55 protein-coding genes and 3 pseudogenes (1 of these 58 only partly in view) are annotated in these 56976 nt (G+C 53.9%); 21 read left to right on the top strand and 37 right to left on the bottom strand.

The window, feature by feature from the left end; genetic code table 11:
* Positions 1–134: the 3' portion of a tRNA dihydrouridine(20/20a) synthase DusA gene (gene dusA / locus ACRCWW_RS00290; RefSeq protein WP_438680616.1), read on the top strand. It extends 865 nt beyond the left edge of the window; 134 of the gene's 999 nt are visible here — the last part of the coding sequence; the start codon falls outside the window, past its left edge; it ends in the stop codon at positions 132–134.
* A gap of 136 nt (positions 135–270) precedes the next feature.
* Positions 271–513 (top strand): envelope stress response protein PspG, encoded by a 243-nt coding sequence (pspG, locus tag ACRCWW_RS00285; RefSeq protein ID WP_330983767.1) that lies wholly within the window; start codon positions 271–273, stop codon positions 511–513.
* 170 nt (positions 514–683) lie between these two features.
* On the opposite strand, the gene ACRCWW_RS00280 is transcribed toward pspG, so the two are convergent.
* Positions 684–1667, bottom strand: a complete 984-nt coding sequence (locus tag ACRCWW_RS00280; RefSeq protein ID WP_438680615.1) for a quinone oxidoreductase — start codon at positions 1665–1667, stop codon at positions 684–686.
* A gap of 80 nt (positions 1668–1747) precedes the next feature.
* Here ACRCWW_RS00280 and dnaB point away from each other — a divergent pair, with 80 nt between their 5' ends.
* Both dnaB and alr read left to right on the top strand, forming a co-directional pair.
* On the top strand, positions 1748–3163 hold the full coding sequence (dnaB, locus tag ACRCWW_RS00275; protein WP_438680614.1) for a replicative DNA helicase: 1416 nt from the start codon (positions 1748–1750) through the stop codon (positions 3161–3163).
* 16 nt (positions 3164–3179) lie between these two features.
* Positions 3180–4259: an alanine racemase gene (gene alr, locus ACRCWW_RS00270; RefSeq protein WP_438680613.1), complete on the top strand. Its 1080-nt coding sequence runs from the start codon at positions 3180–3182 to the stop codon at positions 4257–4259.
* 53 nt (positions 4260–4312) lie between these two features.
* On the opposite strand, the gene ACRCWW_RS00265 is transcribed toward alr, so the two are convergent.
* Positions 4313–4681, bottom strand: coding sequence for a hypothetical protein (locus ACRCWW_RS00265; RefSeq protein WP_438680612.1), 369 nt, complete (start codon positions 4679–4681; stop codon positions 4313–4315).
* Between the two features lie 447 nt (positions 4682–5128).
* On the opposite strand from ACRCWW_RS00265, the gene ACRCWW_RS00260 reads away from it, so the two are divergent.
* A complete protein-coding gene (locus ACRCWW_RS00260; RefSeq protein WP_438680611.1) occupies positions 5129–5734 on the top strand; it encodes a LuxR C-terminal-related transcriptional regulator in 606 nt (201 codons plus the stop codon).
* Between the two features lie 90 nt (positions 5735–5824).
* Here the strand turns inward: ACRCWW_RS00260 and ACRCWW_RS00255 are convergent, their stop codons facing one another.
* From ACRCWW_RS00255 to ACRCWW_RS00230, 6 genes and pseudogenes are all read right to left on the bottom strand, one after another.
* Positions 5825–6112, bottom strand: coding sequence for a hypothetical protein (locus ACRCWW_RS00255; protein WP_438680610.1), 288 nt, complete (start codon positions 6110–6112; stop codon positions 5825–5827).
* Between the two features lie 2 nt (positions 6113–6114).
* The gene (locus ACRCWW_RS00250; protein WP_438680609.1) at positions 6115–6522 is read right to left on the bottom strand and encodes a hypothetical protein; all 408 of its coding nucleotides are present in this window, start codon (positions 6520–6522) and stop codon (positions 6115–6117) included.
* A 58-nt stretch (positions 6523–6580) separates the two neighbouring features.
* Positions 6581–7057 (bottom strand): ribonuclease, encoded by a 477-nt coding sequence (locus ACRCWW_RS00245; protein WP_438680608.1) that lies wholly within the window; start codon positions 7055–7057, stop codon positions 6581–6583.
* A 29-nt stretch (positions 7058–7086) separates the two neighbouring features.
* Positions 7087–7535: pseudogene (locus ACRCWW_RS00240) on the bottom strand (lysozyme).
* A complete protein-coding gene (locus tag ACRCWW_RS00235) occupies positions 7532–8158 on the bottom strand; it encodes a DUF2589 domain-containing protein (RefSeq protein ID WP_438680607.1) in 627 nt (208 codons plus the stop codon). Before ACRCWW_RS00235 ends, ACRCWW_RS00240 begins: the two are co-directional and overlap by 4 nt.
* A gap of 57 nt (positions 8159–8215) precedes the next feature.
* Positions 8216–8800 (bottom strand): DUF2589 domain-containing protein, encoded by a 585-nt coding sequence (locus ACRCWW_RS00230; protein ID WP_438680606.1) that lies wholly within the window; start codon positions 8798–8800, stop codon positions 8216–8218.
* Positions 8801–9010: 210 nt separating this feature from the next.
* Between ACRCWW_RS00230 and tyrB the strand changes: the two genes are divergently transcribed.
* The 3 genes from tyrB (at position 9011) to ACRCWW_RS00215 (ending at position 11623) form a co-directional block, all read left to right on the top strand.
* Positions 9011–10204, top strand: a complete 1194-nt coding sequence (gene tyrB / locus ACRCWW_RS00225; RefSeq protein WP_438680605.1) for an aromatic amino acid transaminase — start codon at positions 9011–9013, stop codon at positions 10202–10204.
* A gap of 207 nt (positions 10205–10411) precedes the next feature.
* Positions 10412–11128: an acid phosphatase AphA gene (gene aphA / locus ACRCWW_RS00220; protein WP_438680604.1), complete on the top strand. Its 717-nt coding sequence runs from the start codon at positions 10412–10414 to the stop codon at positions 11126–11128.
* A gap of 141 nt (positions 11129–11269) precedes the next feature.
* Positions 11270–11623 (top strand): MmcQ/YjbR family DNA-binding protein, encoded by a 354-nt coding sequence (locus tag ACRCWW_RS00215; protein WP_438680603.1) that lies wholly within the window; start codon positions 11270–11272, stop codon positions 11621–11623.
* Here ACRCWW_RS00215 and uvrA read toward each other — a convergent pair whose 3' ends face one another.
* Complete coding sequence (gene uvrA / locus ACRCWW_RS00210; protein WP_438680602.1) at positions 11624–14446, bottom strand: excinuclease ABC subunit UvrA; 2823 nt, start codon at positions 14444–14446, stop codon at positions 11624–11626. It lies immediately after the preceding gene.
* Between the two features lie 248 nt (positions 14447–14694).
* On the opposite strand from uvrA, the gene ssb1 reads away from it, so the two are divergent.
* Entirely contained in the window at positions 14695–15222 is a 528-nt protein-coding gene (gene ssb1 / locus ACRCWW_RS00205) for a single-stranded DNA-binding protein SSB1 (protein WP_404659021.1), read from the top strand.
* Between the two features lie 41 nt (positions 15223–15263).
* On the opposite strand, the gene ACRCWW_RS00200 is transcribed toward ssb1, so the two are convergent.
* Both ACRCWW_RS00200 and ACRCWW_RS00195 read right to left on the bottom strand, forming a co-directional pair.
* Positions 15264–16805 carry a transglycosylase SLT domain-containing protein gene (locus tag ACRCWW_RS00200; RefSeq protein WP_438680601.1) on the bottom strand — a complete coding sequence of 514 codons (1542 nt, stop codon included), beginning with the start codon at positions 16803–16805 and terminating at the stop codon, positions 15264–15266.
* 144 nt (positions 16806–16949) lie between these two features.
* Positions 16950–17231: a YjcB family protein gene (locus ACRCWW_RS00195; protein ID WP_438680600.1), complete on the bottom strand. Its 282-nt coding sequence runs from the start codon at positions 17229–17231 to the stop codon at positions 16950–16952.
* A 531-nt stretch (positions 17232–17762) separates the two neighbouring features.
* Between ACRCWW_RS00195 and ACRCWW_RS00190 the strand changes: the two genes are divergently transcribed.
* Both ACRCWW_RS00190 and ACRCWW_RS00185 read left to right on the top strand, forming a co-directional pair.
* Positions 17763–19175 carry a diguanylate cyclase gene (locus ACRCWW_RS00190; protein WP_438680599.1) on the top strand — a complete coding sequence of 471 codons (1413 nt, stop codon included), beginning with the start codon at positions 17763–17765 and terminating at the stop codon, positions 19173–19175.
* Between the two features lie 299 nt (positions 19176–19474).
* A complete protein-coding gene (locus ACRCWW_RS00185) occupies positions 19475–21073 on the top strand; it encodes an EAL domain-containing protein (RefSeq protein ID WP_438680598.1) in 1599 nt (532 codons plus the stop codon).
* On the opposite strand, the gene soxS is transcribed toward ACRCWW_RS00185, so the two are convergent.
* Complete coding sequence (gene soxS, locus ACRCWW_RS00180) at positions 21058–21387, bottom strand: superoxide response transcriptional regulator SoxS (RefSeq protein WP_330983749.1); 330 nt, start codon at positions 21385–21387, stop codon at positions 21058–21060. The two genes, ACRCWW_RS00185 and soxS, sit on opposite strands and share 16 nt — an antisense overlap.
* A gap of 86 nt (positions 21388–21473) precedes the next feature.
* Here soxS and soxR point away from each other — a divergent pair, with 86 nt between their 5' ends.
* From soxR to ghxP, 3 genes are all read left to right on the top strand, one after another.
* Positions 21474–21935, top strand: a complete 462-nt coding sequence (gene soxR / locus ACRCWW_RS00175) for a redox-sensitive transcriptional activator SoxR (RefSeq protein WP_438680597.1) — start codon at positions 21474–21476, stop codon at positions 21933–21935.
* 267 nt (positions 21936–22202) lie between these two features.
* On the top strand, positions 22203–22871 hold the full coding sequence (locus ACRCWW_RS00170; protein WP_438680596.1) for a glutathione S-transferase family protein: 669 nt from the start codon (positions 22203–22205) through the stop codon (positions 22869–22871).
* Positions 22872–23264: 393 nt separating this feature from the next.
* Positions 23265–24614: a guanine/hypoxanthine transporter GhxP gene (gene ghxP, locus ACRCWW_RS00165; RefSeq protein ID WP_404659027.1), complete on the top strand. Its 1350-nt coding sequence runs from the start codon at positions 23265–23267 to the stop codon at positions 24612–24614.
* 189 nt (positions 24615–24803) lie between these two features.
* Here ghxP and ACRCWW_RS00160 read toward each other — a convergent pair whose 3' ends face one another.
* Positions 24804–25322: a GNAT family N-acetyltransferase gene (locus tag ACRCWW_RS00160; RefSeq protein WP_438680595.1), complete on the bottom strand. Its 519-nt coding sequence runs from the start codon at positions 25320–25322 to the stop codon at positions 24804–24806.
* Positions 25323–25325: 3 nt separating this feature from the next.
* Positions 25326–25595 (bottom strand): DUF1778 domain-containing protein, encoded by a 270-nt coding sequence (locus tag ACRCWW_RS00155; protein WP_438680594.1) that lies wholly within the window; start codon positions 25593–25595, stop codon positions 25326–25328.
* A 381-nt stretch (positions 25596–25976) separates the two neighbouring features.
* On the opposite strand from ACRCWW_RS00155, the gene ACRCWW_RS00150 reads away from it, so the two are divergent.
* The gene (locus ACRCWW_RS00150; protein ID WP_438680593.1) at positions 25977–27623 is read left to right on the top strand and encodes a Na+/H+ antiporter; all 1647 of its coding nucleotides are present in this window, start codon (positions 25977–25979) and stop codon (positions 27621–27623) included.
* Between the two features lie 60 nt (positions 27624–27683).
* Here the strand turns inward: ACRCWW_RS00150 and murP are convergent, their stop codons facing one another.
* Both murP and murQ read right to left on the bottom strand, forming a co-directional pair.
* Complete coding sequence (murP, locus tag ACRCWW_RS00145; RefSeq protein WP_438680592.1) at positions 27684–29123, bottom strand: PTS N-acetylmuramic acid transporter subunit IIBC; 1440 nt, start codon at positions 29121–29123, stop codon at positions 27684–27686.
* A gap of 3 nt (positions 29124–29126) precedes the next feature.
* Complete coding sequence (gene murQ / locus ACRCWW_RS00140; RefSeq protein WP_438680591.1) at positions 29127–30038, bottom strand: N-acetylmuramic acid 6-phosphate etherase; 912 nt, start codon at positions 30036–30038, stop codon at positions 29127–29129.
* A 232-nt stretch (positions 30039–30270) separates the two neighbouring features.
* On the opposite strand from murQ, the gene ACRCWW_RS00135 reads away from it, so the two are divergent.
* On the top strand, positions 30271–31125 hold the full coding sequence (locus ACRCWW_RS00135; protein WP_438680590.1) for an SIS domain-containing protein: 855 nt from the start codon (positions 30271–30273) through the stop codon (positions 31123–31125).
* An 85-nt stretch (positions 31126–31210) separates the two neighbouring features.
* Here the strand turns inward: ACRCWW_RS00135 and ACRCWW_RS00130 are convergent, their stop codons facing one another.
* From ACRCWW_RS00130 to ACRCWW_RS00115, 4 genes are all read right to left on the bottom strand, one after another.
* Positions 31211–31792, bottom strand: coding sequence for a DUF2057 family protein (locus ACRCWW_RS00130; protein ID WP_438680589.1), 582 nt, complete (start codon positions 31790–31792; stop codon positions 31211–31213).
* Positions 31793–31794: 2 nt separating this feature from the next.
* Positions 31795–32880, bottom strand: coding sequence for a porin (locus tag ACRCWW_RS00125; protein WP_438680588.1), 1086 nt, complete (start codon positions 32878–32880; stop codon positions 31795–31797).
* 280 nt (positions 32881–33160) lie between these two features.
* A complete protein-coding gene (locus tag ACRCWW_RS00120) occupies positions 33161–34126 on the bottom strand; it encodes a LysR family transcriptional regulator (RefSeq protein ID WP_438680587.1) in 966 nt (321 codons plus the stop codon).
* Between the two features lie 302 nt (positions 34127–34428).
* Complete coding sequence (locus ACRCWW_RS00115) at positions 34429–35328, bottom strand: LysR family transcriptional regulator (protein WP_438680586.1); 900 nt, start codon at positions 35326–35328, stop codon at positions 34429–34431.
* Positions 35329–35430: 102 nt separating this feature from the next.
* Between ACRCWW_RS00115 and ACRCWW_RS00110 the strand changes: the two are divergent.
* Both ACRCWW_RS00110 and ACRCWW_RS00105 read left to right on the top strand, forming a co-directional pair.
* A pseudogene (locus ACRCWW_RS00110) lies at positions 35431–35848 on the top strand (CidA/LrgA family protein).
* A complete protein-coding gene (locus ACRCWW_RS00105) occupies positions 35841–36530 on the top strand; it encodes an LrgB family protein (protein ID WP_438680585.1) in 690 nt (229 codons plus the stop codon). Before ACRCWW_RS00110 ends, ACRCWW_RS00105 begins: the two are co-directional and overlap by 8 nt.
* A gap of 119 nt (positions 36531–36649) precedes the next feature.
* Here the strand turns inward: ACRCWW_RS00105 and actP are convergent, their stop codons facing one another.
* The 3 genes from actP to acs form a co-directional block, all read right to left on the bottom strand.
* On the bottom strand, positions 36650–38299 hold the full coding sequence (gene actP / locus ACRCWW_RS00100; protein WP_438680584.1) for a cation/acetate symporter ActP: 1650 nt from the start codon (positions 38297–38299) through the stop codon (positions 36650–36652).
* Complete coding sequence (locus ACRCWW_RS00095; RefSeq protein ID WP_438680583.1) at positions 38296–38610, bottom strand: DUF485 domain-containing protein; 315 nt, start codon at positions 38608–38610, stop codon at positions 38296–38298. Before ACRCWW_RS00095 ends, actP begins: the two co-directional genes overlap by 4 nt.
* 207 nt (positions 38611–38817) lie before the next feature.
* On the bottom strand, positions 38818–40776 hold the full coding sequence (acs, locus tag ACRCWW_RS00090; RefSeq protein ID WP_438680582.1) for an acetate--CoA ligase: 1959 nt from the start codon (positions 40774–40776) through the stop codon (positions 38818–38820).
* Between the two features lie 390 nt (positions 40777–41166).
* Here acs and gltP point away from each other — a divergent pair, with 390 nt between their 5' ends.
* Positions 41167–42480 carry a glutamate/aspartate:proton symporter GltP gene (gene gltP / locus ACRCWW_RS00085; RefSeq protein WP_438680581.1) on the top strand — a complete coding sequence of 438 codons (1314 nt, stop codon included), beginning with the start codon at positions 41167–41169 and terminating at the stop codon, positions 42478–42480.
* Between the two features lie 97 nt (positions 42481–42577).
* On the opposite strand, the gene ACRCWW_RS00080 is transcribed toward gltP, so the two are convergent.
* Both ACRCWW_RS00080 and fdhF read right to left on the bottom strand, forming a co-directional pair.
* On the bottom strand, positions 42578–43249 hold the full coding sequence (locus tag ACRCWW_RS00080) for a tetratricopeptide repeat protein (RefSeq protein WP_438680580.1): 672 nt from the start codon (positions 43247–43249) through the stop codon (positions 42578–42580).
* Between the two features lie 145 nt (positions 43250–43394).
* On the bottom strand, positions 43395–45542 hold the full coding sequence (gene fdhF / locus ACRCWW_RS00075; RefSeq protein WP_438680579.1) for a formate dehydrogenase subunit alpha: 2148 nt from the start codon (positions 45540–45542) through the stop codon (positions 43395–43397).
* 262 nt (positions 45543–45804) lie between these two features.
* Between fdhF and ACRCWW_RS00070 the strand changes: the two genes are divergently transcribed.
* Positions 45805–46533: a response regulator gene (locus ACRCWW_RS00070; RefSeq protein WP_438680578.1), complete on the top strand. Its 729-nt coding sequence runs from the start codon at positions 45805–45807 to the stop codon at positions 46531–46533.
* Here ACRCWW_RS00070 and ACRCWW_RS00065 read toward each other — a convergent pair.
* The 6 genes from ACRCWW_RS00065 to ACRCWW_RS00040 all read right to left on the bottom strand — a co-directional run bounded on the left by ACRCWW_RS00065 (position 46512) and on the right by ACRCWW_RS00040 (position 52700).
* Positions 46512–47534 (bottom strand): carbohydrate kinase family protein, encoded by a 1023-nt coding sequence (locus ACRCWW_RS00065; RefSeq protein ID WP_438680617.1) that lies wholly within the window; start codon positions 47532–47534, stop codon positions 46512–46514. The genes ACRCWW_RS00070 and ACRCWW_RS00065 overlap by 22 nt on opposite strands.
* The gene (locus ACRCWW_RS00060) at positions 47531–48391 is read right to left on the bottom strand and encodes a ketose 1,6-bisphosphate aldolase (RefSeq protein WP_438680577.1); all 861 of its coding nucleotides are present in this window, start codon (positions 48389–48391) and stop codon (positions 47531–47533) included. Before ACRCWW_RS00060 ends, ACRCWW_RS00065 begins: the two co-directional genes overlap by 4 nt.
* Before the next feature lie 10 nt (positions 48392–48401).
* Complete coding sequence (locus tag ACRCWW_RS00055) at positions 48402–49088, bottom strand: D-lyxose/D-mannose isomerase (protein ID WP_438680576.1); 687 nt, start codon at positions 49086–49088, stop codon at positions 48402–48404.
* Positions 49089–49209: 121 nt separating this feature from the next.
* Entirely contained in the window at positions 49210–50151 is a 942-nt protein-coding gene (locus ACRCWW_RS00050; protein WP_438680575.1) for an ABC transporter substrate-binding protein, read from the bottom strand.
* Positions 50152–50181: 30 nt separating this feature from the next.
* A complete protein-coding gene (locus ACRCWW_RS00045; protein WP_330983722.1) occupies positions 50182–51183 on the bottom strand; it encodes an ABC transporter permease subunit in 1002 nt (333 codons plus the stop codon).
* Complete coding sequence (locus tag ACRCWW_RS00040) at positions 51180–52700, bottom strand: sugar ABC transporter ATP-binding protein (RefSeq protein WP_438680574.1); 1521 nt, start codon at positions 52698–52700, stop codon at positions 51180–51182. The genes ACRCWW_RS00045 and ACRCWW_RS00040 overlap by 4 nt, the downstream gene beginning before the upstream one ends.
* A 259-nt stretch (positions 52701–52959) precedes the next feature.
* On the opposite strand from ACRCWW_RS00040, the pseudogene ACRCWW_RS00035 reads away from it, so the two are divergent.
* A pseudogene (locus ACRCWW_RS00035) lies at positions 52960–53799 on the top strand (hybrid sensor histidine kinase/response regulator); the annotation flags it as partial.
* An 86-nt stretch (positions 53800–53885) separates the two neighbouring features.
* Here the strand turns inward: ACRCWW_RS00035 and ACRCWW_RS00030 are convergent.
* The 6 genes from ACRCWW_RS00030 to ACRCWW_RS00005 form a co-directional block, all read right to left on the bottom strand.
* Positions 53886–54590, bottom strand: a complete 705-nt coding sequence (locus ACRCWW_RS00030; RefSeq protein ID WP_438680573.1) for a protein mom — start codon at positions 54588–54590, stop codon at positions 53886–53888.
* Positions 54535–54729: a Com family DNA-binding transcriptional regulator gene (locus ACRCWW_RS00025; RefSeq protein ID WP_438680572.1), complete on the bottom strand. Its 195-nt coding sequence runs from the start codon at positions 54727–54729 to the stop codon at positions 54535–54537. Before ACRCWW_RS00025 ends, ACRCWW_RS00030 begins: the two co-directional genes overlap by 56 nt.
* Before the next feature lie 116 nt (positions 54730–54845).
* Positions 54846–56216 carry an SGNH/GDSL hydrolase family protein gene (locus ACRCWW_RS00020; RefSeq protein ID WP_438680571.1) on the bottom strand — a complete coding sequence of 457 codons (1371 nt, stop codon included), beginning with the start codon at positions 56214–56216 and terminating at the stop codon, positions 54846–54848.
* Positions 56216–56512 (bottom strand): hypothetical protein, encoded by a 297-nt coding sequence (locus ACRCWW_RS00015; RefSeq protein ID WP_438680570.1) that lies wholly within the window; start codon positions 56510–56512, stop codon positions 56216–56218. The genes ACRCWW_RS00020 and ACRCWW_RS00015 overlap by 1 nt, the downstream gene beginning before the upstream one ends.
* The gene (locus ACRCWW_RS00010; protein WP_438680569.1) at positions 56513–56902 is read right to left on the bottom strand and encodes a hypothetical protein; all 390 of its coding nucleotides are present in this window, start codon (positions 56900–56902) and stop codon (positions 56513–56515) included.
* Positions 56895–56976: hypothetical protein (locus ACRCWW_RS00005; RefSeq protein WP_259293634.1), on the bottom strand; the 82-nt coding region annotated here is incomplete at its 5' end. The genes ACRCWW_RS00010 and ACRCWW_RS00005, both read right to left, overlap by 8 nt.

Below are 56976 nucleotides of genomic sequence, written 5' to 3'. Positions count from 1 at the left end.
ATATGCTGGGTCTGTTCCAGGGGATTCCGGGGGCTCGTCAATGGCGTCGCTATCTCAGTGAAAACGCCCACAAAGCGGGTGCCGATATCGAAGTGCTGGAGCAGGCACTGCAACTGGTGGCGAATAAGCGTTAGAAATTCGCTAACAGTTAGTCAAATTGACCACGCCTTGCAACCCCTTGCGAGGCGTTTTTGTATTAATTCAATGAGTTAATTTTGGCATAATTTTTGTAATGGTTATCCCGGTTGCGTTATCTTGAGGGGCATAGCCATGTTTGAACTGTTATTTATCATTGGATTTTTTGTCATGCTGCTGGTGACTGGCGTGTCTGTGCTGGGCATTCTGGCAGCGATTGTGGTGGCTACCGTCTTGATGTTCTTCGGCGGCCTGATAGCGCTGATGATCAAATTGCTGCCGTGGCTGCTGCTGGCGGTCGCCGTGGTGTGGATTATCAGAGCGGTGAAAGCGCCAAAAGTGCCGCAGTATCGCCGCGACGATCGGTGGCGTTATTAAGGGTTTGCGGAGTTCGTCACAACCTGGAAAGGCCAGCATAGGCAGCGCGTCATAACTCTGTCATGCTTACCAGACTAACGAATTCATCGCGCTGTACCCTACATACAGCGAACGATAAAAAAACAGGGCTTCCTTCGGGAAGCCCTAATAATTTGTGCCGATCTCCACGCTTAAGGGATCAGCAAACTGGACCCTTCCGTCGCCCGACTCTCCAGAATCTGATGCGCTCGCTGCGCATCCTTCAGCGGATATTTCTGCGCATCGGCCACATCCACTTTGATAACCCCGCTGGCTATCAGCGAAAACAGTTCATTGCTCGCTTCGGCCAGTTCTTCGCGGTTAGTGATGTAACCCTGTAGCGAAGGGCGTGTCACGTACAGTGAACCTTTCTGATTCAGGATCCCCAGATTTACGCCCGTCACTGCGCCGGAGGAATTACCAAAACTCACCATCAGCCCGCGACGCTGCAGGCAATCGAGCGACGCTTCCCAGGTGTCTTTGCCGACCGAGTCGTACACCACCCGCAGTTTTTTGCCGTGAGTGATTTCTTTCACTCGCTCAACCAGATTTTCCTCGCGGTAATTAATGACCTGCCAGGCTCCGGCCTGTAACGCGCGCTGCGCCTTCTGTGCTGAGCCAACAGTCCCAATCAGCTGCGCGCCCAACGCTTTCGCCCACTGGCAGGCAATCAGCCCCACGCCACCGGCAGCCGCATGAAACAGGAACGGTTCATTTGGTTTGATTTCATGCGTTTTACGCAGCAGATAGAACACGGTCAGCCCTTTCAGGAAAGAGGCCGCCGCTTGTTCATAAGAGATGGCTGAGGGCAGGATGGCGGCTTTATCGGCGGGCACGTTGTGCACGGTACTGTAAGCACCGAGAGCAGACTGTGCGTAGACCACGCGGTCACCCGCTTTGATGTGTTTTACGCCGCTGCCGACTTTACTGACCACCCCTGCCGCTTCGGTACCAAGACCGCTCGGCAGCGCGGGTGGTGGGTAAAGGCCGCTGCGAATATAGGTATCTATATAGTTGATTCCGATGGCTTTGTTTTCCACCTGAATCTCGTTTTCTTTGGGGTCGGTTGGGGTGAAGTCGACGGGCTTCAGTACCTCAGGCCCACCGTGCTGATGAAACTCAATTCGCGTTGCCATGCTATCCTCCAGATATCGTTTAGGAGCATCAGATATGATAATCTTACGGCCCACTCTTTAACCCGGTAACTCCATTCACTATGGCAGGAAATAAACCCTTCAACAAACAACAGACTGAACCCCGCGAGCGCGATCCACAGGTCGCCGGGTTGAAAGTACCGCCGCACTCGATTGAAGCGGAACAGTCGGTGTTGGGCGGTTTAATGCTGGATAACGAGCGCTGGGACGACGTTGCTGAACGCGTCGTGGCGGAAGATTTCTATACCCGTCCGCATCGCCATATTTTCACCGAAATGGCGAAATTGCAGGAAACCGGCAGCCCGATTGACCTGATTACGCTCGCGGAATCGCTGGAGCGGGAAGGGCAACTGGACAGCGTCGGCGGGTTTGCCTATCTGGCAGAACTGTCTAAAAACACGCCAAGTGCGGCGAACATCAGCGCTTATGCCGATATCGTGCGTGAACGTGCCGTTGTGCGTGAGATGATCTCGGTGGCGAATGAAATCGCCGAAGCTGGTTTTGACCCCCAAGGGCGCACCAGTGAAGACCTGCTGGATCTGGCCGAATCGCGCGTTTTCAAAATCGCGGAAAGCCGGGCCAATAAAGACGAAGGGCCGCAAAATATTGCCGAAGTGCTCGACGCCACCGTGGCCCGTATCGAACAGCTGTTCCAGCAGCCGCACGATGGCGTCACTGGCGTTAACACCGGCTATGACGATCTGAATAAAAAGACCGCTGGTTTGCAGCCGTCGGACTTGATTATCGTCGCGGCTCGTCCGTCGATGGGTAAAACCACTTTTGCGATGAACCTCGTCGAAAATGCGGCGATGTTGCAGGATAAGCCGGTGCTTATCTTCAGTCTTGAGATGCCCTCCGAACAGATCATGATGCGTTCTCTCGCCTCGCTGTCGCGCGTTGACCAGACCCGTATTCGTACCGGGCAGCTCGACGATGAAGACTGGGCGCGTATCTCCGGCACCATGGGCATCTTGCTCGAAAAACGAAACATCTACATTGATGATTCTTCCGGCCTGACGCCAACGGAAGTGCGTTCGCGCGCGCGTCGTATTGCCCGTGAGCACGGCGGTATCGGGCTCATCATGATTGACTACCTCCAATTGATGCGCGTGCCGTCGCTGTCGGACAACCGTACTCTCGAGATTGCTGAGATCTCTCGCTCCCTCAAGGCGCTCGCCAAAGAGCTCCAGGTGCCGGTTGTGGCGCTGTCACAGCTTAACCGTTCCCTGGAACAGCGTGCGGATAAGCGCCCGGTGAACTCGGATCTGCGTGAATCGGGTTCCATCGAGCAGGATGCCGACTTGATCATGTTTATCTATCGTGACGAGGTTTATCACGAAAACAGCGACCTGAAAGGGATCGCGGAAATCATTATTGGTAAGCAGCGTAACGGCCCCATCGGTACAGTTCGCCTGACCTTTAACGGACAATGGTCGCGTTTCGATAACTACGCAGGCCCTCAGTATGATGATGAGTAATTTCTAAGGAATTCAAATGCAAGCGGCAACTGTAGTCATTAACCGCCGCGCTCTGCGACACAATCTGCAACGCCTGCGTGAACTGGCTCCCGCCAGTAAGCTCGTTGCAGTCGTGAAAGCGAACGCCTACGGACACGGTCTTCTGGAGACCGCGCGAACGCTCCCCGATGCCGATGCTTTCGGTGTCGCCCGCCTGGAAGAGGCTGTGCGCCTGCGAGAAGGCGGCATTCGCCAGCCTGTGCTCCTGCTGGAAGGCTTTTTCAATGCCAGCGATCTGCCACTGATTTCCGCACAGGGTTTTCAAACGGCTGTCCACAACCCTGAACAGCTGGAAGCGCTGGAGCAGGCTGATTTGCCTGAACCCATCACGGTCTGGATGAAGCTCGACACCGGTATGCACCGCCTCGGCGTTCGCCCGGAAGAGGCCACGGCGTTTTATCAGCGTCTGAGCCAGTGTAAAAACGTTCGTCAGCCTGTAAACGTGGTCAGCCATTTTGCGCGCGCAGATGAACCTGAATGTGGCGCGACCGAACAGCAGCTCGACATTTTCACCACCTTTACTGAAGGCAAGCCGGGCCAGCGCTCCATTGCCGCTTCCGGCGGCATTCTGCTGTTCCCGCAGTCGCATTTCGACTGGGTTCGTCCGGGCATTATTCTCTACGGTGTATCGCCGCTGGAAGGCAAACCGTGGGGTGAGGATTTTGGCTTCAAGCCGGTGATGTCACTGACGTCCAGCCTGATCGCCGTACGCGAACATAAAGCAGGGGAACCCGTAGGTTATGGTGGCACCTGGACCAGCGAACGCGATACCCGTCTCGGCGTAGTGGCGATGGGCTATGGCGACGGATATCCACGCGCGGCACCCACAGGCACGCCAGTGCTGGTCAACGGACGTGAAGTGCCGATTGTCGGCCGTGTGGCAATGGACATGATTTGCGTCGATCTGGGGCCAGAAGCTCAAGAGAAAGCAGGTGATAGCGTCGTGCTGTGGGGCGAAGGCCTGCCGGTTGAACGTATCGCAGAAATCACAAAAGTAAGTGCTTACGAACTTATCACGCGCCTGACTTCAAGGGTTGCGATGAAGTACCTCGACTAAAACCCAGACCGGTGTACTGACTCGTACACCGGTCTGAAGCTGTTTACCAGAGCCTAGCGACGTTGGTGAATGGCTTGCAAAATAGCGTCACGTAGCTCTCCTTCCGTTGCATTTCGCGACGTCAGCGGTACCCGCGCTCTGTCATTTTCCATCACCAGGCGTGCCAGCATGATCATGTCCTCACGGGTGACACCCGCCGGCAGGCGTGGATTATCGGTGATGGGATTGCCACGATGAACAAATTCGCCCGGCGTCGTGCTGTCAAAAACGGTGTAGCCGACGACAGGATCTTGCGGCAACGGCTCTCCGTTGTAACACAAGCGGTGTGTCCCGTTGATGCTCCAGCGTTGCAGTTGGCTGGTGCGGTAATCCTGACCATTCTCTACGAAACCGACCGCACGTGTTGCGCGATAGGAGACCATCGTTCCGCCGTTATCGTGATCGCTGGGCGCGCGGCCGAGCTCAATGCGGACGCGGCAAAATTCGTGAGTTGTACGGTTGTATAAATAGCAGGACGCGAATGAATTTGCAGGTTGAGTAAACCAGGAGATACACATATTGCCTACCTTTTTTAATTTACAGGGAATGAGTGAATGCATTTCGTTGTAAATGCCATTCAACATTAATCGGCCTGGTGACGGCTGAAAATATGGACGTGATCATAGGTCGTTCAGAATATGCAGGTGGGCGTTATGTTAATTTGAATAACGTTGTATATTAGCAGTGCTTAAATATTGCCTCTTTCTATGATATTCATCATAGGTCAAATGCTGTCTTCACCCTTTGTTTTTAGGATTCATACTAAAAACGCTTTGATACAGTAGGTATGAGAACGTGAGAAAATAAACACAGCAAGAGGTTGCGTTGTTATGAATATTTTGATGGTTGATGAGCTTCCTATATATATTCAAGGTATGCGGGTCGAGCTTGGTAAAATAATGCCGGATTGTCATATTCTTGATGCTAATAATTCGAGTGATGCCATTAATATTATCTATGATTCTCCAGTCTCGCTTATTTTGCTGGATGGGGAGATGGAGTGCACCGATTTCATCCTGTTTTTGTCTCAGCATTACCCGACGATCCCTGTCGTGGTTATGCTCAGGAAAATGGACGGGAAGTTGTTCAGCTATTACATACGGCAGAATGTTAAGGGGCTTATTACGAAAGGCCAGTCGGTTGAAAAAATAAGCCTTGTTTTAAAAATGGTGCTTTCCGGGCATGTTTGTTTTCCGGAGCAGACTGTTGTTGCCTTAACGGAGAAATCCGATAACACGTTGGGTCAGCTGAGCCATCGGCAAAAGGAGGTGTTGAGCCTGCTGGCAAATGGCGGCACCAACAAGCAGATTGGCCGACAGTTGAATATCAGCGCAGGTACGGTAAAAGTGCATCTTGAGTCTATTTTTAATCGCCTTCAGGTTCATAATCGAACGCAAGCCGCGCGGCTCTGGCTTAAATATATGGGCCATTACTGAGATCGTGATGAGTCGTTTTTATGCCATCGGGTTATTAATCTGTGGTTGAATAAAAGCGCGAATGGCTGAATGTCCGTCGCGCTTTTATTGTCAGATCTTAGCGATAAAATAACCACACACAATAAGCAATGTGCCAAAATCCTGAAGTAGCCAAAAAGGAATGCTGTCGGCAATATCCTCAACGCCAAAAAATAGCATGTTAAGGTTAATTCCGCTCTGTGCAAATAACCCAAAAGCGAGCGCCGCCAGACCGACTTTATAGACGACAGACAGATGGGTAATTCTTCGGCTGTAGGCGCAAAACAGGATAACCAGGGAAGTACTCAGATCAACCATGATGGTGAAAAAAAGCAGCCACCATTCTGTCAGTGAGTTCATTATTATTCCTCATTTTTATTGCGGCTATTTGTGGCGAGCGTCGGGACACTTTCGCGGCTGACTCGCTTTTTGAGTTCTCCGGCAACATCAAAGATATCTTGTTGTTCATGACGACGGAAAAAATTCGCCAGCCAGACAATCAGCCCATTGCTCATCGCGCCGACGATATAACCCAGGCCTAACGTCAAATCTGATTCATTGAGATCGATTTTAAGCCAGCGAGCGGTAAACCCGCCGAGTGCAAAAGCGGCGCACATGCTGATGCTGCCGATAATGACGCCGGCAATAAACCGGCTGTGCTGTTGCAATCTTCGCGGCTGCCAGAAAAAAGAGACGCTAACGCCACCGAAAAGCCCGGCGACGGCCAGGAGCCCTTCGTTAATCAGCGTCGTGTTAATCACATCGCTCATGAGACACTCCTCAGGAAAATCCTGCGCCGTACACAAACCTGGCGTACGGCGCAGTTGATTACTGACAGGGTTCAACTTCCAGGAAGTTCTGGTATTTATCTGGCGAAATAAACTTAGTCGCCGAGCTCTGGCTATAAATCAGACGCTTGTTGCTGCGATACCCGCGGCTGACATCAATATCCGCGCTGTACCAGTTTTGTGCAGCGGGCAGAGCCGAATTACGGTAGCTGTCGCCCCCAATCATCTTGCCGTTTGTAGGTTTTACCCCCCACAGCGTCTCATCGTCTTTCCCTGACCAGCCGAGTTTTTTTGCCTCATCGCTGGTGATATAGCCGCCCGGCAGCCGACCGTTTTGGTTTAACGAACGCAGGGTGGTCGCGAGCTTTGCCGTATCAAGAATTTTCGCCGCGCCATGATCGGCAAGCTCCTGATTGAGTTTGCTGACTTCGTCTTCGCACGTAGCTGCCGTGGCGGCGTGACAAATAAAAACACCTGATAAGACAAAGGCTAATGCTGTTTTATGCACTGATTTCATCGGGTTATTCCTGTGGAGTTGAGGTTGATCTAGCTGAGGAAAAGCTTCATTTCTGCATCACGCCGACGCGTTAAACCCGCCAGCACTTTGCCTCCTGCTTTATTCCAGCTTTTAAATTGCAGCGCTGCGTTCTGAGTCTCACCGGCATTCAATTTTTTCAGCAGCGTCGATTTTTTCAGGCTGCCGACGCCCAGGTTAAAAGCGAACGAGACCAGGGCATCAAACTGGTTCTGAGTGACGTTGACCTTCAGTAATTTTTTGACGCCCTCTTCGGTACGTCGCAGATCTTTGCGCAGCAGGTTTTTGGCTTCGCCGGTGGTACTTTCACCAGAGTATTCATCTCTTCTTTGAGAATGAGATGGCCGTAGCCGATGGTCCATAAACCGACAGCATCACGGTAACGCTCCAGCTTCAGCCCTTCGTACTCGCAAATCAGCTTGATACCTTTCTCACCAGTGTTTTCAGGTTTGGCACTCATGATGCTGTCTCCTCAGGTTTGGCAATCGGAACCACTTTGTTGGTGTACTCGTCAATTAACCGCATCACGCTCTCTGGCGGTTCGAGCACCGTAAACTGCATTTCTACATCGACATGTCGGCTGTCACGGCCACCTTGCGTGTCGCTTGAAGGGGACATGCTGACGTGAAAGCGACCAAACTCGTTTTCACCGTTCTGCTGAGCGGGGGTTTGCACGCCTTCGGTACGGATAGTCAGATTGACCTTCATTTTTTCCAGCATCAGCCCGCGCGGCGTAGACAAGGCAATAAGCGGGAGATTGAAATAATGCTTATCATCAAGCCCAAGCTGCACTGTACGCGGCTGGAGCGAGCCGTCTTCGGCAGGTTCGAAGAAGGGATCCAATGCTTTCATATACTGCTGGGCAATCATTTCGTTTGCCGCTGTCGCGGCGTATTGCATTCCCCGGGTAATGTCCTCCAGCGTCACCGGCGCACTGGATCCGCCGGAAGGCGGCAGAGGGGGGCGATTCCCCTTTTCTGGCGGCGGGGGCGGTGGCGCGGGTGGGGATTCTTCGCTTCCTTGTGACGGGGTTGCCTCTGGTTCGTTCTCCTTTCCACCCTGTAACCATTTTTTGAACGGCATATCTCTCTCCTGAAAAGAGGCCACCAGAGGTGGCCTTATCCGCGGTAATTGGGAGAATTATTTCGTCTGCGGTTGCTGCGCCGGAGCGGCAGCCGTTACCGGTTTGGTTTTGGCTTCGGTCAGATAATCAATCACGCGCATCAGGGCTTCCGGCGGATCCTGGCGTTTTACCTGGGTGTGAATTGAGTATTTGGCGCGAGTATCGGTAGAGCGAGTCTGCTCGGATTTGTGAGAGACCTTGCCGGAAAGTTTTGCTTTGACCGGGCCCCAACCCAACGACACTTCAGTAGAGGCTTCTGCATCGGTGCTGCTGGAGCTGGCTTCGCTCTGACTCACTTCCAGCTCGAAGTCGATGGTGCCTTCTTCAATGGAAATAATCGGGTGAGAAATGGCGGCCAGCAGGGGGATGGACATCTTTTTCGTCAGCACACCTTTGCTGACGCCTTGCTCGTCAACCACGGTTTCGTCGTAGTCGAATTCAATCGCCACGGCTTTGCCATCTTTGATACAGACCGACAGCAGGAAGTCGGTGTAGGACTTGCTGGCCTGAACCTGCGCTTTGATCATCGCCTGCAGTGGGCCGCCAATCATATGTTCCAACGGCAAGGCGTTAATCACTGAACCAATAAATTGTAAATCCATAGTGTGTTCCTCAACGTAGTCATTGCGCGGTTGCGCAGCTCTTAACCTACGGAGATACAAGGGATTGCACTATTTGGCGGATGGCGTAACGGCGGGCGGAAGAAGGCCGATGACAAATGGCAGAGTCTTTTTGCCTTCACCTCTCGATCTTAGGGCGGCTGCGGTTTATTGTGGTGATTCCTGCCCTGTGTAACCCTGGAGAATCATCGCGTGTTTCAGAAAGTTGACGCCTACGCTGGCGATCCCATCCTTTCGCTGATGGAAAAATTCAAAGAAGATCCCCGTAGTGACAAAGTGAACCTCAGCATCGGTCTTTATTACAATGAAGACGGCATTATCCCGCAATTACAGGCGGTTGCTGAAGCGGAGGCGCGCCTTAACGCCGCACCGCACGGGGCTTCGGTCTATTTGCCGATGGAAGGTCTGAACACTTACCGCAACGGTATCGCGCCTTTACTGTTTGGTGCCGACCACCCGGTATTGCAGCAAAATCGCGTGGCGACTATCCAGACGCTGGGCGGTTCCGGCGCGCTGAAAGTGGGGGCTGATTTCCTCAAGCGCTACTTCCCAGGTTCAAAAGTGTGGGTCAGCGACCCGACATGGGAAAACCACATCGCCATATTTGAAGGGGCTGGCTTCGAAGTAAGTACTTACCCATGGTTTGACGATGAGACCAACGGCGTGCGTTTTGAAACATTGCTGGAGAAGCTCAACAGCCTGCCAGAAAAAGATATCGTTCTGCTCCATCCTTGCTGCCACAACCCGACGGGTGCGGATCTCACCGATGCCCAATGGGATGCGGTGACGGAAGTCCTGAAAGCACGCAACCTTATCCCATTCCTCGACATCGCCTATCAGGGCTTTGGCGCAGGCATGGAAGAAGATGCGTACGCCATTCGCACCATTGCCAGCGCAGGCCTGCCGGTGTTGGTCAGCAACTCATTCTCCAAAATTTTCTCTCTGTATGGCGAGCGCGTCGGCGGGCTTTCTGTCGTGTGTGAAGACAGCGACGTTGCCAGCCGCGTGCTTGGTCAGTTGAAAGCGACCGTACGTCGTAACTACTCCAGCCCGCCTAATTTTGGTGCGCAGGTGGTGTCGGCCGTGCTCAACAATGCTGATCTGAAAGCCTCCTGGCTTGCGGAAGTGGAAGCCATGCGCACCCGCATTCTGGCGATGCGTCAGGAACTGGTCACTGCGCTGAAGCAGGCGATGCCGGAGGGGAATTTTGATTACCTGCTGAAGCAGCGCGGCATGTTCAGCTATACCGGGCTGAGCGCCGCTCAGGTCGATCGTCTGCGTGAAGAGTTCGGCGTCTATCTGATTGCCAGCGGGCGTATGTGCGTGGCGGGGCTCAACTCGCGTAACGTTCAGCGTGTCGCCCAGGCGTTCTCTGCTGTTATGTAAGTACTCACTTACGCTGGCTTTTGCTCTCAGGCAAGGCCAGCGATTTTAAAGCCATGGCGAAAGTGAGGGTTTGTGATCATCACCCTTTTCTATGACATTCATCGTCAATATTCCTTCCCTTCATGTGTTTGCGCGGTTAAGGTCAACCTGACTGCTGATCAGTCCTCCTCCTCGAAAAAATAAAAACTGGCTCATTCAGGGATAAAAATGCGCAAAATTAGCCTGGCGCTTGGCGCCGCTTGTTTGCTGTTTACGTTAAACAGCGCTGTTGTCGATGCCCATGCTTCCTCGCCATCTCCGCTGTATGTGGGGACAAATGTTGCGAAACTTGCCGAACAAGCGCCCATTCATTGGGTTTCTGTGGCGCAAATTGAAAACACTCTGCTGGGCCGCCCGCCGATGGCCGTGGGATTCGATATTGATGACACCGTGTTGTTCTCAAGCCCAGGTTTTTGGCGCGGTAAAAAAACGTATTCACCAGACAGTGAAGCTTATCTGAAGAACCCGGAGTTCTGGGAAAAAATGAACAACGGCTGGGACGAGTTCAGCATTCCGAAAGAAGTGGCTCGCTCGCTGATTGCGATGCACGTGAAGCGCGGCGACAGCATTTACTTTGTGACTGGCCGTAGCCAGACCAAAACCGAAACCGTCACCAAAACCCTGCAGGATGATTTCCTGATCCCTGCGGCTAACATGAACCCTGTGATTTTTGCCGGGGATGAGCCTGGGCAAAACACCAAAACGCAGTGGTTGCAGAGCAAGAACATCAAGCTGTTTTACGGTGACTCTGATAACGACATCACCGCCGCCCATGACGTAGGTGCCCGCGGAATCCGCGTTTTACGCGCCTCGAACTCAACCTACAAACCGTTGCCCAATGCCGGTGCGTACGGCGAAGAAGTCATCGTTAATTCTGAATATTGATCGCTGAAAACGGCAGACGCCAGGTCTGCCGTTTTTTTAATCAGTTTCGTTTCCCCTTTCCCCCGACTTGCTGCACACTTAGTCAGAAGATCTTCATGGCAGAACGCGGCATCGTGCCGCTGGGCTACAAGGGGAATAACGATGACCATTTCGGAGTTACTGCAATATTGCATGAGCAAGCCCGGTGCGGAACAGAGCGTTCACAGCGACTGGAAAGCCACGCAGATTAAAGTCTCAGACGTGTTGTTTGCGATGGTGAAAGAGGTGGAAGGCCGCCCGGCGACGTCGCTGAAAACCAGCCCTGAACTGGCAGACTTGCTGCGTCAACAGCACGGTGACGTCCGGCCAAGTCAGCATTTGAATAAAGCACACTGGAGCACCGTGTATCTTGACGGCACGCTGCCGGATTCGCAGATTTACTACCTGGTGGATGCCTCATATCAGCAGGCGATGGGGCTGCTGCCGGAAGCGGTCCGACAGCAGCTTGCAGACTGATTACAGCATAGGTTTGAGGAAGCGTGCCGTGTGCGAGGCTTCGCACTCTGCCACGGTTTCTGGCGTGCCTGAAACCAGGATTTCGCCGCCGCCGCTGCCGCCTTCCGGACCGAGGTCGACAATCCAGTCCGCGGTTTTAATCACGTCGAGGTTGTGCTCAATCACCACGATGGTGTTGCCCTGGTCACGAAGTTGATGCAGGACGTCCAGCAGTTGCTGAATATCCGCAAAGTGCAGACCGGTGGTCGGCTCATCGAGGATGTAGAGCGTCTGGCCCGTACCGCGTTTTGACAGCTCACGTGCCAGTTTCACACGTTGAGCCTCACCGCCGGACAACGTTGTTGCGGATTGCCCCAGGCGAATGTAGGTCAGGCCGACATCCATCAACGTTTGCAGCTTCCGCGCCAGCGCTGGTACGGCATCAAAGAACTCGCGTGCTTCTTCAATGGTCATATCCAGCACTTCGTGGATGGCCTTGCCCTTATACTTAATCTCCAGCGTTTCGCGGTTGTAGCGTTTGCCTTTGCACTGGTCGCACGGCACGTAGATATCCGGCAGGAAGTGCATCTCAACCTTGATAACCCCATCGCCCTGACAGGCTTCGCAGCGTCCGCCGCGCACGTTAAAGCTGAAGCGGCCCGGCGTATAACCGCGCGCACGGGATTCCGGCACGCCAGCAAACAGCTCGCGAACAGGCGTGAAAATGCCTGTATAGGTTGCCGGGTTAGAGCGCGGCGTGCGGCCGATTGGGCTCTGGTCGATATCGATAACTTTGTCGAAATGCTCAAGGCCAGAGACATCACGATAGGGCGCAGGTTCTGCGATGGTCGCGCCGTTGAGCGCGCGCTGAGCTATCGGGAACAGCGTGTCGTTAATCAGCGTCGATTTCCCGGAGCCGGACACCCCGGTCACGCAGGTGAACAAGCCTACAGGCACGGTCAGCGTGACATCTTTCAGGTTGTTGCCGCGTGCGCCGGTCAGCTTAAGGACTTTTTCCGGATCGGCTGGCACGCGCTGTTTCGGCACTTCGATCTTACGCTTGCCGCTCATGTACTGGCCGGTCAACGATTCCGGCACCGCCATAATGGCTTCTAACGGGCCTTCGGCAACCACTTCACCGCCGTGAACGCCAGCGCCTGGGCCGATGTCGATAACATGATCTGCGGCGCGGATCGCATCTTCATCGTGCTCAACCACAATCACCGTGTTGCCGAGATTACGCAGATGGATAAGCGTGCCAAGCAAGCGTTCGTTATCGCGCTGGTGCAGACCGATGGACGGCTCATCCAGCACGTACATCACCCCAACCAGGCCCGCACCAATCTGGCTTGCCAGACGAATACGCTGCGCTTCGCCGCCGGAGAGGGTTTCTGCGGAACGGGAAAGTGTCAGGTAGTTAAGGCCAACGTTGACGAGGAACTTCAGGCGATCCCCAATCTCTTTCAGCACTTTTTCGGCAATTTTTGCACGCTGCCCGGAAAGCTTCATGTTGTTGAAGAAATCCATGGCATGACCGATGCTCATGTCTGAAATGGTTGGCAGCGCGGTGTTTTCCACAAACACATGGCGCGCTTCGCGATTCAGACGTGTGCCGTCACAGCTGGTACACGGGCGATTACTGATGAATTTCGCCAGCTCTTCGCGCACCGCATTGGATTCGGTCTCTTTATAGCGACGCTCCATGTTATGCAGCACGCCTTCAAATGGATGGCGGCGTACCGAGGTGTCGCCACGGTCATTGATGTATTTGAATTCAATGGTTTCTTTACCTGAACCGTACAGCACCACTTTCTGCACATGTGCGCTCAGGCTGCCCCACGGGGCCTCCACATCAAACTCATAATGTTCCGCCAGTGAGCGAAGCATCTGGAAATAATAGAAGTTACGGCGATCCCAGCCGCGGATGGCACCGCCTGCAAGGGACAGCTCAGGATTCTGAATGATGCGATCCGGATCGAAATATTGCTGCACGCCCAAACCGTCACAGGTTGGGCAAGCGCCCGCCGGGTTGTTGAACGAGAACAGACGCGGTTCCAGTTCACGCATGCTGTAGCCGCAAATCGGGCAGGCAAAGTTAGCCGAGAACAGCAGTTCTTCGGCTTTCGGATCGTCCATGTCGGCTACAACAGCGGTGCCGCCGGAGAGCTCCAGCGCGGTTTCAAACGATTCTGCCAGGCGCTGGGTGAGATCGTCGCGCACCTTAAAGCGGTCAATCACCACTTCAATCGTGTGCTTCTTCTGCAGTTCCAGCTTCGGTGGATCGGAAAGGTCACAGACTTCACCATCGATACGTGCGCGGATATAGCCCTGACTGGCGAGGTTTTCCAGCGTTTTGGTGTGCTCGCCTTTACGCTCTTTGATGACCGGTGCCAGCAGCATCAGGCGTTTGCCTTCGGGCTGCGACAAGACGTTATCCACCATCTGGCTGACGGTTTGCGCAGCCAGCGGGACGTCGTGGTCGGGGCAGCGCGGTTCACCCACGCGGGCATACAGCAGACGCAGGTAATCGTGAATTTCAGTGATGGTCCCCACGGTAGAACGCGGGTTATGCGACGTTGATTTTTGCTCAATTGAAATGGCGGGTGACAGCCCTTCAATGTGGTCAACGTCCGGCTTTTCCATCAGCGACAGGAACTGACGCGCATAAGCGGACAGCGATTCTACATAGCGCCGTTGCCCTTCGGCATACAGCGTATCGAACGCCAGCGAAGATTTACCTGACCCCGAAAGCCCGGTCACGACAATTAATTTGTCGCGAGGGATGACGAGGTTGATGTTTTTGAGGTTGTGGGTGCGGGCGCCCCGAACTTCGATCTTATCCATTCACCTTTCCCGGTAGAGACTCGGCATGCCTGGTTTGCTTGAAGGACAAACGGCAGAAACGGCTAATTATGACACAGTTTAACCTGAATGAATATACAGTACTGGAATCGTGCTTCAGGGTTTCACTGCAACAAAGTCTGTCCATAAATGAAACCTGGAATCAGACTCGCAAACTATCAAACAGGCACTTTGTAATGCTACAATCCCCGGCTTAAACTATTTAGATATTCTTTTCAGGAGACACAGTCATGGCCAGCAGAGGCGTAAACAAGGTGATTCTCGTCGGTAATCTGGGCCAGGACCCGGAAGTACGCTACATGCCGAGTGGTGGTGCAGTTGCCAACATTACGCTGGCTACTTCTGAATCCTGGCGCGATAAAGCGACCGGTGAAATGAAAGAGCAGACTGAATGGCACCGCGTTGTGCTGTTTGGCAAACTGGCTGAAGTAGCCGGTGAATATCTGCGTAAAGGCTCTCAGGTCTACATCGAAGGCCAGCTGCGTACCCGTAAATGGACCGATCAGGCCGGTGCTGAAAAATACACCACTGAAGTCGTGGTTAACGTAGGCGGCACCATGCAGATGCTCGGCGGCCGTCAGGGCGGCGGTGCACCAGCAGCCGGTGGCCAGCAGCAGGGCGGAAGCTGGGGTCAGCCTCAGCAGCCACAGGGCGGCAACCAGTTCAGCGGCGGCGCGCAGGCTCGTCCTCAGCAGTCTTCTGCTCCGGCTCCGTCTAACGAACCGCCAATGGATTTCGACGACGATATCCCGTTCTGATTTAACGCTCAGAGCTATCCGTTGATGAACAAAAGCCTCGTTTACGAGGCTTTTGCTTTTATAGCCGCAGGCGGCGCAGCGGGTGGAAGCTTGGTGGCCAGTTTCTTGCGAGCGACCTCGTCCATGATCAATCGATAGGCGACATAATACTTGTAGATGTTGCTGACGTAGGTCACCGTCTCCGCACCAATTTTTTCCGCCGTCACATTCTCCACATTGCCAAACCAGACGTTCTCGTTAAAACCTCGTTTTTTCGTTTCGGCGCGAAGCTGCGCGATGCGTGCCGGGCCTGCGTTGTAAGAGGCGAAGGTAAACAGCGCCTTGTCCAGCGGCGTCATCGGTTCATCGGCGTAATACCGGTCAATCATAAAGCGCATGTATTTAATGCCGGCATGGATGTTCGGCTCGACGCTACGGATATCGCCCACGGCCAGCTCTTTGCCCGTTCGCGGCATCACCTGCATTACACCAATGGCTCCCACCGGGCTGCGCACGGTCTGATTCAGGCGTGATTCCTGGTAACCCTGTGCCGCCATCAGCAGCCAGTCGACCTGATACTGTTCGCCATACTTTTTGAATAAATCCACCATTGTGAGGAATTTGCGGCGCTCTTTTTCTGACGCAGCATCTTTTACGTATTCGGCGCTTTTCAGATAGCGCAGCAGCAGGGTGTTGCCGAGTTTGCTGCCTTTTTTATTCTTATCAACAAAGGTGTTCAGCAGGGCGAGTAGCTGGGGATCGTCTTTGCGCACGGCCCAGGCAACATCGGCGTGATCGCGAAGGATGACGTCTTCATGCACCTGAATTTTCGGGAATACCTGTTTCCAGAATAGCGCTTTGTGGCGGTCGACGACGATCAGGGGGATCAGCCCCGCGTTCAACATTTCGATCAGATCTTCATCTTCCAGTGATTCTGGCGCGGCCTCAAGTTTGACCGGAGGACGTGACTCTTTGGCAAACCGATCGTTCAGCGCTTTCAGGCTTTCGTAATAGCTGGAAGAGAAGCGAACGAAGACGGTCTTCCCTGAAAGTTGATCCAGGTTTTGCACCGTCGGTGAAGAGGGGCCAGAAAGCAACAGCTCCTTCACATTTGGGTATAAAGAGTGGGTAAAAGCGACCTGACTCTCCCGGGAAGGCGTCACGGTAAGGTTGGCAGCCGCGATGTCACCTTTTCCCTCATTCAGTGCAGTGAACAGCTGATCGCGAGAGGCGGGCACGAAGAGGATCCGCACCTTGAGGTGACGATGCTCGAGCTTATCCTCTTTTGCCAGTTGCTGGTTTAAAGCCTGCTCGAACTGGATAAACGCATCATGGGTCAACCCTCGCTGCGTCCCATTGTTGATGAAGAAAAACGTCTTGCTGTAGGTCGTCAGGATGCGGATCACCCGACGATCAAGCATGCCTTGCAAATCACCTTTCCACGGTTGCAGCATCTCGTCCATGTTGACTTCAAGCGGGAGGGAGCCATCTGTTTTTGCGGCTGGAGTGTTTGAGTCTGCGGCACAAGTCGGGGCAACAACCAGCAGCGTGGTAAGAAAAGTGAGTAGCGCAATAAAACTGCGCTGAAGAGTGAGCCTGTGCATGATGCAACGCTCCAGAGGGGAACTGTTCTTATTTTAGTCAATGTCGAAGACAAGGGCAGGAAATGGAGGGGGAAGGAGCACAAAATTAGGGCGAAAAAAAACGCCTCCCGTTTGGGAAGCGCTTTCAGTCGACAGAGGACCACATCAGGTCATGACGACCGGCCACTCCGGTGGCGTCTGGCTCATCACATCCATCATTACGTCTTTAATGTTGTTCCAGACGAGGCTCATGTCGATGAGCGTGATGCCTAATAAGCCTGTCGCGAACCAACAGGCGGCAGCAAGGCCGAAGAGACTGCAGATGACCGCCAGACCGGCGTAATCTGATTTACGGAACTGAATATTCAGCGTGCTGGCCAGAAACATCAGCACAGCGCTCACTAAGGGCCAGCGCAAAAGCACGACGCCAGTGGTGACAGAAACCATGAAACGTATCCTCTGAGAGACTAAGCCGGCGGTAGCTCGGTGTTGCTCATCGGTGGCATCACGATTTGGCTAGCAGCAGGCATTCACGACATAATGAAACAATGTTTTGTGTTTCATAAGATGTGTGAACTATATCACATTTGTGGATTTATTCGCCATGGGTAGAGCGTATCTTTTTATCTGTTTTTTGGTGCGTAAAGCGATGAAATATTGATTTGAAGAATATATCCGTGGCGAGCGCAGGGCCGGGTTGTTCGACATTTCAGTGAGATAGCCGTCAACCCTAAAGTTTAGCGTCTGTACATTATTTACAGCACTAACGCCATGGATTATGCTTTCTGGACAATTTATTTTACTTGCGATCAATTAATCAGCTATTGATTTCATTGGTTATTTTACTTTTTGTCATTTTATTAAGACAACACAGCGTGTTTTTGTTTTTCTGAGCGTACACCTTCATGATTAACCTGTGCTTAATCATGCGAATCGGTATCTGATTTATTCATTGCAGGATTTGTCATTAACAAACCTGTGATTGAAAAAATGAAGAAAGAGAGATTACACACAGCAATCAACGATGCAGAGCGTAGCCTGCACCGGGTGGCAAAACTTATGCCTGGGTTAACGGCCCGGCATTCACTGAGTGAGGTGTTGAACCACATTCATCATGTGATGGACGCCCGTCTGTCCTGGATAATGCTGGAAGATGAGGAGAGCTGTCAGCTGGAAGTGTTGGGCGACCCGGACAATGCCAACGGCGGGGCGCAACGATTACTCGACTTGTTGCGGCAGCAGCAGGTGCACTGGCGCGTTAAATGCTGGCACAAGGATGTGGGTAAGCTACTCTATTGCGACGATAATTTTCTCTCAAGGGAATTAGAATGCGGCGTGCTTTGCCGAATAACCCCGCTACAGGATAATTCGCAAGCGTTTCTATTTTTAGCCTTTGATCAGCCTTTATTCGCACCAGCCATTTTACGTAGCGTGGCATTGATTATTGCTGACAAATTACGTGATTACATTACGGAATTAATATCGCGAGAAAGAACGGCTCTGGAATTGCAGAATATCGTCAATCAGTATCGTATTCTTTTTGATCGCGCTCCGGTATTAATGAATTCTTTCGACAAACATAATCGCTGTATTTTATGGAACGGCGAATGTGAGCGCGTTTTTGGCTGGACGCTGGAGGAGGTTAATCAAAGGCCTGATCCGCTGGCACTGTTTTACCCCGATCCTGAGGTCAGGCGAAGAGTTCGTGATTCCGTCAACGTCTCTCCCAGCCTGGAGATGAATGAATGGCACCCGTGCCGTCGCGATGGCGCGATCCTGGCGACATTGTGGTCAAATATTATGCTTCCCGACGGGGAAATACTGAACATTGGTGTCGACATTACCGAGCGCAAAAGGGCTGAACATCTGCTGGAATTAAAGGCTACCACGGATGCGCTGACCAGTTGTTATAACCGTCTGGCCATTCTGGAACGCTTGCAGCACTCACTGGAAAAATGCGATGAGGAACAGCACGATACCCATTTTGTGTTGGTGATGATTGATCTTGACCATTTCAAGCAGATTAATGATTGCTGGGGACACAACATCGGTGACGAAGCGCTGATTTATTTCTGCGAGCGCATTCGTTCCCAATGTGAAGAGCCGCCGATATTTGGCCGCCTGGGTGGTGAAGAGTTTTTACTGTTGTTACCTGTGGCCGATCCTCAGCAAGCCATTGCGTTTACGGACAAACTGCGTGCGCAATTGCAGCATCAGCCTTTCTGCATGGGTGATGCCTCCATTACCTTATCTTTTAGCGCGGGCGTGATTGCAATTTTCCATAATAACCACGAAGCCGTTGTGTTATTAAAGCTTGTCGATAATGCCTTGTACGAGGCGAAACGTACCGGCCGCGGTAAAACAATGGTCGCCTCGCTTCCTTCTGAGTGAGTAAACAGGTGGTGATGACCTCATCGCCTGCTATTCTTATTGGGGTTTGCTTAAAGGATTGTTTGGTTCAGTTTTAAACAATAGGGTTAACAAACCTTAATAAATAGCAGACTTAATAAAAACGACAGCTTCACTTTTAGTTTGCCTTACGGGCAAATATTATCGTCATAAACAAATATTAGGTTTTTGTTGGCAAAAGACGGTTGCTAATGTTGATTGATTCATGCAACGTAATCACCTGTCGGAAAGCATCCAGCCTGAATAGCAGGCACATTATATGCAGGGATATCAGGCTGAATATGAATCAGAGTGCGCGAAGCAACGTGCTGAGGGGCTTGGGGGTGATCGTAGTCGTGCTCCTGCCGGTGCTGCTTGCGCTTTGGTTTGCACAGCTGCGTGCCGAGTCTGAAACCCACAGCCAGCTGCAAAACTTCGCCCATATTGCGCTAAATAAAACAGAACAGGTTATCCGCCAGGCCGATCTCGCGCACGATGCAGCAGAACGCTTTACCGGTGTTGTGTGTTCGCCGGAACATCAGCAGCAAATGTTAAATATTGTTCGTGGGCGTTTATACGTGCAGGATTTAATATATGCCAACGATAATCAGTTTTTATGCTCGACGGCGGTGCATCCCGACAAAGCATGGCGAATGCCTGAACCGAATTATCGGCGTCACCCTGATATTGCTATCTATTATTATCGTGATACCCCCTTTTACCCGGGTTATAACATGACCTATATGCAGCGGGGGAATTATGTCGCGGTGATCAATCCACTCTCTTACAGTGAAGTGGTGACTGACGATGACACGATCTCTTTTGGTGCCTTTGACACCAAAACCAATGAATTCTTTTCCCTCAGCGAAAATACCAATCTGGCCACCCTGAAGCCCTTAATCCGCGACAGCAACTATGCGTTTCAGCATGATGGGCGTTTTTACACCATAGCGCTCTCTGACAAGCGACCAATCGCCATTATTATCTCGTCGTCGGTGTCTCGTTATCTCGTCAATTTCCGCCATCAGGCGACCTTAACGCTGCCGCTGGGCTTAATCTGCAGCATCCTTATTCTGCTGGTCTGGACGCGTACCCGGCAGCGCTTCAATTCTCCTAAGCGTCTGCTGCAACGGGCGCTCAGCAAACACCAGCTGCGCCTGCATTATCAGCCCATTATTGATATTAAAAATAATCAATGCGTTGGCGCTGAGGCGCTTCTGCGTTGGCCTGGCTTTGATGGCCCGGTCATGAGCCCGGCCGAATTTATTCCGCTGGCAGAAAAAGAAGGATTGATTGAGCAAGTCACGGACTACGTGGTGGAGCATGTCTTCACGGATTTAGGCCATTTTCTGGAAAGTCAGCCTGAGCTTTATGTTTCGATTAACCTCTCGGCATCGGATTTCCACTCTTCGCGTCTGATTGCGATGATTTCTGACAAAGCCCAACATTATCGGGTGCGTGCGCAGCAGATTAAAATTGAAGTGACTGAGCGTGGGTTTATTGATGTGCCGAAAACGACGCCCGTTATTCAGGCGTTTCGCCAGGCGGGCTACGAAGTGGCCATTGATGATTTCGGCACTGGCTATTCCAACCTGCATAACCTCTACTCGCTGAACGTCGATATTCTCAAAATCGATAAGTCGTTCGTCGATACGCTGACCACTAACAGCACCAGTCATTTGATTGCAGAGCATATCATTGAAATGGCGCAAAGCCTGCGGCTGAAAACGATCGCGGAAGGGGTGGAAACGGCTGAGCAGGTGAGCTGGCTGTTAAAACGCGGAGTGGAGTACTGTCAGGGTTGGCACTTTGCGAAAGCGATGCCGCCGCAGGAGTTTATCCAGTGGCAGCAACGCTCAACCCAATCGGTCATGCGCAAGGTCACTCAGGCTGAGATCTGATGGCGGTAATCACTTGGCGTTCTGTCAAACTCGCGGCGAAATACCCGTGAAAACGTCTGTTGCGAGACGTACCCTAAATCCATCGCGATATCAAAAATCGGGCGCTGAGTGGTTCTGAGTTCCTCTGCCGCCATCGACAGCCGACGCTGACGAATGTAATCACCCAGTGTCTGATGCGTGACCTGGCGGAACATTCGCTGCAGATACCATTTTGAATAACCTGATTTTTTCGCGACAACGTCGATGTTTAAGGGTTGATCGATATGGTCATCAATCCATTCAATTAAAGTCTGAACAATTTGCTGATGGGACATAAGCGGCCTCTTTTTCACCTTCTCGGTTCGTCGTTTTGTCTGCGGGCGAGTATAATTCCTCAAGTTAACTTGAGGTAAAGCGCTTTATGGAAAAGAAATCTCCCCGCATTAAAACGCTGCTTACACCTGGTGAAGTGGCAAAACGTAGCGGCGTTGCCGTCTCGGCGCTGCATTTCTATGAAAGCAAAGGGCTTATCGAAAGCACGCGTAACGGTGGCAATCAGCGGCGATACCGTCGTGATGTGCTGCGTTATGTGGCGATCATTAAGATTGCCCAGCGAATTGGCATTCCACTGTCGACCATCAGCGATGCGCTGGGTGTGTTGCCGGAAGGGCACAACCTGAGCCCGAAGGCCTGGAAACAGCTCTCGTCACAATGGCGTGAAGAGCTGGATAGCCGTATCAGTACGCTAGTGGCGCTACGCGATCAGTTAGATGGGTGCATCGGCTGCGGCTGCTTATCCCATCGTGATTGTCCGCTGCGTAACCCAGGCGACATGCTTGGCGAGAAAGGGCCGGGCGCGCATTTCCCGGGTGATATGGAATAGAAAAAACTAAAGCGCCACACGAGGGCGCTTTAGTTGTTTTCCGGTCTTTGTCTTTCTCTCTATCCCGCTGGTTCACGGGAGGGTTTCCCCCGACATCAGTACGCCTCAGTCGATCAAATGGGTTGGAGGTTCCGGTTTGTGCTGACACTTTAAGTCTATGCCGGGCACGCTCTTTTGCCAGTACACCGGGCGTCTTTTTAGCCGAATTTTTTCCCGCCTTACGCCACAGTTCCTATAGTTATTTTGAACAACTCACAGGAGACCGCCATGCTGACGGTGCATCATCTCAATCTGTCCCGCTCCCAGCGCGTGCTTTGGGCGCTGGAGGAACTGGAATTGCCCTACCAAATCGTGCGCTACCAGCGCGAACCGACCATGCTGGCGCCGGAAGCGTTAAAAAAAGTTCACCCGCTGGGCAAGTCTCCGGTGCTGGAAGATGAAGGGACGGTGCTGGCGGAATCCGGGGCGATCCTCGAATACCTCCAGGAAACGCGTGACCCAGAGCAGAAACTAAAACCTTCTGACCCACAGGCGCGTATTCAGTATCGCTTCTGGCTTCATTACGCCGAAGGATCGCTGATGCCGATGCTGCTGATGAAGCTGGTCTTTGGCTCTCTGGGAAAACCGCCTGTCCCTATCGGAATAAGAACAGTGGGGAAACTCCTTGGGAAGGGCGTGCAGAAAGCTTATCTCAACAAGCAACTGGCGACGCATGCCGCTTTTATCGAATCACATCTTGCGCAAAACCCGTGGTTTGCCGGGGAAACGCTAAGCATGGCGGATATTCAGATGAGTTATCCGGCGCTGGCGCTTCTGGCTCGTGGCGAGCAGGGTGAAATGCCGCACCTCACTGCGTGGAAAAAAAGGGTCGAAATGCGTCCTGCCTGGCAAAGAGCGATTCAACAGGGTGGCCCACTCGATTTTCCTGGCACGTAATTCGCCATCATAAAAACCGATGACGGACAGGAATGAAAATATTCCTCCACAAAATTGTTGCCAGATTGCGCATAGACGATAACGTTTGCGCACACGTTGGCGATTTCTTCGCCGTCATAAGCGAAATTTAGCCAAATCGCATAAACATCAGTTGAAAAGGGCAGTATAAAAGCCAGATAATCGTTTGCCTTTTTTGCCGGCCCTGTTTTTGTCTTGCGTAAACTCAGTGGCGGGTCACATTGAACACCGTTTTTGTCTGCGCGGAGTTAAACGTTTGCTTTTTTGCGGCTCCCCTTAGTCGCGATGTAGCACAGGGAGATGACGCTTAGCTGGCAGTGGATTGTCCACCACGCAGACGGACGAATGATAAAAAACTCTCAGGGGATGTTTGCTATGTCTACGCCTTCAGCGCGTACCGGCGGTTCACTCGACGCCTGGTTCAAAATTTCAGCCCGTGGCAGCACGGTTCGTCAGGAAATCGTTGCCGGGTTAACCACCTTTCTGGCGATGGTGTACTCCGTTATCGTGGTACCAGGCATGCTCGGCAAAGCCGGTTTCCCACCTGCTGCCGTCTTCGTGGCGACTTGTCTGGTCGCGGGTGTCGGTTCTCTGGTTATGGGCCTGTGGGCTAACCTGCCGCTGGCCATTGGCTGCGCGATTTCACTGACCGCATTCACGGCGTTCAGCCTGGTTCTGGGCCAGCACATCAGCATTCCGGTCGCTCTCGGCGCGGTATTCCTGATGGGTATTTTGTTCACCGTGATTTCTGCCACCGGTATTCGTAGCTGGATCCTGCGCAATCTGCCGCAGGGCGTTGCGCACGGCACAGGTATTGGTATCGGCCTGTTCCTGCTGCTGATTGCCGCAAACGGCGTGGGCCTGGTTATTAAAAACCCGCTGGACGGTCTGCCAGTCACGCTGGGCCACTTTGCCAGCTTCCCGGTCATCATGTCGCTGATTGGTCTGGCGGTGATCATCGGCCTGGAAAAACTCAAAGTGCCAGGCGGCATTCTGCTGACCATCATTGGCGTTTCCGTGGTTGGTTTGATTTTCGACCCCTCCGTGCATTTCTCCGGTATTTTTGCGATGCCTTCCCTGAGCGATGAGCACGGCAATTCCCTGATTGGCAGCCTCGACATCATGGGCGCGCTGAATCCGGTTGTTCTGCCAAGCGTCCTTGCGCTGGTCATGACCGCAGTCTTCGATGCGACAGGTACCATTCGTGCGGTCGCCGGTCAGGCTAACCTGCTGGATAAAGACGGGCAGATCATTAACGGCGGTAAAGCGCTGACCACCGACTCCCTGAGCAGCGTGTTCTCAGGTCTGGTGGGCGCGGCCCCGGCAGCAGTCTATATCGAATCGGCTGCGGGTACGGCGGCTGGCGGTAAAACCGGTCTGACAGCCATTACCGTGGGTGTGCTGTTCCTGCTGATCCTGTTCCTCTCGCCACTCTCTTATCTGGTTCCCGCCTACGCAACCGCTCCGGCGTTGATGTACGTGGGTTTGCTGATGCTGAGTAACGTGGCAAAAATCGACTTCAACGACTTCGTTGATGCGATGGCAGGCCTGATCACGGCGGTCTTCATCGTGCTGACCTGTAACATCGTGACCGGCATCATGATTGGTTTTGCGACCCTGGTGATTGGCCGCATCGTGTCAGGTGAATGGCGCAAGCTGAACATCGGCACCGTGATCATTGCCCTGGCGCTGGTCGCGTTCTATGCAGGTGGTTGGGCGATTTAAGCCTGACGCTGTGTAGTATGAAGCCCCTTGCGAGGGGCTTTTTTATGCCTGTTGATTGCCCGGCGGCGCTACGCTTGCCAGGCCTACAAAACAGGGCATTCCGTAGGCCGGCGTAAGGCAAAGCCGCCACCCGGCATGAGCGCAGGTTTCACACGTGCTCACACTACTTTGCGTTGAACCTTTTTTATGTCACTCAAACAGCTTTTCAATTGATTTTGTCGGGAAAAAAAGCGAGCTGGCGTTCTCCCCCACCAGGGGGATAAAACCGAGCTTCAGGTAAAATTGTTTCGCCTTCTCTGATTGAGCATCCACAAACAAACCATGTACACCAACAGCTTTCGAAGCCCGGTAAACAACCCGCATTGCATGTGCGACAAGCGTTGATCCCCATGCCTGGCGCTGAAGGTCACGATGCACAGCCAGGCGACCTAATGTGACACTCGGTACATTGACGTAAGGCACCTGGCGTTTTTGTGCGCTGGAGGGGAGGGTAGCTCTCTCAAAGCAGCTCCCGGACAGCGTGTAGTAGCCCAATACTTTGGGTAACGGATGCGGCGTAAGCAGGAGGTAAGCCCGTAAAATGCGCCCCCGATGCTGCCGGGACAGGTGGTCTTTAAGGAAAATATTGAGATTTTCTTCGCCGCAATCGAAGCCTGTAAAATCATACTCAGCCTCTTCAGAGAAAATCTCTATCTTCAGATGATCCACCGCTTACTCCTTGTCCTTGAGGCGTTTTGCTGCTTTTTTCAGCCTGTCGTTAGGGGCTGGTGGATGACTAATGGCTTCCATCACCTGGTTCCAGGAGGCCTCATTCAGAATCAGACGACGATGCTGCTCAATCACCTCAGCGGCACGCTCTGAAGCGCTCGTCACCATAAACTGGGTGATGCTCTGGTTGGTCATTGCTGCCGCTTCTTCGATCATGCTTTTGTCCTCATCGGTCAGCCTGAGATCGATACGTTGTTTTTTCAGGGCTGGCATTCTCTGCTCCTCGGCAGCCTTTACAAAGCGGCTGTCGTTCTCGTTGTGCTGGATGTGTATGTGTACGGATTTATTCCGTACAAAAATATAAAGCGCAGCGAGTAAATTTTCAACAATAAAGCACCTGGATTCTGGTGGCAGCAAGCATAATTTGCAGCGTGACGGGGTGACTTACTTCTTTTGCGAGCGTGCTTCTAAAAAGGGGGAATTCCGAAAGGGAGGGTAGACCGGGAGTGAATGCTGTTATCGCATTTATGTTATTACGCAATGATTTATCTGACATTTTGCATTTTAGGGCACATCCTGCCGTTCTTTGCGATAAGCTGGATGACGTATTATCCGACACAGCTTTAGCACTAAGATATCGCATACAGGGATAGCATGGAAATTTTCTTCACAATACTGATCATGATTCTGCTGGTCTCCCTTTCCGGGGTGATCACCCGTGTATTACCCTTCCAGATCCCACTGCCGCTGATGCAAATCGCCATCGGCGCGCTTCTGGCGTGGCCGACGTTTGGGCTGCACGTCGAGTTTGATCCGGAACTGTTCCTCGTTCTGTTTATTCCACCGCTGCTGTTTGCTGACGGCTGGAAGACGCCGACACGCGAGTTTATCGAGCATGGGCGAGAGATATTCGGTCTTGCGCTGGCGTTAGTGATAGTCACCGTGGTCGGTATCGGCTTCCTGATTTATTGGGTCGTACCGGGCATCCCTCTGATCCCTGCTTTTGCGCTGGCGGCCGTGCTGTCACCGACCGATGCCGTTGCGCTTTCGGGCATTGTTGGCGAAGGGCGCATTCCTAAGAAAATAATGGGGATTTTACAGGGCGAAGCGTTAATGAATGACGCGTCTGGCCTGGTGTCGCTGAAATTTGCCGTGGCGGTGGCGATGGGCACCATGGTGTTCAGCGTCGGGGGCGCCAGCCTGGAGTTTCTGAAAGTCGCCATTGGCGGCATTCTTGCCGGGTTCGCGGTGAGCTGGCTGTATGGCCGCTCGATGCGTTTTCTTAGCCGATGGGGTGGTGACGAACCGGCAACCCAGATTGTGTTGCTGTTCCTTCTGCCGTTTGCCTCTTATCTGTTTGCGGAACACATCGGGGTATCCGGCATTCTCGCCGCCGTCGCGGCAGGGATGACCATCACCCGTTCCGGTGTGATGCGTACTGCGCCGCTGGCGATGCGTCTGCGTGCAAACAGCACCTGGGCAATGCTTGAATTCGTCTTTAACGGCATGGTGTTTCTGCTGTTAGGTTTGCAGTTGCCGGGTATCCTCGAGACGTCGCTGGTGGCAGCAGAGGCCGATCCGAATGTCGAAACCTGGATGTTGTTCGCCGATATTATCCTTATCTACGCCGCCTTAATGCTCGTCCGTTTCGGTTGGCTGTGGACGATGCAGCGCTTCAGCCAGCGTTTCCTGAAGAGAAAGCCCATGGAGTTCGGAAGCTGGAGCACGCGCGAGCTACTCATTGCTTCATTCGCCGGGGTTCGCGGGGCAATCACCCTCGCCGGTGTGCTGTCGATCCCGCTTCTTCTGCCGGATGGCAATGTTTTCCCGGCACGTTATGAGCTGGTGTTCCTTTCCGCCGGGGTGATCCTCTTCTCGCTGTTTGTGGCGGTGGTGGTGATGCCGATCCTGCTTCAGCACATCGAGGTGGCCGATCACTCTCAGCAGCATAAAGAAGAGCGTCTGGCACGAGCCGCGACCGCAGAAGTGGCGATTGTCGCCATTCAGAAAAAAGTGGAGCGCATGGCGGTTGATACCGAAGAGAACATCGACAATCAGCTTCTGACCGAAGTCAGCTCGCGAGTGATTGGTAATCTGCGTCGCCGCGCGGACGGGCGAAATGATGTGGAAACGTCAATGCTGGAAGAATCGCTGGAGCGGCGCTTCCGTCTCGCAGCATTACGCTCAGAACGCGGTGAGCTTTACCATCTTCGTGCCACACGCCAAATCAGCAACGAAACGCTGCAAAAACTGTTGCATGACCTCGATTTGCTGGAAGCGTTACTGATTGAAGATCAGTAGTCCATTTCCTTAAAAAAAGCCGCCATCAAGGCGGCTTAAAAGGGGGGGTAACGTTACCCGTTACTGAAGGTCAACGTTTTTACTGCCAAAGAACCAGGTCAATACAAACCCTGCAAGATAGGAAATCAAAATACCCGCCACATAAACGGCCATTCCGGCGAAGATGCCCTGAGAAGAGGTCATCAGCGGAATAGAGACCAGGCCGGACGGGCCGAACACGGTATTCAGGCCAACAGGCAGGCCAAGCCAGGAAACCAGGCCGATAAAGAAGCCGCCGACAGCGCCGCCGATACAGGCCGTGATAAACGGTTTCAGGCGCGGCAGGGTAACGCCGTAAATCAGCGGCTCACCGATACCCAGCAGGCCCGGGAAGATAGCGCCTTTAATCTGACCACGCAGAACGGAACCCTGCTTAGCGCGGAAGTAGAGCGCCAGCGAAGCCCCCACCTGGCCCGCACCGGCCATCGCCAGAATCGGGAACAGGGAGTTAAAGCCCTGCGCATCCATCAGCGCGAAGTACACCGGCACGAAGCCCTGGTGGATCCCAAAGACCACCGCAATCAGGAACAGACCTGCCAGCAGTGCAGTCCCAAACGGGTTGCCGTTGAGGTGCAGGAACAGCCAGGACATGCCTTTAAACAGCTCGCCGCCAATCGGCATAATCACGGTAAAGGTGATAGCGCCCGTAATCAGCAACGTGATGGCTGAGGTCAGGATCATATCCAGATCGTCGTGAATGAAACGACGCACCTGGCGCTCAATCCATGCGCCCAGAATACAGGCCAGAAGCACGCCGATAATGTTGCCGCGCGGGTCGATCGTCAGGCCGAAGAAATCCTGCATGCCCGCGTAGTAGCCCACTTTGCCTTCCGGCACGTAGCGCAGAATAAACAGCGACGCGATAATGGCCCCGTTAACGCCGGAACCCCCAAAGGCTTTCTGGGTGTTGAAGCCAATCAGGATGCTCAGGAAGGTGAAGAGGCCGATGCTGAACACTTTCATGTAGGCGATAAGCTCGACCATCCAGCTGGCTGGCGTGTCGAAAATCTGTTGCAGCAGGGTCGCGATACCCAGCAGCAGGCCCGCAGCGATGAAGCCCGGGATCAGTGGCGTAAAGATGGTGGCGAATTTGGTCAGGAAGTTGTGAACAGCGCTGTTTTGCTTGCCCTTCATCTTCGCTTTGTTCTCGCTGGCCTGAGATTTCAGATTGGCGTCCGTCGCAGGCGCGGTAGCTTCACCACCTTCTGCTTTTATCATCTCATTCATCATTTCGCTGGCCGTTTGCGCTTTGCCCGGGCCAAGAATGATTTGCAGCTGATCGTCGCCGTTAATGACGCCCATCACGCCAGGTACCGCTTTCAGCGCGTCGATATCCACCGCATCGCGGTCAACCAGCGTCAGGCGCAGGCGCGTCATGCAGTTGCCGCAGACGCTGATATTGGTTTTCCCGCCAGAAAGGTGTAGCAGTTGCTCAATCATTGAGCTTGTTATTTTAGCCATCAGTTAGTTGCTCCCAATACCTTGTATGGCGCTACGGATAAAGCCGTTATTGCTGGACAGCATCTCGCTGGCATCAGCCGCGCTGACGCCAGCCAGCAGCATCACAATGGCGGTTTTACAGTGGCGGTTGCAGGCATTCAGCGCATTTTCTGCTTCTGCCGGAGTGCACTCGGTCGCCTGCACCACGATGTTGACCTGACGCTGCAGCAGCTTGGCGTTGGTGGCTTCCACGTCCACCATCAGATTGCCGAAGACTTTACCGGAGCGGATCATCGCGCCGGTCGTCAGCATGTTAAGGATCAGTTTTTGTGCGGTGCCCGCTTTCATGCGGGAAGAGCCGGTGACCACTTCTGCGCCGACCAGCGGTTCGATGGCGATGTCGGCGATTTTGCCGATTTCGCTGCCGCGGTTACAGGCGATAGCGCCGACAGTCGCGCCGACGCTACGGGCATAATTCAGCGCGCCAATCACGTAAGGCGTACGGCCGCTGGCGGCGATGCCAACCACCACATCACGCTCGTTGAGGGCCAGGTCGCGCAGATCCTGTTCACCTAGCTGAACGTTGTCTTCTGCATTTTCAACCGCCTGCAAAATGGCCGTTTTGCCGCCAGCGATCAGGCCGATAACCATTTCACGTGGTGTACCGTAAGTGGGTGGGCATTCACTTGCATCCAGAATACCCAGGCGGCCGGAAGTCCCCGCGCCGCAGTAAATCAGACGGCCGCCGTTGGCGAACGCGTGGGTGATGGCATCCACCGCTTTTGCGATGGCAGGCAGCTGTTCTTCAACCGCCAGAGCGACTTTTTTATCTTCCTCGTTGATCACCTTCAGCATGTCCAGGGTCGACAGGTTATCGATATTTTCGCTGGCCAGGTTGCGGCTTTCGGTGGTCAGGGTGGATAAATCAATTTTCATAACGGCCTCAATGAATAATGTATTTCATGGATGGAATAATATATTCCAATAATCTCGATAAGAAGTAATATTTTATCCCTCAGCGGTAAACTGTGATCACGGTCAACCTGAAAGGCCGCGATCGTCGCCTTCAAACGCCGAAACGAGATGAAAGGGTGCCATGTGTGGGGGAATGCCTTATCATTTTAAACCTAGTTTGAGCCAGCCGACCCGAGCGATTGATTGCCGTTATATGAAACACATCAACACTATTCTGCATAACAAAGACCTGTTCACGCCCGGCGAACGTAAGATCGCGGATTTCATCATCGAAAACCCGGGGCGCGTGAAGCAGTTCTCTTCCCCGGAGCTTGCCGAAGTGCTTGGCATCAGCCAGTCGAGCATCATTAAATTCACGCAGAAGCTGGGCTTTAAGGGCTTCACCAACTTCAAAATTGCGCTGGTGGAAGAGTGGGGCCAACAAAGCGTCGAACGTAAGAATGACGTGGCCTACATTCATAACGAAATCAACAGCGAAGACACCTTTCCGGATATCGCCGAGAAGCTGATGCTGGAAAAACAGCAGGCGCTGCGCGACACCACTCAGGGTCTGGATTTCAGCAAGCTCCAGCAGGTTGTCGAACTGATTCGCCAGGCCGGACGCGTACAAATTACCGCCATTGGCGGTTCATCGCTGATTGCCAAAGACCTGGCCTATAAGCTGATGAAAATTGGCTATCCGGTGATGAATGAAATGGACAGCCACGTGCAGATTACCGTTGCACAGTCGCTGACCGCTGCCGACGTACAGATTGCTATCTCCTTTTCCGGCAGCCGCCGGGAAGTTCAGGTGGCGGCAGAAACAGCCAAAGCGCGAGGCGCAAAAATCATCGCACTGACCTCGCTGCACCAGTCGCCGCTGCGCCAGGTGGCAGATGTGACGCTGGACACCATTGCCGATGGCAGCAAAACCCACAGTTCTTCCATTGCCGTGCGCACCGCGCAGCATACGCTGATTGATTTGCTGTTTGTTTGCCTGTTGCAGCAGGGTGAGGAAGATCGTCGCGAGCTGATCGAACAGAGCCGTAAGCTGGTGAATAAGCTTTAATTATTGCCCGGTGGCGAGTGCAGGCCTACGCGATCTGTAGGCCCGTGCAAACGAAGTGCCGCCGGGCAATCGGTCAACGAGAGCATTACTGCACGTCCAGCGCCCACTTCAGAAACGCTTTTCGCTGTTTCGCATCACTCTGTAAATAGAGCTTCTGCATCGCTTTCATCGTGTCTGATTCCGCCTGAGCCGCTGCCGCCACCGGAGCGGCTGGCGCAGGCGCGCCATTGACCACTGAATCCCAGGACGTGCTAATCGATCCAAACGAACTGCTCCGAATCAGCGGCGAATGGTTGAACGGCACCGCTTTGCCGTTCACCGTCAGGATAAAGACCGGCTCTTTCGCCAGCGCCCGCACTTCTGACGTATCAGCCGCCATTTTGGTGGTCAGTTCAATGTCTTCGTCGCCGGTGGCGTTAAACGTCAAAAGATAAGGCTTTGACGTCACGCGACCATTGCTCTGGTTGGTGGAGGACGGGTTTTCCGGGCTGTCATATTTCACGACAACCTTCTGCTCACCGTCCTTCAGCGCGATATCGTCGCTGAAAATACTGACATCTGCCGATTTCGCGGCCAGCACCGTCAGGTTATCTCCAACGGTGAGTTTGGGGGCGGCCATCACCTGGCCGCCGCAGAACAGAAGAGACACTAACAGTAATTTTTTCATGCTCAGAACTCGTAGCGCAGACCAAGGTGGAAGTAATCATCTGCCGGATTGCTGCCGCCAAAGGAAACGCGGTTGTGGGTGTATTTATTGGTGCCTTCTTTCCCGTTACGCCAGGAGTAGGAGGTGTAAATGGAGCTGCGTTGAGTCAGTTTGTACTGCACTTCGAAGGTGGTATCGCGCAGCTGCAGGCCGTCGCCGTCTTCGTTATCCAGATGGCGATAGCCGGTACGCAGCGCCCAGTCCGGGCTCAGGTTCCACACCAGCGTTGCTTCGTAATCTTTATCCACGCTGTCAGAAGAGCCGTCGAGGAAGGTCACGCGATCCTGTGCGTAGAGCAGGCCCAGCATCACATCGCCAATGTAATAGCGCGTACCGATGCCCCAGAATGAGTATTCGTCGCTCATGTCGTGATAAAGCGTGGAGGTTGTGTCATGACGGGATTTTTCTTTCTGCGCGGCGATAACCGGCTGCAATTTACCCGCATCACCCATATCCAGCGTATAACGGACTGCCCCGTTGTAGCCGTAATCCAGGTCAGAGGTGTTATTTCCCAGAATATAAGCTGCGGAGACATCCACATCACCAAAGGTATTTTGATACTGGATGGTGCCATCCTGACGGAATACCTGTACGGCCGTCGGATCAACGAAGTTTGCCTGGCGAGCCATGGCTACATCCGAGCTGGCAAAGACGTCACCGATATCGGTGAACATAATCAGGCCGGAGGACACACGGCCGCCGGTAATTTTACCGTACTCGGCTAAATCCAGACCGGCCCAGACGTAACGCGCGGTAAAGTCGCTTGGGTTTTCCGCCACGTTATTGGCATATTCGGCCGCATTCACCTGATACTGAGCAAGGCCAATCACCGCCATTTTCTCGTTAATGGCCTGGCGTGCGGAGAAGCCCAGACGAGCGTCAAAATCGCCAGAAGTATTGCCGGTTTTTTTGTCTGAAACGTTGAAACCTAAGCGGCCATACAGGTCGATGAATGAGCCATCGTCAGCCTGGTAAATCGGGGCAGAAACCGCAGCGTTGCTGGCGGCCAGTAAGAACAGTGCTGTGAGCGTTTTAAATTTAAATTTCACGAAACCAATCCCTGTGCAAATGAGTAAAAAAAAACAGGATTGGAATTAATCATTCCATAAATTAAGTATCAATGTAATTTTTTATTCCATTATGGTTTTTGTGAAAACGTTCAAAATTAGCACTTAAAAACACAAGGATACTCTGAGAAATTTAGGGGTGAAAGGGTCGTTTTTTCCGTAAAAAGCAGGTCGTAACAGTAATAAGGAAAGAGGTGTGATGAGAAATGTCCTGGTTTCTTGTTAGCGGCAGCACCTGGTATTTATAGGCGAACAGCCATGGTCATAAGGTGGAAGGAGGGTGATAGCATGAATTCAGAGCACTTTTTATTAACTCTTTAATTTTGATAAAAGAAGCATCCTTCACCATCGTACTGCGGTAGATAATATTGTAGGTATAAGAGGAAAAGGAGAAGGGAAAGTCAGTTGAAATTCTGCGCAGGTTAAAGCGGCTGCCGAAAACCGTAAACATATCTTCAGAGATAACCCCGATCCCTTCGAAACTTTCCAGCGCGGTTAACACAGGCAGAATCGAGTCGCTGCTAAAGACAATATTGCGTTCGTTGCGCAGCAGCGTTCTGGTGAAATTGGCGATTTCCATTTGCACCATGGCGTCATTGGCCAGGCTGGTAATCCAGCGATGCTGGGTTAGCTCTTCTGCGGTAATGCTGTCACCGACTTGTCGATAGTTATTATTACAGACCAGAATCAAATCTTTCTTTTGTGTAGATTCACAAGTGAGATAGGAATTAAAGACCGGAGTCATCGAGATCGCAATATCTGCCTTGCGATAATTAAATAAATCTTCGATATCGCAATCGGCAGAGTAAATATTGTGGTGGGCAATTTCATAATGATAGCCCTCCTGTTTTGAAAAGCTGTTTAGCCGAGGCATCATTAAGGACATTATGCTGGGAGGCGAATAAATAGAAAATGTCTTACGCTCTGACTCATGCGTTCCCACACGAATAACATTATTCAGCGAAGAGAGGTTGGTCATGACATTGGCGTGAATATGTTCTGAAAGGATAGTCGGCATCAGCGTATTTTTGCTTTTAATAAACAGCGGGTCATGAAAATATTCACGGATCTTCTTCAGTGACTGGCTGACTGCCGGACTGGAAACGCCCAAAGACACCGCAGCCTTGGCAATGCTGCGATGGCGATAGATAAGCTCAAAAATAATAATAAGATTCAGATCGAAATGGCTGAGGTTTTCGATATCCTGAAGTGATAACGACTTAGGCATTGTGCTGTCCGGTATGCTCATAGTAACCACGCTAAAGTATAGACGTGAAATAAATTGTACGGGAGCGAGGGTATAGCTTTTTAGCGTTCAGTTGCGCGCGGCACGACTGATTTTAGTTATGTGCTATACTTTTTTGTTGCACGAAAATGTCGGACCTTAAGGTAAATTACTGACGATTTGCTCATGCGAATCCTTCGCTATTATTCAGACTAAGATAATCCCTTCGCTGGATATTATCACTGAATAATAAAATAAGGAGATAAACGCCAGTAAGCTACGTTTATTTTACACTTAATCCTCTGTTATTTAGCCTGATCGCCACTTCCTACCCAAAACCCCTCACAGCATTTCAGCCACGCCTGCGCACTGTGTGAAAGATAGGAGCCTTCGCGCCAGATCATGCCCAGTTGCCAGTTCAGTTCGCTGTTAAGCGGGATCCAGCGCAGGGTGTTTTTATCCAGCCGCTGGCAGATAGGCTCGGGCAAAATAGCGACGCCGACACCCGCCTGAACCATGGCGGCCAAAAAATCCCACTGGCCGCTGCGTACGGCGATGCGCGGTTTGACGTTATGATCAGTGAATAACTGCATGAGCTGACGGCTCAGAGCAAAATCTTCGTTGTAGATTAGCAGCGGGTGTGCCGCCAGTTGCTCGGGGCTAATTGATTCCACGTCCAGCCAAACGCCTGAGCGCGGAACCAGCACGCATAATGGGTGGCTGAACAGCGGCAGCGTGGAGAGCCCGCTTTCTTCATCGACAGGCAACGCGGTCATCGCCACATCCAGATCGCCGTTCATCACCGCCTGCTGAACAGTCAGGCCGCCAAACTCTGAAATTTTCAACTCTACGCCAGGATAACGCTGACGAAACAGGCTGATGGGGCCGGCCATCAGCATGCCGACCATCGGCGGAATACCCAGACGAAGAAGGCCTTTATGCAGATGGTTGATGTCGCTGAGCTCGGCTTCCAGCTGACGAAATTCGGTGAGGATGGCGACACCTCGTTCAAACACCACGCGCCCGGTGTCGGTCAGCAGCAGTTTGCGACCGTCACGAATGAGAAGGGTACAGTTGAGTTCATCTTCCAGATTTTTCAGCATTTTACTGATGGTCGGCTGGGTGACAAACAGCTTCTCTGCCGCGCGGGTAAAGCTCTGCTGGCGAACCACTTCGACGAAATAGCGCAGCGTTCTTATGTCCATGATTATTCCTCGAAACTATACCTTCAATGATTTTAATTCATTTCAGTCACGGTCGGCGTCTCACTATACTGAGCGCCTTCACTTTTTTCAGGAATTCCTTTCATGGCTGTGGCCTTAGGGCGCGTAACGCCTGCTGTCCTGCATCATCTTCAGGTTCCGGTGCAGGTGGTTCTGTATGCCGGTTTGTTTGTCCTGGCTGAACATCTGGTCGCGTGGTGCCATTTACCGCTGCCCGCCAATCTGGTGGGGATGGTGCTGTTGCTGGCGCTGATTGTTTGTCGTGTCGTGCCGCTGAAGTGGGTTCGCGCCGGGTCTCGCTGGCTGCTGGCTGCTGGCTGAAATGCTGCTGTTCTTCGTTCCTGCGGTGGTCGCGGTCGTGAATTACGCGCAACTGTTGATGATTGATGGCTGGCGCATTTTTCTGGTTATCGCCCTGAGCACCCTGATGGTGCTGGCCTCCACCGCCTGGGTGGTCGATAAAGTCTATCGCTATGAGCTGCGCAGGATGAACCATGAATAACTTCCTGCTCAGCGTGCTGTGCCTTGCCATCACGCTGGGGCTTTATTACGCCAACAAACGGCTGTATCGCCGTTTTCGCAAATTGCCGCTGATGCCGCTGGTGTTCACGCCGATTTTGCTGGTGCTGATGCTGGTCTTTGGCCACATTTCCTACCAAAACTACATGGGTGAAGCGCACTGGCTGCTGTGGCTGTTAGGCCCGGCGACCATCGCGTTTGCGGTGCCGGTGTATGACAACCTGGCCGTCATCAAACGTCACTGGATGTCGCTGACGGCGGGCGTCACAACGGCGATTGTTGTTGCCGTCACCAGTTCTGTCTGGCTGGCCCGTCTGTTCACCTTGCCGGATGAAATTCAGCGCAGCCTGGCGGTGCGTTCCATCACCACGCCGTTTGCCCTTGCAGCCGCAAAACCCATTGGCGGGCAGCCAGAGTTAGTGGCGCTGTTTGTGGTGATCACCGGCGTGTTCGGCATGGCGGTGGGCGATATGCTGTTTATGCGTCTGGCGATTCGTGAAGGGATGGCAAAAGGTGCAGGTTTTGGTGCCGCATCACACGGAGCAGGGACTGCGCGTTCTTACGAGCTAGGGCCGCAGGAAGGCGTCGTTGCCAGCCTGGTGATGATGTTATCCGGCGTGGCGACGGTGCTGGCAGCGCCGCTGCTGGCATGGATCATGTTCTGAAGTCCGAATTGCCGGATGAGGCTACGCCTTATCCGGCCTACAAGTCAGAGGCAGGCCCGGTGTGCAGGCCAGGTCAGGCGTTAGCCGCCACCTGGCAATCAGCGCCACCGGGCAGCTCTTTAGTGTGCGCGGCCCTGTTCGATCCCGAGGCCGGTTTGTGAACGGATAAACTGCGCACGGAACTGCTCGCGTTCGCGCAGACCTTCCGCAGAGTTGTCGGTGGCTGAGAAGAACCAGATACCGATGAAGGCCACGGCAATGGAGAACAGCGCCGGGTACTCATACGGGAAAATCGCTTTCTCGTGACCGAGGATCTGCACCCAAATGGTTGGGCCGAGGACCATCAGAATGATCGCTGTCAGCAGGCCGAGCCACCCGCCAATCATCGCCCCGCGCGTGGTCAGCTTCGACCAGTACATGGAAAGCAGGATGATCGGGAAGTTACAGCTCGCGGCAATCGAGAACGCCAGACCCACCATAAAGGCGATGTTCTGTTTCTCGAACAGAATGCCCAGCAATATCGCCACCACGCCCAGCACCAGCACGGTGATTTTCGACACTTTCAGCTCATCACGCTCAGACGCGCCTTTGCGGAACACGTTGGCATAGAGATCGTGCGAAACCGCCGATGCGCCCGCCAGCGTCAACCCGGCCACGACCGCGAGGATGGTGGCGAATGCCACTGCGGAAATGAAGCCAAGGAACAAGTTACCGCCGACAGCATCTGCCAGGTGCACTGCCGCCATGTTGTTGCCGCCAATCAGCTGGCCTGCGGCATCTTTAAACGCCGGGTTAGCGCCCACCAGCATGATCGCGCCAAAGCCGATGATAAAGGTCAGGATGTAGAAATAACCCATAAAACCGGTGGCGTAGAACACGCTCTTACGTGCTTCACGTGCATCGCTCACGGTGAAGAAACGCATCAGGATGTGTGGCAATCCGGCGGTACCAAACATCAGGCCAAGACCGAGCGAGAGCGCGGATATCGGGTCTTTCACCAGGCCACCGGGGCTCATGATCGCCGCGCCCTTCGGATGGACGGCCATCGCTTCAGTGAACAGATTGTTGAAGCTGAAGCCGACGTGTTTCATCACCATAAAGGCCATAAAGCTTGCACCGAACAGCAGCAGCACGGCTTTGATGATTTGTACCCATGTGGTGGCGAGCATGCCGCCAAACAGCACGTACATCACCATCAGCACGCCAACCAGCACCACCGCAACGTGGTAGTTCAGGCCAAACAGCAGCTCAATCAACTTGCCCGCACCGACCATCTGCGCAATCAGATACAGCGCAACGACAACCAGTGAACCGCAGGCGGAGAGAATACGAATCGGCCCCTGTTTCAGGCGATAGGAGGCGACATCGGCGAAGGTATAGCGCCCAAGGTTGCGCAGGCGTTCGGCTATCAGGAACAGAATAATCGGCCAGCCGACGAGGAACCCGAGCGAGTAAATCAGGCCGTCGTAGCCAGAGGTGTAGACCAGTGCGGAAATGCCGAGGAACGATGCCGCAGACATAAAGTCACCGGCAATCGCCAGCCCGTTCTGGAAACCGGTGATATTGCCGCCCGCGGTGTAGTAATCGCTACGCGATTTCACGCGTTTTGAGGCCCAGTAAGTGATGTACAGCGTCAGCAGCACAAAGACCAGGAACATGATGATGGCTTCCCAGTTTGTCGGCTGACGCTCGACTGCGCCGGTAATTGCATCAGCGGCGTTAGCCGCCAGGGGCTGCGTGGCGGCGAGTGCCGTCATTAGCTTTTTCATGATGCTTTCACCTCACGCATAACCGACTTCGTCAGCCTGTCGAATTCGCCATTTGCCCGCCAGACGTAAACGCCCGTGAGCACAAAAGAAATCACAATCACACCAATCCCGATAGGAATGCCGCGTGTGACACTGGTTCCGGCGTGCAGCGGCGTACCGAGCCAGCCTGGGGCGAAAGCAATCAGCAAAATAAAACCGACGTAGACGACCAGCATGATAATGGACAGAAGCGTGGCAAACCGTTGCCGTTTTTCGACTAACTCCCTGAAATGCGCACTGTCTTCTATCTGCTGACAAATATCGTTATTCATCACAGAGTTTCTCCAGAGGTATTGTGGGGACTTATTTTAATAGCGGGCCAGGGTCGTTCACCCTCTCCCTGCGGGAGAGGGACGGGGAGAGGGGCTGGCACCGTAGCGTATTCCCCTCTCCCTGACCCTCTCCCAAAGGGAGAGGGGATCGGATAGTATTGCCGGGTGGCACTGCGTTTGCCCGGCCTACCTGCGTACAGAACTGAATTAAGAAGGCATCGTAATGGACTGCTTCTCTTCGAGCAGTTTTTCCACCACGCCCGGATCGGCCAGCGTCGAGGTATCGCCAAAGTTGCTGGTATCCCCGGCGGCGATTTTGCGCAGAATGCGGCGCATGATCTTGCCGGAGCGGGTTTTCGGCAGCGAGTCAGTCCAGTGCAGCACGTCTGGCGTGGCCAGCGGACCAATCTCTTTGCGCACCCAGTTGCGTACTTCCGTATACAGCTCCGGCGTGGGTTCTTCACCATGGTTCAGGGTCACATAGGCGTAAATCGCCTGACCCTTAATGTTATGCGGAATACCCACCACTGCCGCTTCCGCGACTTTCGGGTGTGACACCAGCGCTGACTCAATTTCGGCGGTGCCCAGACGGTGGCCGGAGACGTTCAGCACGTCATCCACGCGTCCGGTGATCCAGTAATAACCGTCTTCATCACGACGAGCGCCGTCACCGCTGAAATACATGTTTTTGAAGGTGGAGAAGTAGGTTTGCTCGAAGCGTTCGTGATCGCCAAACAGCGTACGCGCCTGGCCTGGCCAGGAGTCGACAATCACCAGGTTGCCTTCGGTCGCGCCTTCCTGCGGTTTACCTTCGTTATCGACCAGAGCAGGTTGTACGCCGAAGAAAGGACGCGTTGCAGAACCGGCTTTCAGCTCAATCGCGCCAGGCAGCGGGGTAATCATGAAACCACCTGTTTCGGTCTGCCACCAGGTGTCCATCACCGGGCATTTTTCATTGCCGATTTTCTTCCAGTACCACTCCCAGGCTTCCGGGTTGATAGGCTCGCCTACAGAACCGAGGATACGCAGGGAAGAGCGGTCAGTGCCTTGGACGGCTTTGTCGCCTTCCGCCATCAGGGCTCGAATGGCCGTAGGGGCGGTGTAGAGAATATTGACCTGGTGCTTATCCACGACCTGGCTCATACGCGCTGGCGTCGGCCAGTTCGGCACGCCTTCGAACATCAGCGTGGTCGCGCCACAGGCCAGCGGCCCGTACAACAGATAGCTGTGACCGGTGACCCAGCCCACATCTGCCGTACACCAGTAGATATCGCCCTGATGGTAGTCAAAGACATATTTAAAGGTGGTCGCGGCATACACCAGATAGCCACCGGTGGTGTGCAGCACGCCTTTCGGTTTGCCGGTTGAACCGGAGGTGTAAAGGATAAACAGCGGATCTTCAGCGCCCATTTCTACTGGCTGATGGCGATCGCTTGCTTTGTCGATAAGGTCGCTCCACCACAGGTCACGACCTTCGTGCCATTCCGTTTTCCCGCCAGTACGCTTGAGCACCACAACGTGCTCAACGCTTTTGACGTTCGGGTTTTTCAGGGCGTCATCGACGTTTTTCTTCAGCGGAATGGAGCGGCCAGCGCGCACGCCTTCATCGGCAGTGATCACCAGACGTGAGCTGGAATCGATGATACGACCCGCCACGGCTTCCGGGGAGAACCCGCCGAAGATAACCGAGTGCACGGCACCAATGCGCGCGCAGGCGAGCATCGCGACAGCGGCTTCCGGCACCATCGGCATATAGATAGCCACCACGTCACCTTTCTTAATGCCCAAATCGGTCAGGACATTGGCGAAGCGGCAAACGTCGCGGTGCAGTTCTTTGTAAGTGATGTGTTTGCTCTGACTGGCGTCGTCGCCTTCCCAGATGATCGCCGTCTGGTCGCCGCGCTCGGCCAGATGCCTGTCGAGGCAGTTGGCCGCCAGGTTGAGGGTGCCGTCTTCATACCATTTAATGGAGACGTTGCCCGGTGCGAAAGAGGTGTTTTTGACCTTACTGTAAGGCTTGATCCAGTCGAGGATTTTGCCCTGCTCGCCCCAGAAGGTCTCCGGGTCGCTGACGGACTGTTGATACTTTGCCTGGTACTGTTCCGGGTTAATCAGGCAGTTTTCCGCAATGTTTGCGGGAATAGAGTGTTTATGGACCTGGCTCATGGCTTTTGCTCTCCTTATTAGAATGTTAAATATATGTCAAACAAAAGTTAATAATAGGGCTTTTAGCGGCTTTGTTTATTATTTGGGCGACAGATCACGCATTCATCGCCATGGATGAAAATCCATCAAATGAATCTTTTAACGCGAATAATAACGGTAATGAATTTATCGTTTTTCACCTTTAAAAAAGTTTTGCATAACAAAAGGTTATTTTTGCTAATCAGACTTAATTCGCGCTCATCCCGCTTTTGGCAGCCCAAAGCCCTGTTCTGAAAGGGTTGCGCAGCAGGCCGTACAGGTGGTACTGATACGGCGCGTTAAAAAACTCCCCTTACAAACGCAACACAAATCATCCCCCCTTTTAGTGGTGTATCGAGGAAGTTTGTAGTGATGAAAAAAGCAAAAGTCAGCCTGGCCTGGCAAATTCTGCTCGCGCTGGTGCTGGGTATTCTTCTGGGTAGCTATCTGCATTATCAGAGTGACAGCCGTGAATGGCTGATTGCCAATTTGCTGTCACCGGCGGGTGATATCTTTATTCACCTGATCAAAATGATTGTGGTGCCCATTGTTATTTCGACGCTGGTGGTTGGTATTGCAGGCGTGGGGGATGCGAAGTCCCTGGGCCGTATTGGCGCGAAAACCATTATCTATTTTGAAGTGATTACCACTGTTGCCATCGTGCTGGGCATTACGCTGGCGAACGTCTTCCAGCCAGGCGCTGGCATTGACATGTCGCATCTGGCGACCGCTGATATCTCAAAGTATCAGAGCACAACCGCAGAAGTGGCAAGCCACGCGCATGGCCTGATGGGCACTATCCTGTCGCTGGTGCCGACCAATATCTTCGCCTCCATGGCGAAAGGTGAAATGCTGCCGATCATCTTCTTCTCGGTGCTGTTTGGCCTGGGACTCTCTTCACTGCCTGCTACGCATCGTGAGCCGTTGGTCACCGTATTCCGTTCCGTATCGGAAACGATGTTTAAAGTCACTCACATGGTGATGCGTTATGCGCCGGTTGGGGTGTTCGCGCTGATTTCTGTCACCGTCGCAAACTTCGGTTTCGCCTCGCTGCTGCCGCTCGCCAAGCTGGTGATTCTGGTGTACGCCGCGATCGTCTTCTTTGCGCTGGTGGTGCTGGGTGCCGTGGCAAAAATGTGCGGACTGAGCATCTGGATTTTAATCCGTATCCTCAAAGACGAACTGATTCTGGCGTACTCCACCGCGAGTTCAGAGAGCGTGCTGCCGCGTATCATTGAGAAGATGGAAGCCTACGGTGCGCCACCTGCAATCACCAGTTTCGTGGTGCCGACCGGCTACTCCTTTAACCTCGATGGCTCCACGCTGTACCAAAGTATCGCCGCGATTTTCATCGCCCAGCTCTACGGTATCGATCTCTCTCTCGGCCAGGAAATCATCCTGGTTCTGACGCTGATGGTGACCTCGAAAGGCATCGCGGGCGTGCCGGGCGTTTCGTTCGTGGTGCTGCTGGCAACGCTTGGAAGTGTCGGCATTCCGCTGGAAGGACTGGCGTTTATCGCCGGTGTGGACCGTATTCTCGACATGGCGCGTACGGCGCTGAACGTGGTAGGGAATGCGCTGGCAGTGCTGGTGATTGCCAAGTGGGAACACAAATTCGACCGCAAAAAAGCGCTGGCCTATGAGCGTGAAATGCTGGGGAAATTTGATAAGACCGCCGATCGGTAAAAGAAAAAGCCGGGTGGCGCTAACGCTAACCCGGCCTGCTCATTGCACGAATTGCGAATATTTTGCAGGCCGGGCAAACGCAGTGCCGCCCGGCTTGTTACTCGCCGCTCAACCGATCAAAATCCTCGCAGCCTTCATCATTCCCTTCCAGACAGCTGACGTTATACCAGTTCAACGCTTTCTGTTTATTCGGCAGAATAAAGCCCGGCTCACCCAGCTCGAAGATTTTTGCCGCCCAGTATTCGGCATAGCCGGAGCGCGACAGCGCAGAGCTGCGCTTAAACCAGAACGTCGCCTGCGTATCATCTTCTTTCATCTCGCCACCGTTGGCATAAACCAGCCCGAGCAGCATCTGCGCGTCAACGGCGGTATCGCTGTCGCTGTTTTCGGACGCTTTCTTCAACAGCTCAAGGGCACGCGGATAATCCGTTTTGCCAGCCTGAGTATTCAGCAAGGTGTGCGCCAGGGTAATTACACCGCGCGTGCTGCCAGCCAGCGTGGCCTGTTCGGCAAGTTTGCGGGCATTGGGCAGGTCCGTTTTCATCATCATCTGCGCCAACAGCGCGACTGCATCGGGATCGCCGCTTTGCGCGGCTTTATCCGCCCAGTAGAGCGCATGTGCCTCATCCCCGGAGCTGAAGTAGGTATCCGCCAGATAGTATTGCGCGCGTTTGTCACCCGCTTCGGCCTGCGCCTTATACTGGCTGCCAATCTCATCGGCGTGGGCCAGCAGAGGGAGTAACAACAATAAACCGCAGCGTTTGATCATCCGTTTATACCCGCATCAGTAAGGGGTTGCAGTATAAGGGGCGCGGAGAAAGAAAAACATGATGATTTCGTACGTAGCGCCCGGCAGCGGAACAGAAAAAAGGGGTGAGCAAGCTCACCCCAAAATAGCCATTAACGAAACAGCCTTAACCCAGTGCACTCTCACGTAAACGGGATTTCAGCTTGTTATATTCGTCAATAACGTACTGCTCGGCGGCATGCTGGTCGGCGATACGCTCCACCCGAACGGCGCAGTATTTGTACTCCGGCGTTTTCGTTATCGGGCTCAGGTTCTCGGTCACCAGCTCGTTACAGGCACCAATCCACCACTGATAGGTCATGTACACGGCGCCTTTATTTGGGCGGTCGCTGACCTGAGCGCGAGTGATCACCCGGCCTTTGCGGGAATTGACCCACACCAGGGCTTCGTTCTCAATGCCCAGCTCTGCGGCATCCGCCGTGTTGATCTGCGCATAGCCTGGTTCATCCGCAAGCGCCGCCAGGGCTGCACAGTTCCCGGTCATCGAACGGCAGGAGTAGTGACCCACTTCGCGCACGGTGGAAAGCACCATCGGGTACTCTTCGGTGAGCTTATCGATTGGCGCGACCCAGTCGCAGGTAAAGAACTGCGCCATGCCGTTCGGGGTGTCGAACTTCTCTTTGAACAGATACGAGGTGCCCTGATCGTCGTCAGACTCATCGCGACAAGGCCACATCACATAGCCCAGTTCACCCATTTTTTCGTAGGTGGCACCCTTAAAGCTCGGGCAGAGATGACGCAACTCATCCCAGATTTCCTGAGTGTTGTTGTAGTGCATCGCATAACCCATGCGGGTGGCAATTTCGCTGATGATTTGCCAGTCGGTTTTCAGATCCCACTTCGGCTCTACCGCTTTAAAGAAGCGCTGGAAGCCACGGTCTGCGGCGGTGTACACGCCTTCGTGCTCGCCCCAGGAGGTGGACGGCAGAATGACATCCGCAGCCGAAGCCGTTTTGGTCATAAAGATGTCCTGCACGATAACCAGTTCGAGATCTTCAAACCCTTTGCGCACCGCAGAGAGTTCCGCATCCGTCTGGAGCGGATCTTCGCCCATGATATAAGCCGCACAAACTTCACCATGCGCCGCGCGGTGCGGCAGCTCGCTGATGCGATAGCCGGTGTGCGCAGGCAGGCTTTCCACGCCCCAGGCTTTGGCGAATTTCTCACGGTTAGCCGGATTGTTGACGTACTGATAGCCCGGATAGGTATCCGGCAGCGCGCCCATATCACAGGCACCCTGAACGTTATTTTGCCCGCGCACCGGGTTCACCCCAACGCTCGGCTTACCGAGGTTGCCCGTCAGCATGGCGAGGCTTGTCAGCGAGCGAACGGTTTCAACGCCCTGATAGAACTGGGTGACGCCCATACCCCACAGGATCGCCGCCGTTTTTGCGTTGGCGTACAGTCTGGCGCACTGGCGGATTTCCTGAGCGCTCACGCCGGTTATCGCTTCCACTGACTCCGGCGTATAGCCTTCGACAATTTTGCGGTACTCCTCGAAGCCTTCGGTACGGCTGGCGACAAACGCCGTGTCGTACAGATTTTCTTCGATGATCACATGCCCAAGCGCATTGAGCAGCGCAATGTTCGAGCCGTTTTTCAGCGCAATATGCATGTCAGCAATGCGCGCGGTTTCAATCTTACGCGGATCGCAGACGATGATTTTCGCCCCATTGCGTTTGGCGTTAATCACGTGATTCGCAACGATTGGGTGTGAATCTGCCGGGTTGTACCCGAAGATAAACACGAGATCGGTGTTATCAATCTCGTTGATGGCATTACTCATGGCGCCATTACCGACCGACTGGTGCAGACCTGCAACCGAAGGGCCGTGTCAGACGCGTGCGCAGCAGTCCACGTTATTGGTACCAATAACGGCGCGCGCAAATTTTTGCATGATGTAGTTGGTTTCGTTGCCTGTTCCGCGAGAGGAACCGGTGGTCTGGATAGCGTCCGGGCCATATTTTTCTTTAATGGCGCTCAGGCGTTCTGCCACATAATTCAGGGCTTCGTCCCAGGAGACAGCTTCCAGCTTGCCGCCGCGCTCACGACGGATCATCGGGGTTTTCAGACGAGGCGTCAGGATCTGGGTATCGTTAATAAAATCCCAGCCGTAGTACCCTTTCAGGCACAGCGTGCCCTTATTGGTTTTCCCCTGCGCCGCTTCCGCCCGGACTATTTTGCCGTTATCCACCACCAGGTTTATCTTGCAGCCCGATGCGCAATAAGGGCAAACCGTGACGACTTTTTTCATCGGTTTCGCTCCACTTAAACAGTCGCATAAATGCATTCAACACTCGTCAATGCAGGTTTTATGCCACTCCTTAATGTGTGGGTATTTGCCGGGCCGCAGGGCCTTCAGGCTGACGAAATCAGACGGCTCGTCAGTTTTGACGTGTCGAACGTCGCCGGGATGTGACGGCGGTTAAAGATTCATCACCCCGAAGTGGCAAAGGCTTGAGCCCGGTGCAGAATCATCCAGACTTACGCTATGACACTTGTGCAGGGGGCAGAGGATGAAACCGCTCATACTGGTGATTGATGACGATACCGCCCTCTGCGAGCTGCTGCGGGATGTGCTTGTTGAGCATGTTTTCGACGTCGAGGTTTGCCACCTTGGGCAACAAGGCGTGGCGATGGCAGCAGAGCGGCCAGATATCGCGCTGGTGCTGCTGGATATGATGCTGCCGGATATCAACGGGTTGCAGGTGCTCACCCAGATACAGCGATTACGCCCCGAGCTGCCGGTGGTGATGCTCACCGGGATGGGCAGCGAAGCTGACGTGGTGGTCGGGCTCGAAATGGGCGCGGATGACTACATCGGTAAGCCGTTCAACCCACGAATTGTGGTGGCACGCCTGAAAGCGGTGCTGCGGCGCAGCGGAGCGCTGGCCGTGGAAAGCAGCGGGCAGGGGAATGGCATGACGTTCAACGGCTGGCGGCTGGACACGCAGCGCTGTGAGCTCATCAATCCGCAACAGCAGGTGATCCCACTGACTCAAGGCGAATACGGTTTATTGCAGGCGCTGGCGCAAAACGCGCGCCGAGTGCTGAGCCGTGAACAGCTGCTGGAGCTCACTCACAGTGAAAGCATGGAAGTGTTTGATCGCACCATCGATGTGTTGATCATGCGCCTGAGACGCAAGATCGAGCTGAATCCTCATCAGCCGACGCTGATCAAAACCCTGCGCGGGCTTGGCTATGTGTTTGCCGCGGATGTGGTTCACGGTGATAAAGCTGCCTGATTTTCACTGATAAACATCTGCAACTCCTCCAGCGTTTTCGCGCCATCAATCGCGTTGGCGCACAGCAGGCTGGCTCTGGCACAGGCATGCGCCAAAAGGACGCTTTCACGCAATCCCCACTTTTCATGGCAGCCATAAAGGAACCCGGCGCAAAAGGCATCACCCGCCCCGACGCTGCCGACAATCTCATTCTGTGCCAGCCGCCACGACGGCACCCACTGACCCTTTTCGTCTGGCGCTTCACACCAGGCACCTTCCGGGCAGTGGATAACCACCCGCTGCCTCACGCCTGCTCTTAACAGCAGCGCTGAAGCTTTGGCGATATTGTCGATAATCGGCTCGCCGTCATCAGCGCGAATCGCGAGCTCGCTAAACTCTCCGGCTTCCAGCTCGTTGATAACCAGATAGTCGAGGTGTTTGAGTGCCGGACGTACCAACGGCTGATAGCGCGGGTCGCCCTTACGTGACACCAGATCCAGCGACGTTTCGTACCCTTTTTCCCGCATCTGAGCCAGCAGGCGCGCGGCGCGGGTGCCAAATTCTTTATCGGCCAGATCGAGGCTGTCGAGCAGCAGCAGATAGCCGAGGTGGAAGATCTTCATCGAGCCTTCCAGCCGATCAAAAGCAGGAAGATCCAACAGGCGGTTCGCGCCCGGAGAATGGAAAAAGGTGCGCTGTCCGCTGGGATCGGTCATGACCTGCGACATCGACGTAGGCGCAAAACTGGTGCGCTGCACGTGCTGACGATTGACGTGATACTGGTCGAGCATCGCCATAATGTAATCGCCGTCGCTGTCTTCGCCCACCAGCCCGACGGCCTGCAATGGCAGATGGCTGCGCATTTTCGCCAGCGTCAGCAGCACATTGAGCGGTGCGCCACCCGTGGAGCGTTCGCTGTGGGTGATTTCCGCCAGCCAGCCGCGCTCCGGCCACTGCACGATTTTATGCACGTGATCCACCAGCATATTCCCGGCGGCGATAATCCCCTGGCGTTCCATCAGAGTCTCCCTGCGCTGCCAAAGATACGCATCTGTTCGGCGACGGTGTCGGTAATGGCCGTTTCGATGCCCAGCAGCAGTTCCGCAAACTCATCGTAAATGGGCTGACGGTGCGCCATGCGGTGTTCAACGGCCTGCAATGCGGCCTGCGACATCCCGGTGTAGAAATTGATTTTGTGAATGCCCAGCTCAATCGCCCGGCGGAAATCGGCATCGCTGATCCCCGAGCCACCGTGCAGCACCAGCGGTAAACCGGTTTGTTGCCGAATGGCATCGAGGCGGGCGAAATCGAGCTTCGGTTCGCCTTTATACTTGCCGTGAGCGTTACCGATGGCGACGGCAAGCGCGTCAATGCCGGTTCTGTCGACAAATTCGCGAGCCAAATCCGGGTCGGTGAAAAAGGCTTCGTCGGCATGGCCGTACAGCGCACCGCCTTCATCGCCGCCCACGGCGCCAAGTTCAGCTTCCACCGACACGCCAACCGCATGGCACATCTTCACCACTTCACGGGTCTGACGAATATTTTCGTCGTAACTCAGCGTGGAGCCGTCGAACATCACTGAGCTGAAGCCCAAACGCAGGGCGCGCACGACGGCCTCAAAGTGCAGGCCGTGATCGAGATTGAGCACCACCGGAACATCATGCCTCGCCGCTTCAAAACGCACGGCTTCAACCAGCGAGTCCAGCGACAGATACTTAAAATGCACTTCGGCGATATTGATGATAAACGGCGAGCGCTCCTGTTCGGCTGCGGCAAACAGCGCGCGCAGGAAATGGGAATCGAGCACATTAAACGCGCCCAGCGCATAGCCATGCTCGCGGGCGTGTGCTAATCCTTCGGCGAGAGAAATCATGGGCATAGCATTCTCCTTAGCTGCGGAACAGGCGGTATTCGTTGCACAGCACCAGATGCGCCGGCTCGTCTTCTTCAACGTTGTTATAGCGGTCGAGCGGGAACAGGAAATGGTTGTCGTGATCGTCATCGTTGATGGTCGACACTTCGCCCACCAGCACGTCACCAAACCCGCGCTCGCCCCAGAAACTGTGATAAAGCCCCGGCGGCAAACAGATGCTTTCGCCCGGCGTGAGACGCAGCTGGCTGCCTGCGACATGAGTCTGGCTGCATCCGTCCACGGTGACCGTGACGTCGGTGTTTTCCGTCTGTTCAAGCGCGTCGGCGTTCCACAGTTCGATAATCAGGTTGCCGCCGCCGCGGTTGATGATGTCTTCCCGCTTGCGCCAGTGGAAATGCATCGGCGTCACCTGGCCGTCGCGAACGTGCATGATCTTTTCAGCATAGCTTTTTTCGTACGGCATACCGTTGGGCGAGCCGTTGCGCAGAGTGAACAAGGTTAGCCCCTGAGCGAGAAAATTGGTGCCGCCAAAGGCGGTGACATCCCAGCCCAGTTTGAGGGCAAACACTTCGTGCCAGGCATCGGGATCAAGCTTCTGCCATTGCGTCGGCGGGAAGCTGGCGAACGGCGGCAGATGCACGTCGTGCTGGGAGAAAAACTGACGCGTGTGGCCGAGAATGTTGTTAATTTCGGAGCGTTTCATCGATTCTCCTTTGGCATCGGAGGTGACCCCTCTCCCTAACCCTCTCCCAAGGGGAGAGGGAACTTTCTTTTCTCCCTCTCCCCTTGGGTGTACGGTCCGGGGAGAGGGGCGCGCACAAGCCTTACTTAACCGTCCACCCCTTATAACTGCCGACGTTGTTCTTATCGATCATCGTCACCGGGATCAGCACAGGCGCTTTCGGCGCAGGCTTCCCTTGCAGAATGTCATAGCCGATTTCCACCGCTTTTGCCGCCATCACCTGCGGATCTTGCGCTGGCGTCGCCACGAACAGCGAGTTCTGACGTTTCAGCGCTTCTTCGCCGTCCGGGCTGCCATCCACGCCGACGATAAAGAACTCTTTACGCTGCGCCTGCTTCGCGGCCAGATCGGCCCCGATCGCTGTCGGATCGTTTATCGCGAACACGCCGTCGATCTTCGGATTCGCTGCCAGCAGCGAGGTCATCACTTCCAGCCCGCCTTCGCGACTGCCTTTGGCGTTCTGGTTATAAGAGAGCACCTTGATATCCGGGTGGCGTTTGAATTCGGTCTGGCAGCCTTCCACACGGTTTTGCACTGCGGAGACCGGCGGCCCGTTGATGATCACCACGTTGCCTTTGCCTTTCAGACGGTCGGTGATGTATTTACAGGCCATTTCGCCCGCCTGGGTGTTATCGGAGGTAATGGTCGCATCAGCGCCTTCGGCTGCGACGTCGACCGCCACCACCACGATGCCTGCTTCTTTCGCGCGCTTCACGGCGGGGCCGATGCCTTTAGAATCCGCCGCGTTAAGAATGATCATGTCGACTTTGGCGGCGATAAAGTTGTCGATCTGCGCCACCTGCTGGCCGAGGTCATAGCCGCTGGACACCAGCGTCACTTTGACGTTATCGCCCGCCAGCTTACGGGCTTCCAGTTCAGCCCCTTTGGTGATTTGCACGAAGAACGGGTTGGCAAGATCGCCCACCGTCACGCCGATGGATTTCAGCTCTTTGGCCTGCACAAACGGCGCGGCGGCGAGCAGGGTGCCAGCACAGAGTGCAATGGCGAGTGGCTTTAAACGCATAGTGTAATCCTCTGTCGTAGGGTTTTGTTGTTATGCACTTTGATGGTGTCGGGTACGGTATTTGTCGATCAGCACCGCAATGATGATCACCGCCCCTTTGATCACCAGTTGCCAGAAGTAAGAGACGCCCATCAGCGTCATGCCGTTGTTGAGGGTGGCGATGATCAGCGCGCCGACCAGCGTGCCGGTGATCGTGCCGATCCCGCCGACAAAACTGGTGCCGCCGAGGATCACCGCCGCAATTGCATCCAGCTCATAGCCCACGCCAAGGTTGCCGTTGGCGCTGTAAAGCCGGGAAGCGCTCATGATGCCGCCAAGCCCGGAAAGCAGGCCGCTCATGCCATAGACAAACAGCAACACCAGCCACACTTTGATGCCCGTCAGCCGTGCGGCCTGCATGTTGCCGCCAACCGCGTAGATATGAACGCCAAGCGTGGTGCGGCGCAGAATGAACCAGCACACCGCAATCACCGCCAGCGCAATCACTACCAGCCACGGAATGGGCCCGAGGTAGTTATTGCCTATCCACTCAAAACTGATGTCGGAGTTGATAACCGTCGTGCCGTCTGCCAGCAGATAAGCCGCGCCACGCAGGGCGGTATACGTCCCTAGAGTGACGATAAAGGGCGGCAACCCGGCAAACGCCACCAATGCCCCGTTGAATAAGCCCAGCACCAGCCCGAGCATTAGCGCCGCCGGAATCGATAACAGGGCAAATTCAGGAATGAGCGACACCACCATTGCGGCAACCGCAGTGGTGCCGAGAATTGAGCCGACTGACAAATCAATCCCGCCAGTCAGAATGATGAAGGTCATGCCCGCTGCGAGCACAATGTTGATCGACGCCTGGCGGGTGATGTTCAGCAGATTACTTTCGGTGAAGAAGTTGGGCGTGATAAAGCCAAACACCGCCACAATCAGGATCAGGATCGGCAAGATGCCGACCGTTTGCATCAAATCCCCCATCAGCATTTTTTTGGCTGAGGTTTTCGCGACCTGCTGAGGTGTGGGTACGGAGTTCTCTTTGCTCATGGTGACACCGCCTGGTGATGGGATTCGTTCACGCCGGTAGCCAGCGTCATAATGTTTTCCTGGGTGATGTCGTGGCTGAGCAGTTCCCCGGCGATGCTGCCTTCACGCATCACGTACACCCGGTCGCTCATGCCGACCACTTCCGGCAGCTCGCTGGAGATCATCAAAATCGCCACGCCCTGGCGCGCCATCTGGTTCATGATGCGGTAGATTTCGCTCTTCGCGCCCACGTCCACGCCGCGAGTGGGTTCATCCAGAATCAAAATGCGTGGGCCGATGGCGACCCAGCGAGAGATGAGGAGCTTTTGCTGATTGCCGCCCGATAATCCGCCCGCCCGGACCTGCGAGTGCGGCACGCGAATATTCAGCAGTTTGATAGCGTCGTCAGAAATGCTTTGCGCCTTTTTGCGGTCGAGCATGCCGTAATGCGCATCGCGCTCCAGCGTTGCCATGGTGATGTTTTCCTGCGCTGCCAGTTCGAGGAACAGCCCTTGCTCTTTACGGTTTTCCGTCAGGAAACCAATGCCCAAATCAATCGCTTCGCGCGGGGAGTGGATAAGCACCGGTTCGCCATCGACTTCAATCACGCCGCCGGTCGCCTTGCGTACGCCGAAGATAAGCTGCGCCAGCTCGGAGCGCCCTGCGCCAACCAACCCCGCCAGCCCGACAATTTCACCCGAGCGCACCAGCAGGCTGCACGGCTGCACTTTGCCGCTGTCCGTCAGGTGATGAACGTTGAGGCGCGGCTGGCCGTGCGGGATATCGCGCTCTTTGTTGAACAGATCGCTTAGCGGGCGGCCAACCATCATCCGCACCAGTTCAGACGCATTCAGTTTGTCGCGCGTCAGGCTGCCGACGTATTGCCCGTCGCGCAGCACGCTCACGCGGTCAGAGAGTTCATACACTTCCGCCATGCGATGGCTGATGTAGATGATCGCCATGCCTTCGTCGCGAAGACGCATGATGAGCTCAAATAAGCGGTGTGTTTCACGGGAGGAGAGGGCGGCGGTGGGCTCATCCATCACCAGAATACGGCTGTTGCGGTGCAGCGCGCGGGCGATTTCCACCTGCTGCTGCTCGGCGATGGTCAGCTTCATGACCAGATCGGTTGCTTTGAACTGAGCGCCCAGGCGGTTAATCACTTCCTGCGCCTGCATGACCATGGTTTTGCGCTGTACCAGACCGCCGCGAGAAAGCTCGCTGCCCAGGAAAATGTTTTCCGCTACGGTAAGGTTTGGGGCGAGCTGCATCTCCTGATAAATCAGCGTAATGCCTGCGCTGAGCGCGTCTTTCGGGCCCTTGATGAGGTGTGGCTGACCGTCAATCAGGATCTCGCCGCTGGTGGCGGTATAGGCCCCGGCGAGGATCTTCATCAGCGTGCTTTTCCCCGCGCCGTTTTCCCCCATCAGCGCATGGATTTCGCCGGGATATACCGTCAGGTCCACCCCTTTCAGCGCGTAGAACTTGCCGAAGGCTTTGGCGATGTTGCGCATCTCCAGCACGGGCGTCTGAGTCATGGTGATTCTCCTGAGAGAAGGGGCGATATCAGCAGTCCATCACAGGAAAGTAAATGCAAAATGTCAGAGGCCGTTCATATTTGTCATATTGCGGGGAGTTTGATGTGACTCACAGCGCGCCCCTCTCCCTAACCCTCTCCCGCGGGGAGAGGGAACCGATCGGCATTCTCCCAAAAGGAGGAGGGCTTTCTTTACTCCCTCTCCCTTTGGGAGAGGGCAGGGGTGAGGGGTTATCACCGTATTCACAAAGGGAGCCACCATGCCACTACGCCGACCGTCGTTCTTTGCCAGCGCTCGCGGCCGCCTGCTGTTTTTCAATCTGCTGGTGGTGGCCGTTACGCTGATGGTCTGCGTCGCAGCCGTGCTCGGTTTTCGCCACGCCAGCCGCATCCAGGAGCAGGTGCAGCAACAAACGTTCGACGACATGACTGGCAGCATGAATCTGGCGCGCGACACGGCGAACGTGGCGACGGCGGCGGTGCGGCTCTCTCAGGTGGTCGGTGCGCTGGAATACAAAGGGGAAGCCGAGCGTTTACAGGCGACGCAGCAGTCGCTAAAACGCTCGCTGGAAAAGCTGGCAACGGCCCCGCTTGCCAGCCGTGAGCGTGAGCTGGTGCAGCGTATTATCCAGCGCAGCAATGAACTTCAGCAGAGCGTGGCGGGCATGTTGCAACGTGGGCAACAGCGCCATCTGGAGCGTAACGCGCTGTTGAGTTCGCTCTACCAGAATCAGAGCTATTTGCGTCATCTGGAGGAGATCAATCAGCGTCAGGGTGAAGGTTCGCTGGACGGGCGTCTGCTGCTGGAAATGGACAGGCTGATCACCGCCTCGATTGAAACGCCGATGCCACGCTCCACGGTGCGCCAGCTTGATGACGTCATGCCTGCTTTACCAATGCAAAGCACTGACCCGCTGATCGCCTTCATTTTGCCGGATTTCAGCGCGGAATTACGAAAACTCGCCCCGCTTTCGCTTCAGCTCGAACAAAGCGACCTGGCGATCAGCTGGTACATGTTCCATATCAAAGCGCTGGTGGCCATCCTCAACGAAGACATCAATCAGTATGTGGCGCAGGTGGCGCAGTCTTCGGAATTACGGGTGTAGCGGTTCACCCAAAGCGCGAAAGTGATTCACAAAAGATGCGACAAGATGAATTGTCGCGTTTTAAATGAATCATACCGCTGTTAGTGCTCAATCTTAGGATACGGCTGCACTTTAAAAAATTTCGCGTTGAGCCGCTTCTTTGCCTTCTTGTTGATGAATCTTATATAGCGGTACTGCTCAAATTTGTGCGTTACTGCACGTTCTCTGTTCTCTCTGAGGTGCTGCCCGCGCTTACCGCCTCTCTTGATCGCATTCATAGCTATTTCGTGATACCACTCGCCGTCGAGCTCGTAAAACGTTGTGAAATGCGACCCAATAAAGTCAAAGTTTGACGCCTGATACACTACCCCAGCACGACCACAGCGGGAGTCGGCGAACGTCTGAACCCACTGCACCGACGGGTAAAGAAGCTTGATAGCTTTGAGGGAATAACTGATCGCTCTGGATTCGGAGTTGCGCGGCATATCATCGTGCAGCCACATCCGGTTTAGCTCCATATATTCACGATTCCCGGTATCAAGCACGACGCGCCTGCCTGAGTTGGGATTTAGCGCGTAACCCCATTGCAGCACGCCCACCAAATCACGGTCGGAAAACACGCCGAGATGCAGGTAGGAGTTGTTCACAAAGCGCTTGGAGTAGTGTTTAGTCGCAATAATAGACCGGGCCAGCCAGCAGGAAATGACTTCAACCCGCAGTTCCCGCGAACCGTAACCGACAACTTTCCCGTCATAGGTTACAGGTGCGGGAGGCGTTAACACTCTGGATTTTTTCTGCTTCCCCACAATAACTCTCCTTTATCGTGGGATGCTCAACGGCATTCAGATTTGAAATGAGGCGCTTACAGCGTGGGCATTTGATTTGAACCCAGGCAAAAGCCCCTTTAAACAACAGTTTATTGCAATTTTTACACCGATAATTCATGACTACCTCCTGCACCGAGGATAGTCGATTCATCATGTCGCCGGGTTTATTGTGCTTCTTACAATAGATACAAACGATCAATTCCATTAAATCGATCGTCCATTCAATGGTATTCGTCAGATAATCCGCGATACAAGCTGAGCCAGGCGCACGCCCCTGAACACATGTCCTGCTGGCGTTGGATGCGTGTTATCCGCACCTGTGTAGAGTGATTTGTTGCTCGCATTAACCAGATCGTCCACATCCACAAACGGCAGGACAAGCTCGTTACACAAATCCATCAGCGTTTGTCTGATCGCAGTGATGTTACTTACACGGCCTAAAGGCGTTGCTGGCCCGATAACAATAATTTGTGCCAGTGGACAAAGCTCACGCGACTTTGCCACGGTTGCGCGGAAGTTAGTCTGAAATTGTTCGATATGGCCTGCCGGAGCATCGTTGTACCCCATATTCAAAAAGATAAACTGCGGCTTTTCCGTAATGCTGCCAAGTTTTAACGCCACGCGATCCTGTGGAACGCGCCCATCCTGAATAGAGGTGAAGCCTGCACCGCTAATGCCATCACAGATTAGCCGAAGCCCCAGACACTGCCCCATGATGTGCATATCATTGAAAGACCCCTGAACCGCGCCTATGCCAACGGTATAAGAATCACCTAACACCCATGCAAGCGGCGGCTGAACCATGTCAGGACGCCAGATTCCATATTGCTGAGGCACAGCCACGCCACCAAACCCTGTGTTTATTCCCCTGAGCTCGTAATGACGCACTGCCGCATAATTCTGTGAACCATCACCAAACTGGACATGATAAATATAAGATGCACCTGATGAGTCGGTTTTAATCGGTGTTCCTGAAATACGCTGACCATCAACGTATAAATCACCCTGGTAATTGCCACCGACCATACGGAAATAAAGCACTGGCGTATCGCTTTGAAACTCAATAATCATCTGCGTGCCATTCTGCACGCCGTTACCACGATACCCGCTGGTGATGTCCTGCGGTGAATAGCCTGTAAACTGAAATGCAGCTTCGTTGGTGCGATCGTACAATTTCGGGTTGTAAATTGATGATGCCGCCACTGGTTTAAAAGCGCCCGCAAACTGTGCGCCACTGCCGCTGCCGCCTGTTACAGACATCGGGGTCGCGCTGGTGTCGGAATAGCAGCCACCAGACATAACCGCAGCAGTGGTGACAGCGCCAGAACCATTGACGGCGGTGACATAGATACGCCCGGCAAAAGCGCTGCTACGGGTTGGGGTCAGGCTATCGCCAACGGAATAGCCAGCCCCTGAGTTGGCGATAGTCACACTCACTAACCCCTGGCCCTGTGCCAGTGTTGGAGTGGGTGGGTTTACCATTACAGGAACGGCGGTGGTGCGAACCAGTTGCAGGCGCTGGAGGCGTGAAAAATACGACGGAAGGTTACGCACTTCAACAGAGCCGGTCTGCCGTTCACGATTTTTACGTCTGATTAAAGGCATTAATAACGCTCCGCAGTAAACGGGGCAGAAACGGCTGAAAACAACGATACACCGAATGGCGTAATAAACTCGTACATGTCGCCCGGTTCCAGCGGATAACAACCTGGCACACTGGCAGCAGCTTTCGCGCCGAATTTGTTTATCCAGATGGTTTCGTTGTTACTCAGGTTATAAATAGTAACCAGCCGGGTGTTTTTATCCGCCGGGATAATTTCGACACTTTCATTAGCTATCGTGTAACCGCTGTAATCCGCAAGACCAGAGGCCGGAGCGCTTACCGTTGGAAATCCACTCATTTACTCATCCTCCACCACGACGCCAGCAATCCAGATTTTCTGGTCGCCAGCATACAAATAAACACATGGCTGACCATCAAGGCGAACGTCACTTTCCACATGAATAAAACCCGCCGCTTGAGCTGGTATCTCTTTTTCGGTGGCGACATGCGTCACGGGGTCGTGTGGAAACGCCGCCATTTTTTTCATATCAAAATACATCGCCTGAATAGCCGCAAGATAATCAGGTTTATTACAAATGTCCTGCCCGACCAGCAGATAATCATTTAGCGAGCCATCACAGCTATCAAACACAATGTTGATTGTTCCAAGTCGCAGTGGCTTCTCGGCTTTGTTGAATAAATCAGATTTCGGGTAAGTCTCCCCGAAGCAGGTTGTGTTTTCAGGCAATACGCACGCTTTCTGGCATACCTGCTTTCGTCATTTTGTTCAGCGCTCGCACCATGGCCATTGCCTCCGCAACC

Origin of the sequence: Scandinavium sp., from assembly GCF_051650185.1 — a bacterium.
Classification (GTDB): Bacteria; Pseudomonadota; Gammaproteobacteria; order Enterobacterales; family Enterobacteriaceae; genus Scandinavium.
This window is presented reverse-complemented; position numbering and strand designations above follow the sequence as displayed.

Bases quoted from the DNA above. Each gene is read 5' to 3' on its own strand.
- pspG (WP_330983767.1), top strand. From the start codon at position 271: ATGTTTGAACTGTTATTTATCATTGGATTTTTTGTCATGCTGCTGGTG.
- ACRCWW_RS00280 (WP_438680615.1), bottom strand. From the start codon at position 1,667: ATGGCAACGCGAATTGAGTTTCATCAGCACGGTGGGCCTGAGGTACTG.
- dnaB (WP_438680614.1), top strand. From the start codon at position 1,748: ATGGCAGGAAATAAACCCTTCAACAAACAACAGACTGAACCCCGCGAG.
- alr (WP_438680613.1), top strand. From the start codon at position 3,180: ATGCAAGCGGCAACTGTAGTCATTAACCGCCGCGCTCTGCGACACAAT.
- ACRCWW_RS00265 (WP_438680612.1), bottom strand. From the start codon at position 4,681: ATGGTCTCCTATCGCGCAACACGTGCGGTCGGTTTCGTAGAGAATGGT.
- ACRCWW_RS00260 (WP_438680611.1), top strand. From the start codon at position 5,129: ATGAATATTTTGATGGTTGATGAGCTTCCTATATATATTCAAGGTATG.
- ACRCWW_RS00255 (WP_438680610.1), bottom strand. From the start codon at position 6,112: ATGAACTCACTGACAGAATGGTGGCTGCTTTTTTTCACCATCATGGTT.
- ACRCWW_RS00250 (WP_438680609.1), bottom strand. From the start codon at position 6,522: ATGAGCGATGTGATTAACACGACGCTGATTAACGAAGGGCTCCTGGCC.
- ACRCWW_RS00245 (WP_438680608.1), bottom strand. From the start codon at position 7,057: ATGAAATCAGTGCATAAAACAGCATTAGCCTTTGTCTTATCAGGTGTT.
- ACRCWW_RS00235 (WP_438680607.1), bottom strand. From the start codon at position 8,158: ATGCCGTTCAAAAAATGGTTACAGGGTGGAAAGGAGAACGAACCAGAG.
- ACRCWW_RS00230 (WP_438680606.1), bottom strand. From the start codon at position 8,800: ATGGATTTACAATTTATTGGTTCAGTGATTAACGCCTTGCCGTTGGAA.
- aphA (WP_438680604.1), top strand. From the start codon at position 10,412: ATGCGCAAAATTAGCCTGGCGCTTGGCGCCGCTTGTTTGCTGTTTACG.
- ACRCWW_RS00215 (WP_438680603.1), top strand. From the start codon at position 11,270: ATGACCATTTCGGAGTTACTGCAATATTGCATGAGCAAGCCCGGTGCG.
- uvrA (WP_438680602.1), bottom strand. From the start codon at position 14,446: ATGGATAAGATCGAAGTTCGGGGCGCCCGCACCCACAACCTCAAAAAC.
- ssb1 (WP_404659021.1), top strand. From the start codon at position 14,695: ATGGCCAGCAGAGGCGTAAACAAGGTGATTCTCGTCGGTAATCTGGGC.
- ACRCWW_RS00200 (WP_438680601.1), bottom strand. From the start codon at position 16,805: ATGCACAGGCTCACTCTTCAGCGCAGTTTTATTGCGCTACTCACTTTT.
- ACRCWW_RS00195 (WP_438680600.1), bottom strand. From the start codon at position 17,231: ATGGTTTCTGTCACCACTGGCGTCGTGCTTTTGCGCTGGCCCTTAGTG.
- ACRCWW_RS00185 (WP_438680598.1), top strand. From the start codon at position 19,475: ATGAATCAGAGTGCGCGAAGCAACGTGCTGAGGGGCTTGGGGGTGATC.
- soxS (WP_330983749.1), bottom strand. From the start codon at position 21,387: ATGTCCCATCAGCAAATTGTTCAGACTTTAATTGAATGGATTGATGAC.
- soxR (WP_438680597.1), top strand. From the start codon at position 21,474: ATGGAAAAGAAATCTCCCCGCATTAAAACGCTGCTTACACCTGGTGAA.
- ACRCWW_RS00170 (WP_438680596.1), top strand. From the start codon at position 22,203: ATGCTGACGGTGCATCATCTCAATCTGTCCCGCTCCCAGCGCGTGCTT.
- ghxP (WP_404659027.1), top strand. From the start codon at position 23,265: ATGTCTACGCCTTCAGCGCGTACCGGCGGTTCACTCGACGCCTGGTTC.
- ACRCWW_RS00155 (WP_438680594.1), bottom strand. From the start codon at position 25,595: ATGCCAGCCCTGAAAAAACAACGTATCGATCTCAGGCTGACCGATGAG.
- ACRCWW_RS00150 (WP_438680593.1), top strand. From the start codon at position 25,977: ATGGAAATTTTCTTCACAATACTGATCATGATTCTGCTGGTCTCCCTT.
- murP (WP_438680592.1), bottom strand. From the start codon at position 29,123: ATGGCTAAAATAACAAGCTCAATGATTGAGCAACTGCTACACCTTTCT.
- murQ (WP_438680591.1), bottom strand. From the start codon at position 30,038: ATGAAAATTGATTTATCCACCCTGACCACCGAAAGCCGCAACCTGGCC.
- ACRCWW_RS00135 (WP_438680590.1), top strand. From the start codon at position 30,271: ATGAAACACATCAACACTATTCTGCATAACAAAGACCTGTTCACGCCC.
- ACRCWW_RS00130 (WP_438680589.1), bottom strand. From the start codon at position 31,792: ATGAAAAAATTACTGTTAGTGTCTCTTCTGTTCTGCGGCGGCCAGGTG.
- ACRCWW_RS00120 (WP_438680587.1), bottom strand. From the start codon at position 34,126: ATGCCTAAGTCGTTATCACTTCAGGATATCGAAAACCTCAGCCATTTC.
- ACRCWW_RS00115 (WP_438680586.1), bottom strand. From the start codon at position 35,328: ATGGACATAAGAACGCTGCGCTATTTCGTCGAAGTGGTTCGCCAGCAG.
- ACRCWW_RS00105 (WP_438680585.1), top strand. From the start codon at position 35,841: ATGAATAACTTCCTGCTCAGCGTGCTGTGCCTTGCCATCACGCTGGGG.
- actP (WP_438680584.1), bottom strand. From the start codon at position 38,299: ATGAAAAAGCTAATGACGGCACTCGCCGCCACGCAGCCCCTGGCGGCT.
- ACRCWW_RS00095 (WP_438680583.1), bottom strand. From the start codon at position 38,610: ATGAATAACGATATTTGTCAGCAGATAGAAGACAGTGCGCATTTCAGG.
- acs (WP_438680582.1), bottom strand. From the start codon at position 40,776: ATGAGCCAGGTCCATAAACACTCTATTCCCGCAAACATTGCGGAAAAC.
- gltP (WP_438680581.1), top strand. From the start codon at position 41,167: ATGAAAAAAGCAAAAGTCAGCCTGGCCTGGCAAATTCTGCTCGCGCTG.
- ACRCWW_RS00080 (WP_438680580.1), bottom strand. From the start codon at position 43,249: ATGATCAAACGCTGCGGTTTATTGTTGTTACTCCCTCTGCTGGCCCAC.
- ACRCWW_RS00070 (WP_438680578.1), top strand. From the start codon at position 45,805: ATGAAACCGCTCATACTGGTGATTGATGACGATACCGCCCTCTGCGAG.
- ACRCWW_RS00060 (WP_438680577.1), bottom strand. From the start codon at position 48,391: ATGCCCATGATTTCTCTCGCCGAAGGATTAGCACACGCCCGCGAGCAT.
- ACRCWW_RS00055 (WP_438680576.1), bottom strand. From the start codon at position 49,088: ATGAAACGCTCCGAAATTAACAACATTCTCGGCCACACGCGTCAGTTT.
- ACRCWW_RS00050 (WP_438680575.1), bottom strand. From the start codon at position 50,151: ATGCGTTTAAAGCCACTCGCCATTGCACTCTGTGCTGGCACCCTGCTC.
- ACRCWW_RS00045 (WP_330983722.1), bottom strand. From the start codon at position 51,183: ATGAGCAAAGAGAACTCCGTACCCACACCTCAGCAGGTCGCGAAAACC.
- ACRCWW_RS00040 (WP_438680574.1), bottom strand. From the start codon at position 52,700: ATGACTCAGACGCCCGTGCTGGAGATGCGCAACATCGCCAAAGCCTTC.
- ACRCWW_RS00025 (WP_438680572.1), bottom strand. From the start codon at position 54,729: ATGAATTATCGGTGTAAAAATTGCAATAAACTGTTGTTTAAAGGGGCT.
- ACRCWW_RS00020 (WP_438680571.1), bottom strand. From the start codon at position 56,216: ATGCCTTTAATCAGACGTAAAAATCGTGAACGGCAGACCGGCTCTGTT.
- ACRCWW_RS00015 (WP_438680570.1), bottom strand. From the start codon at position 56,512: ATGAGTGGATTTCCAACGGTAAGCGCTCCGGCCTCTGGTCTTGCGGAT.